Source organism: Clostridium sp. CF012, from assembly GCF_018861755.1.
Taxonomy (GTDB): domain Bacteria; phylum Bacillota; class Clostridia; order Clostridiales; family Clostridiaceae; genus Clostridium_AD.
The window spans coordinates 57,672-115,342 of sequence record NZ_JAHLEF010000010.1 but is presented as its reverse complement, the minus strand read 5'-3'; the positions used below and the strand labels follow the sequence as shown (position 1 = coordinate 115,342).

53 protein-coding genes and 1 riboswitch (1 of these 54 only partly in view) are annotated in these 57,671 nt (G+C 31.1%); of the genes, 12 read left to right on the top strand and 41 right to left on the bottom strand.

Going from position 1 to position 57,671, the window contains the following annotated elements:
- The first annotated feature begins 525 nt into the window (after positions 1-525).
- The 3 genes from KPL50_RS11785 to KPL50_RS11775 all read left to right on the top strand — a co-directional run bounded on the left by KPL50_RS11785 (position 526) and on the right by KPL50_RS11775 (position 3,078).
- A complete protein-coding gene (locus tag KPL50_RS11785) occupies positions 526-1,110 on the top strand; it encodes a 5-formyltetrahydrofolate cyclo-ligase (protein ID WP_216298663.1) in 585 nt (194 codons plus the stop codon).
- A gap of 17 nt (positions 1,111-1,127) precedes the next feature.
- On the top strand, positions 1,128-1,856 hold the full coding sequence (locus tag KPL50_RS11780) for an HAD-IB family hydrolase (RefSeq protein ID WP_216298662.1): 729 nt from the start codon (positions 1,128-1,130) through the stop codon (positions 1,854-1,856).
- 130 nt (positions 1,857-1,986) lie between these two features.
- Positions 1,987-3,078: a diguanylate cyclase gene (locus KPL50_RS11775; RefSeq protein WP_216298661.1), complete on the top strand. Its 1,092-nt coding sequence runs from the start codon at positions 1,987-1,989 to the stop codon at positions 3,076-3,078.
- A gap of 43 nt (positions 3,079-3,121) precedes the next feature.
- Here KPL50_RS11775 and KPL50_RS11770 read toward each other — a convergent pair whose 3' ends face one another.
- The 6 genes from KPL50_RS11770 to KPL50_RS27490 form a co-directional block, all read right to left on the bottom strand.
- The gene (locus KPL50_RS11770; protein WP_216298660.1) at positions 3,122-3,427 is read right to left on the bottom strand and encodes a hypothetical protein; all 306 of its coding nucleotides are present in this window, start codon (positions 3,425-3,427) and stop codon (positions 3,122-3,124) included.
- A gap of 476 nt (positions 3,428-3,903) precedes the next feature.
- Positions 3,904-4,365, bottom strand: coding sequence for a 6,7-dimethyl-8-ribityllumazine synthase (gene ribE, locus KPL50_RS11765; RefSeq protein WP_216298659.1), 462 nt, complete (start codon positions 4,363-4,365; stop codon positions 3,904-3,906).
- 69 nt (positions 4,366-4,434) lie between these two features.
- Positions 4,435-5,637, bottom strand: a complete 1,203-nt coding sequence (locus KPL50_RS11760) for a bifunctional 3,4-dihydroxy-2-butanone-4-phosphate synthase/GTP cyclohydrolase II (protein WP_216298658.1) — start codon at positions 5,635-5,637, stop codon at positions 4,435-4,437.
- Positions 5,638-5,689: 52 nt separating this feature from the next.
- On the bottom strand, positions 5,690-6,337 hold the full coding sequence (locus KPL50_RS11755; protein WP_216298657.1) for a riboflavin synthase: 648 nt from the start codon (positions 6,335-6,337) through the stop codon (positions 5,690-5,692).
- Positions 6,338-6,370: 33 nt separating this feature from the next.
- Positions 6,371-7,468 (bottom strand): bifunctional diaminohydroxyphosphoribosylaminopyrimidine deaminase/5-amino-6-(5-phosphoribosylamino)uracil reductase RibD, encoded by a 1,098-nt coding sequence (gene ribD / locus KPL50_RS11750; protein WP_216298656.1) that lies wholly within the window; start codon positions 7,466-7,468, stop codon positions 6,371-6,373.
- Between the two features lie 220 nt (positions 7,469-7,688).
- Positions 7,689-7,801, bottom strand: a riboswitch (FMN riboswitch).
- 98 nt (positions 7,802-7,899) lie between these two features.
- Positions 7,900-8,034 (bottom strand): hypothetical protein, encoded by a 135-nt coding sequence (locus tag KPL50_RS27490; RefSeq protein ID WP_290443230.1) that lies wholly within the window; start codon positions 8,032-8,034, stop codon positions 7,900-7,902.
- 254 nt (positions 8,035-8,288) lie between these two features.
- On the opposite strand from KPL50_RS27490, the gene KPL50_RS11745 reads away from it, so the two are divergent.
- Both KPL50_RS11745 and KPL50_RS11740 read left to right on the top strand, forming a co-directional pair.
- Complete coding sequence (locus tag KPL50_RS11745) at positions 8,289-9,089, top strand: amino acid ABC transporter substrate-binding protein (RefSeq protein ID WP_216298655.1); 801 nt, start codon at positions 8,289-8,291, stop codon at positions 9,087-9,089.
- A 33-nt stretch (positions 9,090-9,122) separates the two neighbouring features.
- Positions 9,123-9,764, top strand: a complete 642-nt coding sequence (locus KPL50_RS11740; protein WP_216298654.1) for an amino acid ABC transporter permease — start codon at positions 9,123-9,125, stop codon at positions 9,762-9,764.
- A gap of 86 nt (positions 9,765-9,850) precedes the next feature.
- Here KPL50_RS11740 and megL read toward each other — a convergent pair whose 3' ends face one another.
- The 6 genes from megL to KPL50_RS11710 form a co-directional block, all read right to left on the bottom strand.
- The gene (megL, locus tag KPL50_RS11735; RefSeq protein WP_216298653.1) at positions 9,851-11,053 is read right to left on the bottom strand and encodes a methionine gamma-lyase; all 1,203 of its coding nucleotides are present in this window, start codon (positions 11,051-11,053) and stop codon (positions 9,851-9,853) included.
- A gap of 319 nt (positions 11,054-11,372) precedes the next feature.
- Positions 11,373-12,950: a sigma 54-interacting transcriptional regulator gene (locus KPL50_RS11730; RefSeq protein WP_216298652.1), complete on the bottom strand. Its 1,578-nt coding sequence runs from the start codon at positions 12,948-12,950 to the stop codon at positions 11,373-11,375.
- A 126-nt stretch (positions 12,951-13,076) separates the two neighbouring features.
- Complete coding sequence (locus KPL50_RS11725) at positions 13,077-13,478, bottom strand: DUF2809 domain-containing protein (protein WP_216298651.1); 402 nt, start codon at positions 13,476-13,478, stop codon at positions 13,077-13,079.
- Positions 13,479-13,523: 45 nt separating this feature from the next.
- Complete coding sequence (locus KPL50_RS11720) at positions 13,524-15,503, bottom strand: DUF4153 domain-containing protein (protein WP_216298650.1); 1,980 nt, start codon at positions 15,501-15,503, stop codon at positions 13,524-13,526.
- Between the two features lie 21 nt (positions 15,504-15,524).
- Positions 15,525-15,734 (bottom strand): helix-turn-helix transcriptional regulator, encoded by a 210-nt coding sequence (locus KPL50_RS11715; RefSeq protein ID WP_216298649.1) that lies wholly within the window; start codon positions 15,732-15,734, stop codon positions 15,525-15,527.
- A 23-nt stretch (positions 15,735-15,757) separates the two neighbouring features.
- Positions 15,758-16,252, bottom strand: coding sequence for a DUF2975 domain-containing protein (locus KPL50_RS11710; RefSeq protein WP_216298648.1), 495 nt, complete (start codon positions 16,250-16,252; stop codon positions 15,758-15,760).
- A 330-nt stretch (positions 16,253-16,582) separates the two neighbouring features.
- On the opposite strand from KPL50_RS11710, the gene KPL50_RS11705 reads away from it, so the two are divergent.
- The gene (locus KPL50_RS11705) at positions 16,583-17,167 is read left to right on the top strand and encodes a phosphatase PAP2 family protein (RefSeq protein ID WP_216298647.1); all 585 of its coding nucleotides are present in this window, start codon (positions 16,583-16,585) and stop codon (positions 17,165-17,167) included.
- Between the two features lie 114 nt (positions 17,168-17,281).
- Here the strand turns inward: KPL50_RS11705 and KPL50_RS11700 are convergent, their stop codons facing one another.
- From KPL50_RS11700 to KPL50_RS27485, 16 genes are all read right to left on the bottom strand, one after another.
- On the bottom strand, positions 17,282-18,178 hold the full coding sequence (locus KPL50_RS11700; protein WP_216298646.1) for an ABC transporter ATP-binding protein: 897 nt from the start codon (positions 18,176-18,178) through the stop codon (positions 17,282-17,284).
- A 1-nt stretch (position 18,179) separates the two neighbouring features.
- Positions 18,180-19,196, bottom strand: coding sequence for an ABC transporter ATP-binding protein (locus KPL50_RS11695; RefSeq protein WP_216298645.1), 1,017 nt, complete (start codon positions 19,194-19,196; stop codon positions 18,180-18,182).
- Positions 19,197-19,270: 74 nt separating this feature from the next.
- Positions 19,271-20,827: an ABC transporter substrate-binding protein gene (locus tag KPL50_RS11690; RefSeq protein WP_216298644.1), complete on the bottom strand. Its 1,557-nt coding sequence runs from the start codon at positions 20,825-20,827 to the stop codon at positions 19,271-19,273.
- Positions 20,828-20,902: 75 nt separating this feature from the next.
- Positions 20,903-21,808, bottom strand: a complete 906-nt coding sequence (locus KPL50_RS11685; protein WP_216298643.1) for an ABC transporter permease — start codon at positions 21,806-21,808, stop codon at positions 20,903-20,905.
- Positions 21,799-22,785: an ABC transporter permease gene (locus KPL50_RS11680; protein WP_309245172.1), complete on the bottom strand. Its 987-nt coding sequence runs from the start codon at positions 22,783-22,785 to the stop codon at positions 21,799-21,801. Before KPL50_RS11680 ends, KPL50_RS11685 begins: the two co-directional genes overlap by 10 nt.
- A 350-nt stretch (positions 22,786-23,135) precedes the next feature.
- Positions 23,136-24,131 (bottom strand): serine hydrolase, encoded by a 996-nt coding sequence (locus tag KPL50_RS11675; protein WP_216298684.1) that lies wholly within the window; start codon positions 24,129-24,131, stop codon positions 23,136-23,138.
- Between the two features lie 150 nt (positions 24,132-24,281).
- Positions 24,282-25,157, bottom strand: a complete 876-nt coding sequence (locus tag KPL50_RS11670) for a GNAT family N-acetyltransferase (RefSeq protein ID WP_216298642.1) — start codon at positions 25,155-25,157, stop codon at positions 24,282-24,284.
- A 169-nt stretch (positions 25,158-25,326) separates the two neighbouring features.
- Positions 25,327-26,235 carry a GNAT family N-acetyltransferase gene (locus KPL50_RS11665; protein WP_216298641.1) on the bottom strand — a complete coding sequence of 303 codons (909 nt, stop codon included), beginning with the start codon at positions 26,233-26,235 and terminating at the stop codon, positions 25,327-25,329.
- Positions 26,236-26,383: 148 nt separating this feature from the next.
- Entirely contained in the window at positions 26,384-26,557 is a 174-nt protein-coding gene (locus tag KPL50_RS27915) for a GNAT family N-acetyltransferase (RefSeq protein WP_375372920.1), read from the bottom strand.
- A gap of 121 nt (positions 26,558-26,678) precedes the next feature.
- A complete protein-coding gene (locus KPL50_RS11655; RefSeq protein ID WP_216298640.1) occupies positions 26,679-27,248 on the bottom strand; it encodes a GNAT family N-acetyltransferase in 570 nt (189 codons plus the stop codon).
- Positions 27,249-27,344: 96 nt separating this feature from the next.
- On the bottom strand, positions 27,345-28,094 hold the full coding sequence (locus KPL50_RS11650) for a GNAT family N-acetyltransferase (RefSeq protein WP_216298639.1): 750 nt from the start codon (positions 28,092-28,094) through the stop codon (positions 27,345-27,347).
- Between the two features lie 23 nt (positions 28,095-28,117).
- Positions 28,118-31,207 carry a GNAT family N-acetyltransferase gene (locus KPL50_RS11645; protein WP_216298638.1) on the bottom strand — a complete coding sequence of 1,030 codons (3,090 nt, stop codon included), beginning with the start codon at positions 31,205-31,207 and terminating at the stop codon, positions 28,118-28,120.
- A gap of 138 nt (positions 31,208-31,345) precedes the next feature.
- Positions 31,346-32,779: a serine hydrolase domain-containing protein gene (locus KPL50_RS11640; protein ID WP_216298637.1), complete on the bottom strand. Its 1,434-nt coding sequence runs from the start codon at positions 32,777-32,779 to the stop codon at positions 31,346-31,348.
- Positions 32,780-33,670: 891 nt separating this feature from the next.
- Complete coding sequence (locus KPL50_RS11635) at positions 33,671-34,717, bottom strand: FAD:protein FMN transferase (RefSeq protein ID WP_216298636.1); 1,047 nt, start codon at positions 34,715-34,717, stop codon at positions 33,671-33,673.
- 200 nt (positions 34,718-34,917) lie between these two features.
- Positions 34,918-35,217 (bottom strand): hypothetical protein, encoded by a 300-nt coding sequence (locus KPL50_RS11630; RefSeq protein ID WP_216298635.1) that lies wholly within the window; start codon positions 35,215-35,217, stop codon positions 34,918-34,920.
- 248 nt (positions 35,218-35,465) lie between these two features.
- A complete protein-coding gene (locus KPL50_RS27485) occupies positions 35,466-35,600 on the bottom strand; it encodes a hypothetical protein (RefSeq protein ID WP_290443229.1) in 135 nt (44 codons plus the stop codon).
- Positions 35,601-36,156: 556 nt separating this feature from the next.
- On the opposite strand from KPL50_RS27485, the gene KPL50_RS11625 reads away from it, so the two are divergent.
- The gene (locus tag KPL50_RS11625; protein WP_216298634.1) at positions 36,157-36,426 is read left to right on the top strand and encodes a CD3324 family protein; all 270 of its coding nucleotides are present in this window, start codon (positions 36,157-36,159) and stop codon (positions 36,424-36,426) included.
- Positions 36,427-36,730: 304 nt separating this feature from the next.
- Entirely contained in the window at positions 36,731-37,909 is a 1,179-nt protein-coding gene (locus KPL50_RS11620; RefSeq protein ID WP_216298633.1) for a hypothetical protein, read from the top strand.
- A 125-nt stretch (positions 37,910-38,034) separates the two neighbouring features.
- Here the strand turns inward: KPL50_RS11620 and ptsG are convergent, their stop codons facing one another.
- The 3 genes from ptsG to KPL50_RS11605 form a co-directional block, all read right to left on the bottom strand.
- Complete coding sequence (gene ptsG, locus KPL50_RS11615; protein WP_216298632.1) at positions 38,035-39,567, bottom strand: glucose-specific PTS transporter subunit IIBC; 1,533 nt, start codon at positions 39,565-39,567, stop codon at positions 38,035-38,037.
- Positions 39,568-40,142: 575 nt separating this feature from the next.
- Positions 40,143-41,285 (bottom strand): tRNA uracil 4-sulfurtransferase ThiI, encoded by a 1,143-nt coding sequence (gene thiI, locus KPL50_RS11610; RefSeq protein WP_216298631.1) that lies wholly within the window; start codon positions 41,283-41,285, stop codon positions 40,143-40,145.
- A 63-nt stretch (positions 41,286-41,348) separates the two neighbouring features.
- Positions 41,349-42,494, bottom strand: a complete 1,146-nt coding sequence (locus KPL50_RS11605; protein ID WP_216298630.1) for a cysteine desulfurase family protein — start codon at positions 42,492-42,494, stop codon at positions 41,349-41,351.
- Between the two features lie 285 nt (positions 42,495-42,779).
- On the opposite strand from KPL50_RS11605, the gene KPL50_RS11600 reads away from it, so the two are divergent.
- Entirely contained in the window at positions 42,780-43,832 is a 1,053-nt protein-coding gene (locus tag KPL50_RS11600; RefSeq protein ID WP_216298629.1) for an HD-GYP domain-containing protein, read from the top strand.
- A 61-nt stretch (positions 43,833-43,893) separates the two neighbouring features.
- On the top strand, positions 43,894-44,793 hold the full coding sequence (locus KPL50_RS11595; protein WP_216298628.1) for a DMT family transporter: 900 nt from the start codon (positions 43,894-43,896) through the stop codon (positions 44,791-44,793).
- A gap of 76 nt (positions 44,794-44,869) precedes the next feature.
- Here KPL50_RS11595 and KPL50_RS11590 read toward each other — a convergent pair whose 3' ends face one another.
- The 4 genes from KPL50_RS11590 to KPL50_RS11575 all read right to left on the bottom strand — a co-directional run bounded on the left by KPL50_RS11590 (position 44,870) and on the right by KPL50_RS11575 (position 48,872).
- The gene (locus KPL50_RS11590; RefSeq protein WP_309245171.1) at positions 44,870-45,466 is read right to left on the bottom strand and encodes a metallophosphoesterase; all 597 of its coding nucleotides are present in this window, start codon (positions 45,464-45,466) and stop codon (positions 44,870-44,872) included.
- 19 nt (positions 45,467-45,485) lie between these two features.
- Complete coding sequence (locus KPL50_RS11585; protein WP_216298627.1) at positions 45,486-47,399, bottom strand: BMP family ABC transporter substrate-binding protein; 1,914 nt, start codon at positions 47,397-47,399, stop codon at positions 45,486-45,488.
- Positions 47,400-47,496: 97 nt separating this feature from the next.
- Positions 47,497-48,417: a PH domain-containing protein gene (locus KPL50_RS11580; protein WP_216298626.1), complete on the bottom strand. Its 921-nt coding sequence runs from the start codon at positions 48,415-48,417 to the stop codon at positions 47,497-47,499.
- The gene (locus KPL50_RS11575) at positions 48,414-48,872 is read right to left on the bottom strand and encodes a PH domain-containing protein (protein ID WP_216298625.1); all 459 of its coding nucleotides are present in this window, start codon (positions 48,870-48,872) and stop codon (positions 48,414-48,416) included. The genes KPL50_RS11580 and KPL50_RS11575 overlap by 4 nt, the downstream gene beginning before the upstream one ends.
- Before the next feature lie 459 nt (positions 48,873-49,331).
- On the opposite strand from KPL50_RS11575, the gene KPL50_RS11570 reads away from it, so the two are divergent.
- Positions 49,332-49,772, top strand: a complete 441-nt coding sequence (locus KPL50_RS11570) for a CBS domain-containing protein (protein WP_216298624.1) — start codon at positions 49,332-49,334, stop codon at positions 49,770-49,772.
- Between the two features lie 92 nt (positions 49,773-49,864).
- Here KPL50_RS11570 and nagB read toward each other — a convergent pair whose 3' ends face one another.
- From nagB to KPL50_RS11550, 4 genes are all read right to left on the bottom strand, one after another.
- A complete protein-coding gene (nagB, locus tag KPL50_RS11565; protein WP_216298623.1) occupies positions 49,865-50,590 on the bottom strand; it encodes a glucosamine-6-phosphate deaminase in 726 nt (241 codons plus the stop codon).
- Between the two features lie 32 nt (positions 50,591-50,622).
- Positions 50,623-51,786 carry an N-acetylglucosamine-6-phosphate deacetylase gene (nagA, locus tag KPL50_RS11560; protein WP_216298622.1) on the bottom strand — a complete coding sequence of 388 codons (1,164 nt, stop codon included), beginning with the start codon at positions 51,784-51,786 and terminating at the stop codon, positions 50,623-50,625.
- Positions 51,787-51,858: 72 nt separating this feature from the next.
- On the bottom strand, positions 51,859-52,737 hold the full coding sequence (murQ, locus tag KPL50_RS11555) for an N-acetylmuramic acid 6-phosphate etherase (RefSeq protein ID WP_216298621.1): 879 nt from the start codon (positions 52,735-52,737) through the stop codon (positions 51,859-51,861).
- A 53-nt stretch (positions 52,738-52,790) separates the two neighbouring features.
- The gene (locus tag KPL50_RS11550) at positions 52,791-53,522 is read right to left on the bottom strand and encodes a GntR family transcriptional regulator (protein ID WP_216298620.1); all 732 of its coding nucleotides are present in this window, start codon (positions 53,520-53,522) and stop codon (positions 52,791-52,793) included.
- A 211-nt stretch (positions 53,523-53,733) separates the two neighbouring features.
- Here KPL50_RS11550 and glcT point away from each other — a divergent pair, with 211 nt between their 5' ends.
- Positions 53,734-54,582: a glucose PTS transporter transcription antiterminator GlcT gene (gene glcT / locus KPL50_RS11545; RefSeq protein ID WP_216298619.1), complete on the top strand. Its 849-nt coding sequence runs from the start codon at positions 53,734-53,736 to the stop codon at positions 54,580-54,582.
- 101 nt (positions 54,583-54,683) lie between these two features.
- Here the strand turns inward: glcT and nagE are convergent, their stop codons facing one another.
- Positions 54,684-56,123, bottom strand: coding sequence for an N-acetylglucosamine-specific PTS transporter subunit IIBC (gene nagE / locus KPL50_RS11540; RefSeq protein ID WP_216298618.1), 1,440 nt, complete (start codon positions 56,121-56,123; stop codon positions 54,684-54,686).
- Positions 56,124-56,492: 369 nt separating this feature from the next.
- Positions 56,493-57,671, bottom strand: the 3' portion of a protein-coding gene (locus KPL50_RS11535) for a heavy metal translocating P-type ATPase (protein ID WP_216298617.1). It continues 966 nt past the right edge of the window; only the last 1,179 of its 2,145 coding nucleotides appear in the window; the start codon falls outside the window, past its right edge; its stop codon occupies positions 56,493-56,495.

The following is a 57,671-nucleotide window of genomic DNA, read 5'->3' as shown; positions in this document are numbered from 1 at the left end:
GCTAAAAACCGCAAACTCGCTATCGCTCAAACATGCGATTTTCTTTACGCACCTGCAAATAAAATAAATTGTGAATTACTAAAGCTTGTTCGAATGCATTCTGCGCAACATATACTTTTTGTTAGCATAATCCAAGAAAAAATATTTAGTTCATAATAAGATCTCACCATAAAACTAAAATGTTTCAGACATAGAATTCTTCTACATTTATAATCATGAAGGTGAAAGCATGTAGAAGTGTGATAGATAGTATATAATGAGTTTTACAGACTCTTAGTTTATACCTTCATGTGATACATAAAATTTAGAATTAACTAGTCCACTTTGCCATTTTTTTCATATAATATTTTACCAAGCTTTAATGCTTTATGATTATCTTTCAAAGATAACACATAATAATACTAGCCTCTGCAAATTGCATATATAAAAAACATATGTTATAATTACATAAATTTTATTGAGTATAAAAATTTTATACCAAAATGAATTGCTATATTTATAATACTATAATTGTTGGAGGTATTTATGGAAAATAATCTTAAAAATGATTTAAGAAAAAATATGCTTATTCAAAGAAAAAGCATGAAGGTTGAAAATGTAAGTGCTTTTAGTAATAAAATTATTGGAACAATTATGGAATTACCGGAATTTATAAATTGCAAAAATATTATGTTATACTTAAGTTTCGGTAATGAAGTTAATACATATACCCTTGCTAAGTGGTGTTTAGATAATGGTAAGAAAGTAATTATACCCTATTGTATAAATGCGACGCGAGAAATAATACCTTTTGAAATAAATAATCTAACGAATGATCTTACTAAATCTACTTTTGGTATTATGGAGCCAAAACATGATTTATTAAAAAAAGTTTGTATGGAGGATATAGATTTAATCATAGTTCCTGGCGTAGTATTTGATGAGCATTGCAATAGGATAGGCTTTGGTGCAGGCTATTATGATAGGTTCTTACCTAAAAGAGTGGAAAACACCTCTACTATAGGTATAGCTTATGATTATCAAGTAATTAATGAAATCCCCACAGGTGTTTATGATGTGCCTTTAGATTTCATAATCACTGAAAAAAGAATAATAACTAAATTATACTAGTGTTGGAGGTGAACCCTTTGGAAAAAAGAATAGCTGCTTTCTTTGATATTGATGGTACTCTCTATAGGGAAGGTTTAATTACAGAGGTATTTAAAAAATTAATCAAAAGCGAACTTATAGAAAATGATAAATGGTACAAAGAAGTAAAACCCTTTTATGTTAAATGGGATAAGAGAATAGGAAATTATGATAATTACCTACTCAAAATGGCTGATATATATAGTGAAGCCATAATTGGTCTTCATAGCTGTCAAATTGAATTTATTGCTAGCCAAATAATAAAGCAAAAGGGAGATAGAGTTTACACCTACACCCGTGATAGAATTAAATGGCATAAGGATCAGGGTCATATAATTATTACCATATCAGGTAGCCCCATTGAACTTGTACGGGAAATGTCTATAAAATACGGTTTTGATGATTATATTGGAACAAAGTATGTATTGAATGAAAACAATATTTATACGGGTAAAATTATTCCTATGTGGGACAGCGTTAGTAAACAAACTGCCATAGAAAATTTCGTTTGTAAATATAATATTGATTTGCAGCAGAGTTATGCTTATGGAGATACTTCTGGGGATTACAATATGTTAAAGTTAATTAGCAATCCTACAGTAATTAACCCTACTAAAGAACTTTTACTAATGATTCTAGAGGATGATGGATTAAAAGAAAAAATTAATATAATACTTGAAAGAAAAGATGTGGTATATAATCTACGCCCAGAACACATTAAAATATAATATATCCATTTATTCTTGCTTTTTCTCCCAAATAACCTTTGATTTGCTAAAAAAACTACTATATAATATTATATAGTAGTTTTTTTAGTTGGAACTATTATGCATATTTTATTTTGAGAGGGGCTACATCATGTTAAAGGATTTATTTATTAACGGCACAATACTAATTTCTTTTATTTTTATAAGCAGTCAAGTATTTAAAAGAAATTTTCTAAACTTATCAAGGTCCTATAAAGATAAATTCTTATTTGGATTGACACAAGGAATACTAGGAATTATCTTGATGTTATTTACCGTAAATGTTACACCTACAGTAATTATGGATTTTCGTCATATCGCCATACTACTCGCCTCTCTTTATGCCGGTGGATTTGCAGCGATTATTACGGGGATAACCATCGCCATATTTAGGATGATCTACTTTGGTTTAAGTACCGCCGCTATAATAGCCTCTATTAACCTCTTAATTGTTGCCATTGCTTGTGCTTTGATATCAAAATTAAACATAACTAATTTTAATAAGTTTAACTATATGAACTTTATAGCCTCCACAATTATTACCAGTACATTTTTATTAACTATTAAAGATTCAACAGCACTTCGTCATACCCTTATTTATTTTTGGCTTAGCTCTTCTATTATTGGAATTCTAGCTTACTATATTTCTAATTACATGAATACTTCAATTAAGCTGCTTAATAGACTAGAACAAGAGTCAACTATAGATTTTCTTACTGGTTTAAATAACGTTAGACAATTCGATAATGCACTAAACCAGTGTTTTTTAAATGTTAATGATAAGAATGAACGTTTGTCTATCCTAATTATCGATATAGATTTTTTTAAAAAAGTAAATGACACTTATGGCCATTTAGCCGGCGATTCTGTATTACAGCAATTAGGCACCATATTATCTACCTTTTGTAGAAGTTTCGATATTGTATCTAGAATTGGAGGGGAAGAATTTTCTGTTATCTTGCCTGATTGTCCAAGCCTCCAGGCCATGGAAGTTGCAGAGCGCTTAAGGATAGCTGTAGAAACCCATGAATTTATTATATCTAATGAAATTAAAATTAATATTTCTATTTCTGTAGGTGCTGCTACTTATCCTGACAATGTATCCGATTTGGAAGTTCTTGTTAGAGAGGCCGATAATGCATTATATTCCGCTAAACATTCTGGGAGAAACAAAGTATGCCAGCCTACCATAGCGTTAAATTAAATAAACAGATTGGAAGTTTTAAACTTCCAATCTGTTTATTTAATTATCTCTTATTTGAAAATCTTTTTTTTGATATTACTGAATAAATAATCCATATGATAAATAAACTACCTATGGTTATATTTGATATAATATCTTTTAATAGAGGTATCCCCTGTCCGAGGAAAGTGCCAAATAAAATTATCCCACCTATTAAAATTAAAACAACTTTATTTAGTTTTATATATTCCCCTTTATTTGACCCCTTATACTTTTCACCATGCTTCTTTTCAAAATTTAAACCAGAAACAATAGTAGCGGCACCCATCATAACAAATATAATAGTAAAAACACTATCTCCCTGTCCCATTCCAAATCCCCCCCACACTATCTATCTTTTACTATATTAAAAATATTATATCATAAACGTTCGCAAAGACAAAAGCAACTTAGGGGCACATAACAATTAATAATTGCTATGTGCCCCTAAAAAACACCCAGAGAACTGAATAAAACACTAGTTAAATCAAAAGTTTAGATTTTTTTCTTAAGCATCCCAGGACTGGCCCTTAGAAATATAGTAAGAAATTAAGTTATGAAATTTCTCCGAAGTGACTTGCAATAAGAAGCGTAGAAACTATTGAAATTTGATTTATAAATTCTTCTTTTGCAAATATAAAATTATCGTAAGCCTGACAGGACGTCAGGCTAGCGAACCTGAGGCAGGACGCCGAATGTGAGCGTTAGATCATTTTATATTTGCAAAAGATTAGAATTTCTTAATCAAATTTCAAGTTTAAAGCTCTTTTGCAAGGCACGTAGGAGAAATTTCATACCTTTTTTAACCTATATTTCTTTTAATAAATTTGCCATTTCTATTGCAGTCACCGCAGCATCATAGCCTTTGTTACCAGATTTTGTACCTGCTCTTTCAATTGCTTGCTCAATACTCTCAGTAGTAAGCACTCCAAAAATAACTGGAACTCCTGTTTCTAACGATACAGAGGCAATTCCTTTAGTAACTTCACCTGATACATATTCAAAATGAGGTGTAGCACCTCTTATAACTGCTCCTAAACATATTACACCATCATACTTGCCAGACTTAGCCATCTTTTTTGCAATTAGAGGCATCTCAAATGCACCAGGCACCCATGCGATTTCAATATCTTCCTCTTCGACACCGTGACGTTTTAATCCATCTAGTGCTCCTGATAATAATTTACCACCTATAAACTCATTAAATCTCGCAACTATAATTCCAAATTTTAAACCCTCTGCTATTAGTTTACCTTCATATGTTTTCATGTCTATTCCTCCAATTAATTTATAATATTTTATATTTTTGTATATTCCCATAAAATAAATATCTTATATTTATTTTAATTTAAGTAAATGACCCATTTTTTTCTTTTTAGTTTCTAGATAAAATTTATTTCTTTCATTATGATTCATCTCTATAGCTACTCTTTCAACTATTTCAATTCCATAACCTGAAACACCTGTTATTTTTTTAGGATTGTTAGTCATCATTCTTATCTTTTTGGCTCCGAGCAGTTCCAATATCTGAGCTCCTATACCATAATCTCTCATATCTGCCGGAAACCCCAAAGCTATATTTGCTTCTACGGTGTCCATTCCTTTGTCTTGAAGCTCATAAGCCTTTAACTTATTGATTAATCCTATTCCGCGTCCTTCTTGCCTCATATAAACTAAAATTCCACACTCCTGCTTTGCTATTGCTTTCATAGCTGCATCGTATTGCTGCCCACAATCACATCTCATAGACCCTAGTGCATCCCCAGTAAGACACTCAGAGTGTACCCTGACAAGTACAGGTTTATTACTGTCTATTTCACCTTTAACTAACGCTACATGATGCTCTCCATTTATTTTATTGACAAAGCCATATATTTTAAATTCTCCAAATTTAGTTGGCATTTTAGCTTCTGTAACCATTTCTACAAGGCATTCAGTTTTTCTTCTATATGCAATTAAATCTACTATAGTAATTATTTTAAGTTCATGTTTTTTCACATATTCCATAAGCTCTGGAACCCTAGCCATTGATCCATCTTCATTCATAATTTCGCAAATTACCCCTGCAGGATATAATCCAGAAAGCCTTGCCATATCTACTGCTGCTTCAGTATGTCCAGCCCTTTTTAATACTCCGCCTTCTCTTGCTGCTAGAGGAAATACGTGACCCGGTCTATTAAAATCCTTTGAAGAAGCCTGAGGATCTATTACTTTTAATATAGTGGTTGCTCTTTCTGCTGCGGATATTCCTGTAGTAGTATCGATGGCATCAATAGAAACTGTAAATGCTGTTCCATGAACATCAGTATTGTTTGTAACCATTTGTTTTATATTTAATTTATCTAATCTTTCTTTAGTTGTAGGCATGCATATAAGTCCACGAGCATAGGTAGCCATAAAATTTATATTTTCCTTAGTAGCTTTTTCCGCAGCTATTATTATATCTCCTTCATTTTCCCTATCCTCGTCATCTACCACCACAATCATTTTCCCATTTTTAACATCTTCTAGTGCTTCTTCAATAGTGTTAAATTTAAACATCCTTACACCCCTTAATTTTTTTTAGTTAATGATCCACCTTGTAAGTAATTTATTAAAATCCATGCTCTAGAAGAAAATCCCTACTAATAGGTTTTTTTTCTTTTGGGACTTCTCCATATTTCAATAATTTTTCAACATATTTTGCCAACATATCACTTTCGAGATTTACCTCATCACCTATATTCTTATTTAATAGTGTTGTTTCACCCTTTGTATGAGGTATAATTGATACTTTAAATTTTTGGGCGTCCACATACGCTACAGTTAAACTAATGCCATCAATGGTTATTGAACCTTTATGTACAATATATTTTAATATATCCTCTGTAGTTTCTACGGACACCCAAGTGGCATTGTCTTCCTTATAAAAATCTACAATGGTTCCTATTCCATCAATGTGTCCACTTACTATATGGCCCCCTAATCTGTCACTAGCCATAAGTGCCCTTTCTAAATTAACGGTGAAACCAGGTTTCAATTTTCCTAAATTACTGCTTCTTATAGTCTCCGCCATTACATCTACACTAAAACTATTTTTATTGAATTCTGTTACAGTAAGACACACTCCATTGGTATTAATGCTATCACCGATCTTTGTGCCGTAAAGAATCTTTGTGGCTTTTATTGTAATTCTCGCAGACTTTGCGCCTTTTTCAATTGTCTTTATCTCCCCAATTTCCTCAATTAAACCTGTAAACATCTATTCACCTCCTTATAATAGCTTAATCAACCTTTAAACTTTCTTAACATAACCCTCAATCATAATGTCTTCATCAAATCTAGTTATTTCAATATCCCGAAGCGCAATAGAATCTTTCACATGTTCTATTCCCTTGCCTCCTACAGTTGTTTTACTAGAAGTTCCCCCAAATATTTTTGGAGAAATAAATGTAATTATTTTATCAACTATACCTGCCTCTATTGCCGAATAATTTATAGTGCTTCCGCCCTCGAGTAGAATACTATCTATTCCCATTTCACCTAGCACAGTCATTAAATGTTTCAAATCCACCCAATTATTTTTACTATGAGTTACAATAACCTCTGCACCCTTTTGTTTTATAGCTTCGATTTTACTCTTATCTGCAAATTCTGTTGTAACGATAATAGTTTTTGTTTTTTCATCGCATTTTAATACCTTTGCCTCTAAGGGTATTCTTGCCCTACTATCTATAATTATTCTAGTGGGGTTTAAGCTAATCAAACCCTCTCTTCTTGTTGTAAGCTCCGGGTCATCCGTAAGTATTGTTCCAATCCCCACCATAATTCCAGTTACCCTTTGTCTTAATTCATGCACATATGCTCTAGATTTTTCATTACTTATCCACTTTGAATCACCAGTAGCGGTTGCTATTTTTCCGTCTAGAGTCATAGCAGTTTTCATTATACAAAATGGTTGTTTCGAACTTATGTACTTTATAAAAATTTCATTTGTTTTCATTATTTCTTTTTCCATTATGCCTGTAGTCACTTCTATACCGCTTTTTCTAAGGATTTCTATGCCTCTACCTGCAACCAATGGGTTAGGGTCTATCATTCCAATTACAACTTTAGATATTTTATTCTTCACTATAGCATCAGCACAGGGCGGGGTTTTACCATAGTGAGAGCAAGGCTCCAAAGTTACGTACATGGTTGCACCCTCTACATCTTCGTTGGCATTTTTAAAAGCATTTACTTCCGCATGTGGTCCACCAAAATATTCATGATATCCTTCACCGATTATTCTATTGTCTTTTACAATAACAGCACCCACTAGTGGGTTGGGATTTACGAATCCTACTGCTTTTTTAGATAATTCAAGTGCTCTTTTCATATAATAATTGTCCAAATTACCACCCCTAATTCTATAATTGTAATGTAAGTCTTAATTTGTATTTCTTTTCTTAGTATGCATATCTTTAATTAAATAAAATCATATAAATTAATAAAAGCCCTGAAAACAATGTTTTCAGGGCTTAATAAGCTTAATATATTTAATATCAAAATACAAAAGCATATTCACAACTATCTTCATAGTTAATAAATAAAAACCTCTCATATCTATCATTACGCTCCTTCTCTCATCCAGACTTTACTGTCGGCTCTGGAATCCAACCAGATCTACCTTTCGGCTCGCGGGCTATACCGCCGGTTAGGAATCTCACCTACCCTGAAGGATCTATTTAATTTTCAACTTAAGAATAGCACTTTGTTATTTTCGTGTCAAGTGCCTATATAAAAATTTACTCATATTACTATAGGATAAAAATGAAGATGGTTTTATTTGTTTTTCTTGTTTCTTGTTTCACTGTTTTTTATATTTACATCATTGGCACGCATATCTTTGTCATTATCTGTTCTTTTAATTCCTACTGAAGATAATTGCTCATTTGTAAGCTTCTGCTTTACAGTCATTTAAAACACTCCCCTTTCTTAATTTATATTTTCCACCGAAAGAGAGATTTATACTACTATTATTTTTCTAACCACTAAAAAAATTTATAAGCATCTTCCTCTCTTAAAAATATAAATTAATTGTTGAAAAAACAATTTTATTGTCATATTAAGATTTATTTCTGTTTTTTACTTTACAAGGTTAACGTGTTAAAGTAAAATGATATTTATAGGAATTATAGCTTATACATAAGATAAATAAAGGAGTGTTAAAAATGAAAAATAAATTTAAATTACTAATGGTGGCAATGCTTTCCACTACTATTTTAACTGCCTGCGGAGGTACAACATCCGCAGATACTTCATTAAAAGATATTAAGGACAAGAAAGAATTAATAATTGGTCTTGATGATAATTTCCCACCAATGGGCTTTAGAGATAAGAGTGGTGAAATTGTAGGCTTTGACATTGATATGGCAAAAGAAGTAGGCAAGCGCATGGGGGTAGCCGTAACCTTTAAACCTGTAGAATGGGATGGCATTATATTAAGTCTAAATAATAAAGATATCGATGCTATATGGAATGGATTAACAATAACAAACAAGCGAAAAGAACAAATTGCTTTTTCTAAAGTATACCTTCAAAATAAGCAAATAATTATCGTGAAAAATAAATCAATTATTTCCAGTAAAATTGATTTAAAGGATAAAGTTGTAGGCCTGCAAATGGGTAGTAGCAGTGAAACTGCTCTTACTCGCGATGCACTGCTGATATCTTCACTAAAAGAGGTTAAGAAGTACTCAAATAATACAGAGGCACTACTGGATTTAAACGCTGGGCGTATTGATGCTATTGTAGTAGATGAAGTAGTTGGGAGATACTATTCTAGTAAAAAAGCTGGTGAATATAAAGTACTTAATGAAAACCTCGGAGTAGAAGATTATGGCGTAGGTATAAGAAAAACTGATACAAGCCTTACTGCAGAAATAGACAAACTTTTAGGAGAAATCAAAAGCGATGGAACTGCAAATACAATATCCCAAAAATGGTTTGGCAAGGATATAATCAACAAATAATAATTATTAATTTTTCGGAAGTGGGTGTTATTTTTGGCTAATTTTATAGATATTACAGCTTATATTTTAAAAGGGAGCATCTTTACAATTGAGTTGTACTTTGCAACGATAATCTTTTGTTTGCCTCTTGGAGTAATAGGTGCACTAATTAAAGTCTCAAACTTAAAAATACTTAGTAAAATTGTAGACCTCTATACTTGGTTTTTTAGAGGAACACCACTACTTCTTCAACTTTTTTTCACATATTTCGGATTACCTATTATCGGTATTAAATTTTCTCCTTTCACTGCAGCAACCCTTACCTTTTCTTTGAATTACGGAGCTTATTTTACTGAAATATTCAGATCAGGTATTCAATCCATAGATAGAGGACAATATGAGGCTGCCAAAGCGTTAGGCATGAATTATAGACAAACTATGTCAAAAATTATTCTACCCCAAGCCTTTAAACGGATAATTCCTCCTACTTGTAATGAGGGAATTACTCTGATAAAAGACACCGCTCTAGTAGCTGCTATTGGATTACAGGATTTATTAAGAGCTGCTAGAGAAATTGTGACTAGAGATTTTACAATCGCTCCTTTCTTTATTGCGGCAATAATATATTTAATATTTACTTCACTTGTTGTAATGGCTTTTAAAAAGTTAGAAAAAAAATATTCAGTTTACGAATAAGAAAAACCCGGTAAATGAAAAAGATTAACTTATATGCTAACATATAAGTTAATCTTTTTCGTATTAAATATTTATTAAAACACTTACTATTTAAGAATTAAATTTAGAGCTTGATCCAAATCAGCAATAATATCTTCAACATTTTCAAGACCTACTGCTAGTCTTACTAAACCATCAGTTATACCAGCCTCTAATCTTTCCTCTTGTGAATATGGTGAGTGAGTCATTGAAGCTGGATGCTCAATTAGTGTTTCAGCATCACCTAAACTAACAGCTATACTGCAAAGCTGCGTAGAATTTAATACTTTTTTACCTTCTTCAATTCCACCCTTTATTTCAAAAGCAATAATAGCGCCTGGAAGATTCATTTGTTTTTTTGCCAGTGCATACTGCTCAAAACTTTTAAGTCCCGGGAAATATACTTTTTCTACTGCTGGATGAGCTTCTAAAAACTCAGCTACAGCCATTGCATTGCTGCAGTGTCTTTCCATTCTTATTTCTAATGTTTTCATTCCTCTTATAATTAAAAATGCATCAAAAGGACTTAAACAAGATCCTGTCATATCCTTAACACCAAATAATCTAACCTGATCAATAAATGCTTTAGATCCAATAGCAAAACCAGAAATTACATCACCATGTCCATTTATAAATTTAGTTCCAGAGTGTATTACAACGTCTGCGCCTAGTTCTAATGGTCTTTGTATGTATGGAGTACTAAATGTGTTATCCACCATAACTATACAATTTTCCCTTTCGTGGGCAATCTTTGATATCGCCTCAATATCTGTTATAAGTAATGTTGGATTTGCAGGTGTTTCTAAGAAAATAACCCTTGTATTTTCTTTCATAGCATTTTTAACCTCTTCTAAATTAGAAGCATCCACAAAAGTAACTTCAACACCATATCTAGAAATACCATGAGCCAAAAACGCATGAGTACAACCATATATAGTTTGTGCTGCAACTACATGGTCTCCAGCCTTTAATGCTGTCCACATAGCTGAAGATATAGCTCCTATGCCTGATGCCATAGACATACATGCTTCTCCACCTTCAAGCATTGCCAATTTTTCCTCGAGTACTGTATTAGTAGGATTCCCAAGTCTTGTATATATATATCCTTCTTCCTCTCCTGCAAATCTTCTTCCACCTTGCTCAGCTGAGTCAAAAACAAAGGTAGCTGTTTGATGTATTGGAGTAGCAAGTGATCCGTATTGATCCTTCTTATTTCCACCATGTATTGCTTTAGTTGCGAATCCACTCTTACGTAAATGTTCTGTATTCATTATAATTCCCCCTAAAGTGATTATTTCTTCATATAAATATATATACGCAATAATGCTGCCACTTTATTGTAAAGGTTTTCTTATTTCATATAAAAGGGTTCTTTAATCATATTAAAACAAATAACTTTCCATTTGTTTTATGTGCCAATGGTGTTTAACTACAGTTTTATATAAATAAAATTTGGAAAATTGAGTTTAAACTATTACTATAAAAAACGTTGCTTGTCTTTTATTTAATAAGTGGAATTTTTTATAACCACTAGGGTCGTAAAACTGTAAAATTTTCTTTCCAAGCGGAAAGAAAATTTTACAGTTTTAACTAAACCTCGCCTTCATATATTTTATATTTTTTAATTTTATTTATAATAGTAGTGTGTGAAACTCCTAATTCTTTTGCTGTCTTTCTCAAGCTTTTATTTCTCCCAAGCGCAGTTACTATAGCCTGTTTTTCACAAATCTCCACTACTTCTTTAAGCTTCAAATCACTATGCACATCCAAAGCAATTTTATTTTCTTCCAGACGTGCTACTCCGATATCCATAATAAGATTCTGTGAAGATATATATTGTCCATCACACAAATTCATAGCCCTCTCAATTACATTTTGTAGTTCACGTATGTTACCTGGCCAATTATATGCCTGTAATTTATTTATAAAAGAAAGTTCTGCACCCTTTATTTCTTTATTTAACCTTTTATTAAATTTAGAAATAAACAGTGTAACTAAGGATGAAATATCCTCTATTCTATCCCTAAGGGGTGGGATGACTATTGGAATAACATTTAATCTATAATATAAATCTTCTCTGAATTTCCCATGCAAAAGCATCTCTTCCAAGTTTCTATTAGTAGCCGCAATAATTCTTACATTTACATTCTCTTCTTTTGTACTACCAATCTTTCTAATAACGCCTTCTTGAAGTACCCTTAAAAGCTTTGCCTGCAGCACTATAGATAGTTCTCCTATTTCATCTAAAAACAAGGTTCCACCATCTGCCTCTTTAAAGAGACCTTCTTTTCCGCTATTCATAGCCCCTGTAAAGCTGCCTTTTTCATAACCAAATAGTTCGCTTTCTATTAAACTATCTGGTAGAGCTGCACAATTTATAGTTACAAAAGGTCTATTTTTCCTGCTACTTAAACTCTGAATTGCCTTTGCAAATAGCTCTTTTCCGGTACCACTCTCGCCTCTAAAGAGTATAGTAGAATCACTTTTAGCTACAGTTTCAACTATTTTTTTTACAAACTCAATTTTATTACTATTTCCTACAATTTCCTTAAATGCCCCTTGAGTAGTTCCAGCGATAACATTTGCAATCTCTATAGCTTTATGAATATCCTTAATAGATGCAACCGCACCTACAGTAATATTATTATCATCTACAATTGGTCTCCCTGTAGTTAGGTAATGTACCTCTCCTCTTTCTGTTTTAACATTCACTTCCACATTATCATACTTTAACCCAGTATTTATAAGTTCTACAGCTGGAGCATCTCGGCCTATTAATTTTCTAATATCCGTTCCTATTGCCTCTTCTTTTTTACAATGAAATACTTTTTCACAATAATTATTAAAAATATCTATTTGAAATTTTTTATTTATAACCATTATGCCTTCATCTACTGAATCTAAAATTGCTAAAAGCTTTCTTTCATTTTCTTCATAGTTAAGTAAATCCATTTCATTGATCATAACAACGTCTTCAATTGCAATGAGTTGTTTTTTTAATGCTTCCTTCTCCTGTTCATCCATATTCTGCATCTTAACACAAATCTTTTTAGGAAACACTTCCACAGAAAGGAGGTTTATTGCAGCTTTATAAATTTTCTCTAATATCATTACAGTTATTCCCAATCTATCTTTAGTTATTATTTCAAATCTAGTGTTTTTCTCCATTTTCTCTCCTCTTGACTTCCTCATTTACATAAAATTATAGCATACAAATAGATATACTTGTATGCTAGGATTTCTTTATTCACAGTATATAGCTAATAAAAACTGCGCTTATAATATAATTTAAATTTAGTCCTTAGGTCTTTGAATTACTCCCCATAAAATTTCAATAATTACCCCTACTAAAGTTCCAATAGCATACCCTAATAAGTCACTCCATGAAAATACATATCCTAATACCAATCCACCTAAAGTTGTTCTTCTGATATTATCTATCCAGTTAGAATGATATAATTGGCTAAGTTCAATAAGATAGCAAAAGGATATTCCAATTAATGAAATTATTTTAGTTTCCATCTCTCTAAAAATAAAACTAACCCCAATAAAAATCATTAACGCCCACAGAGCATCCCCTAAATATATATTCAAAAAAGCTGGTAGTACATCTGTTAACTTTCTTGACCCTAATCCTAAAATAATTACAATTATTATCATTACTGCATACAGTAACCTATTTCGTTTGTAGGTCATACCTAATCCTCACCTCAAATCACTCACTCTAAACTTAAACTTTAGCTAATTTAAATCTATGAGTTTTCTAGCTCTATATTTAGAATAATTAAATTCATACCAAGAATGCCCTTCTGATAACTCTTTCTTTACATCCTCTAAATACTTATTAACCTCTCTAGCAACCCCAAGGTTAGAATCCTCTTTTAATTTTAAAATCTCTGGTATAGCATCATAGGATAAGGACCTTAAATATTGCACATCAATTTTCTGGGTTTTATAATATATGTCTATGTTCTTACTCGCAATTATTTTATCTACATTAATGTAGTTTACTAAAATAAACATACTCAAGCCAATTAGGATAATTGCCTTATTAAGTGGCATGTTCCTTTTCCAAATCCCTATTAAAACCACTATAAATAACATAAATAGCATTAGCATAAATATATGAACGAAAATTCTTAAATAAGTAAATCCATAAGTTTGTTCATATAATGACATCTTATAGTGAGCTGAAAACAACATGTTAAAAGTAAAGGCTACTAGTATTGTTAAAAACACATTAGATATATTATTTATTGTCTTATTATCCTTTTTAATAAATTTCATACTGCTGAGCAATATAGTAAAATTAATTATTGTAACAGCCACAAGCTCAAAAAAACCTTTTCTTGCATATTCTGAGTAAGTGAATTCTTGTGGAATAAAATTATTCCCGCCACCATAAAGATAGGAAAACTGTACAATTGAAAACAAAAGATATACCACATTTATCATAAAAATAATTGTTAAAATAGTAACGGGCTCCCATTGCATATCCTTCCTAGTATTTTCACCTTGATCGCAGGTATACTTAAAACTCCATATATATGAAAAAATAATAATGAACGCTATTATAATAACTATTAAATGATTTATAATTTTCCCTAAGCTTATATTCTCAAATCGAATTGAAAAATTATTTACATAGCTTTTGAATACCATATCTGCTGATGTTAATAAAACTAAAATTACAACTAATAATGGTATAGAAATAATTACTCCCCTTAAAATATTTTTCTTTGTAGAGCTTAGTTCTTTTTTATTTTTTCTAGTGATATTACCTTTTATAAATATGAAAGGCTTATAAGCATTTTCTGCAATAGATTTAAAAGTTCTGCTAAACACTATTTTGATTATATCTATATTATCCCATTTTATATTCTCATACCTAATTAATACTGTACATGCAGCAGTAAGAACCAATATCATAATCCCATTAAAAAAGTTCAAAATACCATTTGAATGAATAGAGAAATTTAGTGCAATTAGCAAAGTGGGAATAATCAATACAAACCCAATACTTTTTTTAAACCAAACCTTTCCGCGAACACTCCATAAGAAAAACCCCATGAACATAACATAAAAAATAAGAATAGAAATACCAGCCTGTTTGCCAGTAAAAAAATTTTCATATATTATAGATAAAATAAGAGCAACGCCTATAGTAACCATTTTTTCCTTCATGCTAATTTGAGAATCTGTGTGTTTTATTTCTTTCTTCCGTTTTTTATTTAATAGTTGCATATTGTCATACTTATAATTGGGAAATGAAAACACTAGCTTTTCAACTGCTTTTAGCCAATCTCCACTGTAATCTTGCTCTATGCACTCTTCTAATAAAAGTCTTAAATAGCTTATGTCAGTTCTATTAAATTTTTCTTTTTCAGATAAATGAATCCATTGAAGACCTTCCATTTTTAAATTACCTAAAGATTTTTTAATTTCTTTAGTTGCAATATCAAACTTATCATTAGGATTTTCTATGCTAATTAAGAAAGTTTCTGTGTCTGAACATAGCTCTTTATTAAATTTAAGAATAACTTTAAAAGGCACATTTATTTGCTCTGTAATCGCACGAGTCATTGCACCACTCGCGGTTTCCCCTTCATTAATTTCTCCCCTAACAAAAAAATTAATTGGTTGTTTATTCTCTTTATAACCATATGCCATAAGCAGCATATTGTCCTTTATAATAATAGCTTGCACATACTCCTTCTCCATTATAATTACCCCTCCATTATTTTAATCTTCTTCCCTATATTCCAGTATATCTCCAGGTTGGCAATCCAATTCCCTACAAATAGCTTCTAATGTACTAAATCTAATGGCCTTTGCTTTAGAAGTCTTTAGTATAGATAGATTTGCATTTGTGATTCCAACTCTGATTGATAACTCTTGCAGTGATGTCTTCCTTTTTGCCATCATTACATCTAAATTTACGACAATTGCCATATTCATCCTCCTAGTAGTTCCCTTTATATTGTAAATTCATTTTCTTCTTTCGCTTCAACAGCTTGCTTAAATACCTGAGATAAAATTAAAATAAAACACCCAGCAAAAAAGAATATTAAAAATTCAATATCAGTATGTATTCCACTATTGTCAACATAGGCAATATTAAAGTTTTTATATTGACCATTTATAATAAAATTTATAGCATAACAAATTGAAATTACAAAACTTAACAAAGATATCCTTTTCAAACAGTGAACATTATCTTTAATAAAAGGTGTTATATTTATTAAAGAGTTAACTATTTTTCTAAGGTTAAATAAGATTAGTATAACTGCAATTCCTCCTAGGCTAAATAAAATGTATGTGGTAATAAATCTACCCCAGGACATATCTACTACCTTTTCCATTAATATTCCTTTTGACAACATAAAATAAATAACAATTCCAGTAATAATCATAATATCTAATGATATTTTTAATAATGAAGCTAACGACATTTTGCCATAATATTTCATTTGATGTTCCTCCCGCTGTAATATTTCCTACAATTTCAATATTACTACAACACAAGTCATTTATCAATATATTTTTATTGTTTTTCAATAAAAATGTATTAAAAAACAATTTCAAACTGAAATTACTGAAATTTCAATTGTAAAATATAGTCTATATTTCAAACTTATGTTAACAACTATTATAATTGTATCTTTTAATTGTAGCTTTTGATATAATATTGATTGATGCTTTTGACTTAATTAGCATTTTGTATATTTTGTATTGAAGGGATTTTTGTACTTATATTCTTATCAATATTTTATTTAATATGGGAGGTTGATTAAATTAACATGTTTTATTATTTAATAAATTCTATGCATTGGTCCTGGGTTCAGTTTTTTATTATTATTTCGAACTCTTCAGACCCCGCTCCTCAGCTTATACTAACCTTTGTGGTTTTTATTATATTATATCTCTTGAATAACAAATTAGAAGCTATATGTTGTGTATTTAGTATTGGCATCACTGGTTTTACCAACTTAATACTTAAGAACACGATAAAAAGATATAGACCCTTGGAAATACGATTAATTGAGGCTGAAGGCTACAGTTTTCCTAGCGGTCATTCTTCTATTTCTACAGCTATTGGTCTTGTTCTTATTTATTTTATACTTAAACGAATGAAGAATAAAAAAATCGCCTATATACTCAGCGGTTTAATATTTACATATTTAATTCTTGTGGGGATTAGTAGGGTTTATCTAGGTGTTCACTATCCAACAGATGTTCTTGGTGGATGGGCTCTCGCTGCAATATGGTCATATGTTACTATTTGTGCTTATAAGTTTTGTATGAACAAAGGCGTAAATAAATTCCTGGATAAATATTTTACTGTAAAACTTAATCTTTTTAAACGTAAGGCAAAATCTATTTAGTTTTTCTATGCCAATAAAGCCCTAATTATTCATTATTGAATAATTAGGGCTTTATTGGCATAGAATTTTTCACTTCTGGTGTTTCTAATTCATAATCAATCATCAGGAATTCCATCATATTAACACAAAATGCCCTTCTGATACTTCTACCAATTGACTTGTTTCTTGCAAAAGCCCCTCTTTAATGGGATTATACTTGATACGAGTTCTCTTTTGCGCACACTCTGGATCTGGAACAAGGATTGATGAAAACAAGGCTTTGGTATAAGGATGGATGGGATTTCGATATAATTCCTTGGTTTCAGCCAGCTCAACAATTTTCCCATGGTACATAACGCCTACTCGGTTGCATACATATCTTACCATTTCTAAATCATGTGAAATGAACAAACAGGTCAGACCATTCTCTCTCTGAAGTTTTTTGAATAAATTTACAATCTGAGCTTGAATTGAAACATCTAAAGATGCAATAGGCTCATCCGCAATTATGAATTCGGGATCAAGGCTAAGTGCCCTTGCAACTCCTACACGTTGCCTCTGTCCACCTGAACATTCAAAGGGATAATAGTCTTCATAAATCCTATCTAGTCCCACTAAATTCATAAGCTTATAAACCTTCTCCATGCGCTCTTCTTTCTTCTTATACAATTTTTGAATTATAAGAGGCTCCTCAATAATTTCTTTTATTGTCATTCGTGAATTTAGAGATGAGGTTGAATCTTGAAATATAATTTGCATATTTCTATTTATAGATTTTTTTTCTGCCCTATAAATTTTACGATCTGATATAAGCTTTCCTCTATAATAGATTTCTCCCCCTGTTGGCTTATAAATATTAATAATGCTTCTACCCGTCGTTGATTTTCCTGAACCAGATTCACCCACTAGGCCCAATATTTCTCCTTTGTAAATATCGAAAGATATATCATCAACGGCTTTAATTAAAGTGTTTCTATCTAATTTGAAGTATTGTTTTAATTTTTTCACTTCCAATATTTTTTCAGTCTTCATTCTACATCCCTCTAAATTCTTTAAATCTAATGGTTGGCTTTATTTTCGGAGCATCTTTGTGCAAAAGCCAAGTTGCAGCACTATGAGTATCGCTAATTTTAAACATAGGTGGCTGAGTCAGATAATCTATCTTCAATGCATATTTGTTTCTCTGTGCAAAAGCATCGCCTTTTGGCGGATTCAATAAACTCGGGGGCATTCCTGGTATACAATTCAAATTTCCCTCCTCTAAATCCATATTAGGTAAAGAAGACATTAATCCTAAGGTATAAGGATGTCGTGGATCATAAAAAATATCTTTACTAGTACCTATTTCAACAATCTTTCCAGCATACATAACTGCAACCCTTTGGGCTAACTTGGCAACAACACCTAAATCATGCGTAATAAATATGATTGATATCCCAGTTTTTATTTGTAATTCTTGAATAAGCTCTATTATTTGAGCTTGGGTAGTTACGTCTATAGCAGTAGTTGGTTCGTCAGCAATTAATACTTTCGGCTTGCAGGCCAGTGCAATTGCAATGACACTTCTCTGTATCATACCTCCAGAGAGCTGATAGGGATACTGATTAAATCTTTTTTCTGCATGATCAATCCCCACAAGCTCCATAAGTTCTATGCTTTTCACTTTTGCTTCACTTTTGCTAATCTTCTCATGGATCAATACCGCTTCCATGATCTGTTTGCCAATAGACATAGTAGGATTTAAAGAAGTCATGGGATCTTGAAGGATCATAGATATCTCCCTGCCTCTAACCTTATCCATAGATTTGCTTGATAAATTTGTTAAGTTCACTCCATTAAGAATAACTTCTCCACTTTTTATAAAGCCATTCTCTGGAAGTATGCGCAAAATACTTTTACATAATACGGATTTTCCGCAGCCTGATTCTCCAAGTATGGCTAAAACCTCTCCTTTTTTCAGAGAAAAAGAAACATCTCTAACCGCTTGCACTTCACCTGCCTTAGTTAAAAAGCTTACAACTAAATTATTTACTTCTAACAAATCCTTCATAAACTCTCCTATTCTTTAGAAACCACAAAGGAGCCATATGCACCATTGTGGTTTCACTTCGTTTTCTAAATTTTCTACTCAATTGTCCAATCTGAAATATTCCAGAATATGCCTACACCGTGATGTCCCAAAACTGTTTCTGGGGTGATTCCTTTTATATTAGGCTTTGCACCATATAATGCATCGATGTATGCTATAAATGTATATGGCATATCCTTGGTTAATTCAATTTGGAATTCCTTATAATATTTTAATCTGTCAGCATTCACATCAGTTTCTCTTGCTTTGCGTAATAACTCATCAACTTTAGTATTTGAATAGCTACTGTAGTTATTACCTTTACCCGTTACAAACACTTTATAAGTGTGGTCGTCCGGGTCAAAGGGACTTCCCCAGCCAATCAGGTATGCATCTTGATTTTCCCAATCAATTTTTGGCAATACTGCCACCTTCATATTTACGCCAATTGCCTTAAGCTGTTGAGCACAGATATTCGCCATATCCACTCTGACCTGGTCTCCTTCTTGGCAGTTAATAGTAAATGATAATTTCTTAGCATTCTTTACATATATGCCGTCCAGGCCAAGCTTCCAACCCGATTTTTCCAACTCTTTTTTTGCTTTTTCTGGGTTATAGTCAAATTTTCCCATGTTAGGATTATTATATTCTCCAACCTGAATTGGTGAATAGGCTACTTTTCCGCGACCTAATAAAACGCTGTCTAAAATAGCTTTTCGATCAATAGCATAACTTAAGGCATTTGGTAATTCTCGATTTTCTTTAAATATAGGACTATTAAAATTATACATAATACCTCTGTAGTCTGATGTTTTCATATCATAGACAGTAATATCCTTATTATTTTCAAATTGTTTTGCATCCTGGGGTATAATCTGTGCTAAATCCAATTCTCCGGATTTTAATTGCAGGGCTCTCGCTTTGGTGTCCTGCACAATTTTAAAGATTACTTTGTCAATTTGCGGTTCTTTTTCGTAGAAATCTTTATTTTTTACAAGGGTAATGCTTTGTCCTTTGTCCCATTTCTCCATTTTAAATGGACCCGTCCCCGTTGGAGATTGATTGAATTTATCTGTTGCAATATCTTTTCCCTCTAATAAGTGCTTAGGTAAGATACCTATTGTCAAATAATCCAGCATGGCTATATTTGGTGCTTTTAAAGTTATTTTTAAGGTAGTCTTGTCCGCCACTTCAATCTTTGTGATATCTTCATAGTTTGATGCTATTTCCGAAGAATTCTTAGGATTCATAATGGTTTCCAGCGTAAACTTCACATCTTCCGCCGTAAAAATTTTACCATCATGCCATTTAACATCATTTCTTAACATAAAAGTATATGTATTTGTAGCTTTATCACTGGTCCAGCTTTTTGCAAGTCCGGGAATAATCTTATTGTTTTTGTCATGGGCAGTAAGTCCACTGAAAATCAGGGAATTAATTTCTCCATGTTCATATAATGCTGGATTAATACCTGAATAATCCCCACTTCCATAAACTAAAACCTTTTCATTGGATGTAGTTTTCTTATCACTATCACCACCACTACAGCCAATCAATAAAACCATACTCATTACCAGTGTAAATCCCCAAATAATCGATTTTTTAAATTTCATCATTGTCCCCCTAATATTTATTATTTATATTAAATTTCAATAGTTATATTGAATATTGCAAGTAATATTGACACTTTATAAGTTGCTAAATTCTCTATTGTTTTTCTTCCTTACATAATCCCCTATATTTGTGATGCAAACCAATGTAACCACTAAAAACACACCTGGAATCAATATAATCCACCAATAATTTGATAATAATGCTTTTTCCGAAAGTGAGAGCATACTACCCCAGGAGATAATTTCAAGAGGAAGGCCTATTCCTAAAAAGCTCAAAGTTGATTCTATTGCAATGGCACTTCCAACATTCGTTACCACCATAAACATTATTGCTGAAATGAAATTTGGCAGCAGATGTCGTTTTAAAATATAAAAAAATTTACCCCCTGCACATTTTGCTGCTAAAATATATCCACTATTTCTAGTTTTCCTTACCTCACTTCGTACAATCTTAGAAATATTCATCCAACTAGTAATCCCAATTACAATGGCGATGGACACTGGATTCGCCTTACCTATCATTGCCTGAATGAAAATCACGATTAAGATGGAGGGTATACTAAGTATGATTTCAGTAAATCGCATCATCATATCATCTATCAATTCGGAGGCAACACCACTGATGCTTCCATACACAACTGCTATTATAGTTGATATAATTGTAGCAAATACCCCTATAAATAAAGAGATTTTACCACCATACCAAATCATAGAAAAAATGTCTCTGCCCAAGGAATCCGTACCGAAATAAAAGGTGCTGCTGGGAGCCACATTAATATTACTTAAGTCCATATAACCCGGATTTAATTTCATTATTTCCCCGAAAAAGGCACATCCAAGGATTATTATCAGCAACACTCCTATTGAGATATAAGGTTTTTCTTTCAAAGTTTTTTTAAAGCTTTTTCTTTTAGCTATTTTTATCTCCTCTGAAAGATAATTTTCTCCAACTATTTCAAAGTTGCTACCTTCTATTCCCAATCTAGCTCCCCCCGATCATGTTGCATTCTAGGATCTATTTTATCGTTAATTACTTGTGATAGCATATTTACAAAAACCACCAATATCCCCGTTATAATACAAAGCAACATCAACATATTATAGTCGTGATATTTAGCACTCTCAAAAGATAGGGAGCCAAGTCCCGGGTAAGAAAAAACTTTTTCTATCACATAAGTTTCTCCTAAAATATGAGGAACGGATATTGCCATAAGACTAATAACTGATGGCATAATATTTTTTAAACAATGTTTATATACAATTTTCTTTTTACTTAAACCCTTAATTTTGCACAACAAGACGTAATCTTGTCTGATTTCTTCTACTAATTTATTTCGAATCATGTAGGTATAATACCATAGGTGGCTAAGTATCAGCACAGTTAATGGCAAGACAAGGTGTACTATTCTACTTACAAGGCTACCTGACTGCCCCATGGCATAGGCACCACTTGAAGGTAATATCCTTAAATTAATACTAAAAATCAATATCAGTATGAGGGATAGCCAAAATGATGGAATACACGTGGCTATAACCCCTACTTTACAGATAATTTTATCAATGAGTTTCTCTTCATGTAATGTGCAAAAAACCCCTAAAAGCAGAGCAAATAAAAATGTGAATATATAACCAAGTCCACCCAGTATAATTGTATTTTTATAAACATCTCCAATTACTGTTGTAACGTCCTGTTTATATTTATAAGATATACCGTATTCTCCATGAGCCGCATTTGATAACCAGCTAATATATTGTTTATATATAGGGTCATTTAGTCCCAGCTTTTCCATTGCTTCCAATTTTTCTGTAGTATTCATCCTTTCAGCACCTTCCCCATAATAGGACATTAGAGGATCACCGGGTGACAATCTTGCCATATAAAAGACAATGATAGACAACAGAAATATAACAAAAATAAACTGCATTACTTTTTTACTAATGTAAATTACGTCATTCACAACATCCTATCCTTTCCTTAAGGGACATAAAAAATATAAAAACCACGAAAATCGGGTGCTTTTTCAAAAGATAAAAAAAGCAGAACCTTCGTGGTTTAACTTAAATAGTTATTAAATTATTTTCAAAGAAAAATTAGTCTTATTCCTAAATTTTTACACAATATTCGTATTGCTCTTACATATGCATTTTAAACTATATTTCTATTTTTGTCAAACCCAGGGTAATTGTGTAATGACTTTATAAAGAACTTTATACCAACTATTCTAATATAAGGATTTGCAACAACCAATATATTGCTCTTTTTAAGGTTGGCTTATGTTCCTTTATTGGATCTAATGCTACAACTTCCCTAACTTATCTTACCTATTAATATCTCTTCAACCTCCCCAGCTAAAGCCCAAACATTACAATCTTGATTTGCAAGAACTACAAGTGTTGTATCTATGGAAGGATAATAATTAAATTTACATGCCACGCCAGGGTTACAACCATCTTTAGTTATATATCTCACTTCATTATTATCATTGCTAACAATGAATTCATAACCATATCCCATCATATGTGTGATTTTTTCATACTTTGTGTGCACTACTTTTGGTGTAAATAAATCCGCTGTCATTGCTTTAGACAATGCCCTCCCATTGTAAATCTGGCGCACAAACAAATCTAAATCTGCAACCGTTGTATATGCTCCAGAATCTGGTGATCCTATTGGTGGATATGAATATATGTTTTTTCTCCATCCAATAACTTCATCTTTTTCATTGCATATTTTTGCATATCCTTCTGCAATATTTTCATCTACCCAATCCATACTATGGAAGCAAGTATCGTTCATGCCTATTTTTTCAAAAACATTTTCTTTTATATATTCACGATATTTCCGTCCTGTAATTTTTTCAATAACAAGTCCTAACAAAACAAAGGCAACATTATTGTACCTACAACCATTTCCTGGCTCAAAATTAGGTTCTTTATGAATAAATTGTGGTAGAAAATCAACTGTTTCTCTTACAGAATAGTTCGGCTTTTCCTTCCAAATATCTTCATACTCTTCACCTGCTTCTTCATCTGCATCATCGCCAATTCCCGAGGTATGCGTTAGAAGTTGATAAATATTAACTTCCTTTGATATAGTAGTATCTTTTATTTCTAAAATTTCTAAAACTTTATCTTCAAAGCATATTAAGCTTTTATCAATTAACTGAAGTATTCCAAGCACAGTAAATAATTTTGTAATAGATGCTGTATCAAATTTTGTTGTGATTGTATTCTTAATTTCAAATCCCTTATGCGCCTCTCCATATGCCCCATGAAATAGAGTTAAATCCCCTTTTTTAACCAGTGCTGCCCCTGAAAAATTATTGTCCTAGCATATTTATTAAAAATTTCTCTTATTTGTTCTTGTATCTTCATAATACATATCCCCCATTCTAAAATTATCTTTAACTACAATTTCACACTTTAACCCAACCTCACACCTTCCTTTATAAATTCAGTACTTATAAAATATCATCTTACTCTCTTCTTCAAACCCTACCTTTCTATATAGCTTAATCGCCTGTAAATTTTCGAAGCCAACACATAACTTAATATTATTTATCTCTTCAAAAGAAAAAATCCAATTGATTGCCATTCTAATTAATTTACTCCCTAGTCCTTTACCCCTCATATCTTCTCTAACTCCGAAAAATTCAATAGAGCTTTCACCAAACTCTGGTTCAACCTCTACATAAATATATCCTGTAAATTCTTCATTATCTTTTATAAAAAACACCTTTTTATATTCATTAATATGACTTAGAATATCACTCCCTGAATAATAAGTATTAGGAAAATTTTTATCATGAAGTAACTTGAATTGATTATTGTATTCTAATGTAAGTTCAAAATCTTTCACTTGAAAACTTTCTTTAAAATCATCTTTACCCAGGCTCATAATAAAGTATTCACCATTGCTTTCAAATCCACATTCCTTCGCAAATTCTATACATTGGATGTTTTTACTATCACAAAATACCCCAAAACTACCACAGCAATTTAATATATTTTTTCTTAAAAGTAACAATAGTTTACCCGAAACATTTTCTTCACTATATAATTCATCTACAAAAGGTCCCCATAATTCTCCATAGCTTTTTTTCTCATCTACATCTACCCCGAGTGTCCCTATAAGCTTTTGACCTTCATATGCACCAACAAAATATTTTTCAATGTTCCCATCCTCAAAGTCTTGATATAAAGTATTAAGTACTTTTTCTTTCGTTTTTTCACAGTATCCTATATTATGATTTTCTTTAGAATTCATAAATGCGATAAACTCTGCTAGTTTATCTATTTCACTGTTTTTTATTGTACTTATTTTAACCATACAAACCCCTCCCACTACCTCTCATAAACACTAATCACTTATTAAGTGTAATCCATTATGAATATTTCTTTAATATGTCCATCTGAATAATCTAATATATCCACTTCTTCTCATCTCCTAACTTAGGTTTCGTTAAGATATTACTTTACTTAAATACCTTAAATCAAAGCTATACAGATTTTTCCCATATATTGTCCTTATATTCTGCTTTAAAACCAATTGCTAAATAAAATTTCTGATCAGAGCCAACATATACTGTTTCAGCGCCCTCTTTAGCAATCCTATTTGTTGCTTCTCTAATAACAGCACGCCCAAGTCCTATTTTTCTAAACTCTGGAATAGTTCCAACTGGCTCAAGTATACCTATTTTGTTTATATTGTCGTACCACATTGTACAGAAGGCAGCTATTTCATTAGTTTCAGATACAACATATAAATCTAAATCTACTCTATAGTTAGGCGTTTGTCTTAATGCTTCATAGCCAAGAGGTGATATATTCTCATAATTAGTATTTACATAACCAAAAGCCATTGCATGAGCTTTTCCCTTTTCCACATCACTTACTTCCTGTCCATTTTTTATTGAAAACCCATTTGGTAAATTTATATCTATAGAGCCATCAATATGAAATGCTAAAGTAGTTTCATAATTATTTGTTTTTATATAACCTCTATTTAACGCCATATTTTCACCTTGCTTATACTCATTTGATATTCGTAACTGCACAACACTTTTTTCATCTTTCTCAAGAGCAAGATTTTTTTCAGTAAACTCAAACATTTCTTCTAAACTCTCCTGTGGAAGCTCGTTCATACCAATATGAAAGAAAGCCTCTCCACTTTTTTCGCCTTCAGCACTTACAACCGATATTATCTTTCCATTTTGCTCCCAAATACCAATTGTATTTTCCCATTCTTCAATAGATACTTCATTCATTATTCTAGCCATAGTCTTTGAAAAGTTCCAACGCTCAATTGTCCAATTGCGACCTTTTCCAATAGTTTTAAATGTATCCACTAAAAAATCTCTTACTCTTAGAAAATCATTTGTTTCATATTTTTTAAAATTTATATTCATAAACTTGCCTCCAATTATATTTTTTAGTTGCCCATTATTTCTACATAGTTTTTCCTCCTATGTGAATAATGGGGGCAGTTAAGAACTTTTTCTATTATTTTTGAAATCATTTTAATTTTATTAACCGTCCCCCACTTTCTAACACTTTTTAATACTTCTTAAATTGAAATCCCAATACATCAACAAACATTGTTATTACCGCTTTTTCTCTCATAAGTTCATCTAATTTCTCCATAGCTTCCTTGCCTACACCTAGCCCTCTAAATTCTTCCGGAATATAAAAATCCTCTAACCATGCAACATTTTTGCTGTGTCCATAAATAAGTCTTGTTGCAATTTTTTTATGCTTATATTCATTAATTTTCCCTCTATTTCATGCCTCATTCCAATCAATGAAATTAACCCCATAGCTAGAATCCTAATACCATTGGACCCCCACCATGCTATCTTAAAAAATATACATCAGTAATTGATTTCCCTTTATAATCTTCAGGTAAAATATCCATATACACTTCATCATAAACCTTTCCACCTATAAAATGAGATTCACGTCTTCTTCCGAATTCCTTGAATCCAACTTTGTTATACATTTGTATTGCTTTATCATTATGAGAATAAACAACCACCATCACATTATGGAGGTTTAATATATTAAAACAATAATCTACAATAAGCTGCATTGTTTCAACCCCGTAACCTTTACATCTGAAGTTCTCATTACCTATTAAAATAGCTAATTCCGTTGATCTATCTATAGCGCATACTTCTTTAAGCCAGCAAAACCCAATTAGCTTATCTTCTTTTAAATCAACTATTGAAAAATGATTAGCTTGGCTACTATAATGTTTTCCGAAAAATTCTTTAGTACTTTCAATAGAATAGTTGCCTGCTGCATCTCCAAGCCCAATAGCTGTATTCATGTCTGTAAACCATTCTGCAAATTTTTCATGGTCATCATAAACCATTTGTGCCAGATAACATTTTTCACCGATTAATTTTTTTAAATATTTCATTATTATCCTCTTTTCTAATAAGTCACTAAATTACCAGTGCGACTTATTATTTATATTTAAATTAGGAAAAGTTTTTTTACACTCTCTTTAATGTTCTTACTCTTCTTTACTTTCCGAATAAAGTTCTGCCCATGCTGGGAAAAACCCAGCATTTATAGCAATATTCTGTGATTGAAAATGGGATTGCACGGTGCCGTAAAAGGGTACTTTACCCCTCTTTAAAATTTCATTCTTTAAAAGTATAGTTAATTTTGTTCCTATACCACGGCCACGGTACTCAGGCAGCACATCAATACCAATTTGCCACATAGTTTTGCTATCCGCGCTAGCACCAGCCATACCCATTATGTTATCCCCGTCAAAGGCGGCAACTGCAAGCACATCTGGATGGTTTTCATCACAAGCAAACGCTTCTCCAAATCTATCATCATCCTCAAACTGCAAAATCTCTTCAGACTCATACCATTTTACATTGGTAATAGGTTCTACACTCGTCATATCAGGATTTGGCAGATAGTACTGGTGAATATCTGCTATTTCATGTCCAAATTCATTCAATTTTTTATCCATTGCTCGCAGTTTTGGATATTCAAAAATCCATACATCTCTATTTATCATTTTTTCTTCACACCAAGGCATCATCATAGGTGATGTACTGATAATTGCTTTGCCCCCAAAACAGAGTAGCTTTAAAAAGCATCCATCATGATCATAAATACGTCTGCCCTCAAGAAGCTTATTTTCAACTATCGTATTTTTTTCTTTTTGAAAATCAGATACTTGGCAATCATAGTCCAGCGCTAACTGTTCTTTCGCAATTTGTAGAATTTCCGTTTTTGTATACATAATATTACCCTCCCTTTATATCCCTAAAATTTAATATTCCTTAAATCCTTTAAAAGTTCATCTTCTATATACTCCTCAGTAAATATATAAAAATCTGGTGACGTAAACCTTACCGACCCATCCTCTAAAGTTATACGTCTTGAATTTAAAGCTGCAGTGTCATTTAAATTTACAAATCCATAGTTTCTTGATTCATCCTGGTTTGAATAAAGTTGTATCTTATCTTTTAGATTGTTAGTTCCATATAATAGTGAAGAAGTTGCTAAAATGTCCATACCTTCTCCACCTACTTTGTATTTGTCAAAGGTTCCTTTTAAATTCTTTAGTTTCACCCAATTATTCTTAGGGTTTTCATCAAAATTAAAGAATGATAAGCTTTCAAATGATTCATAATTTATAAGCTTGCCTGTATTTTGAACTATTTCTGCTGTATGGCATAATACCGGTACTCCAGGTAGCATTAAATAATATTGATTTACATCTAAGCCTTTATAGTACTCATTGTTTTTTACATGAAGTTTTACTTTAATACCTTGCCATTTATTTTTAAAATTATCTTCAATGCTTACAAAATCAGCTTGTATATTTTCTTCTAAAACTGATCTAAAGCTTAAATCTTCTGGAAGTGTACCTATTCCTCCAAACCATGGATTAAACCATGATTTTGGTCTTGGTGTTGGAAAAGAATTTTCAAGCCATTCATGATTATTGTATTTTAAAGAATATAGTACATGGCTAAAAGTATCGCATGCTTTAATTTCCATAACACCGTTGCTAACGGAATATACTCTATGGCCTTGCTCTTCAATTATTTTTGATTCACAAAAATTATTTTTAATATTAAATATCATTTTATTTTCTTCTGAATAAATATTATCAGTATCTATTTCTAAATTTAAAATATCCCTATCAGTAGCCTGGCTTAAAGAAGGTGTAAATTCTGTTACAAAAGTTTTATCTTCCTTACTTACGCTATTACTGATTTTCTCAAAGTTCTTATTTTTAGAGCTTATAGAATATTCACCATCTAAACAACAAGCTTCATACTGAGAAATTTTTACGGTGAAATTTTCTTTAACAAAAGGATTACCATCATTAACCATCATTCCAAGTGAATTGCTTAGGACTAAATTATTTGTATCACTTTTCTCTAAAGCAAAATCTCTAAAAGCTTTCCAATCTCTAAAAGTATCTAATGCCATAAATACAGGTTTTGTAACCCTTTTCTCTTTAGCTTTCATTTTCCCAAGTTCATGTTCAAATACTATCTCCCACCCGTTTGATTTAGCTTGCAGCTCACTATTCCAACATAATCCCAGGCTCTCTCCAGTATTTCTGGCATATATCCAGTTTTCCGTTAAATCATCTAAATTAAAATCTTCTATCCATTCAGAGCTAGAATCTGTACTTTCAATAAACTTACCTTTTAGTGGCAAAATAGCCTTAGTAAGTTTCATAAATAAATTCTGAGATAAACAAATTTCACTAATTGTTTCATCCATTCCATCATTACAAACTTCATAATGATGCTCTGCTATTCCATTTTGAGAAAGTTTTAATATAGACTCTATCCTTATATTTTTATAAGTTTCAGATACAAAGGTTGTTTTTAATACTATTTTTTCATTTTCCTCATAATGTTCTATCTTCTTGGGACTTGCATTTGAAAATTCTTCTGAAAAAGGTCTTCCTAGGATTGGATAACATATATTACTACCTCTCTCATGTATTCCAAATGCTTGTATTGATATTTTATTTTCTTCATTTAGCTTTGCTGAATACACTCCATTGATAGCTATATAGAATTCCTCCGTTTTTCCACCAAATCTTCCCTCTTTACCTTTTAATGCTGATGTTATTTCTTTTTTAAATACTACTTCACTTCCATTTTCAAGCTTTGCTTTTACCTGAACTACTTCATTATAGAAATTAAATTTATTTAAAATATACTGGAGCTTTACAGATTTTCTTTCACTGTCCACCATAGGGATACTTAAACTTTTATTTATAAATTTAATATCCTTATTTTCCACAAGCTCTAATTCAAATGTAACAGCTTGTTTATAATTATTTTTTATATCTAAATACATAACTGAATTTAGATTTTTATAACATTCTTTTCTTGGAACCTTTAGTGATAAACTCCCTGGATACTGAGCATCTACACCTATTTTAAATTCTACTTTCATATCATTTATTAAGATCTCCGATACTACTGATGGATAAGTGCTAAATTGACCAACCTTTTTTTCAGGTTCATTAACTAAAAATTCACCTTCAATAATTTCTTTATCTATTACTTCAACTTCTGCACTAAATGAATATTTTATATTTTTATCATCTCTGCCCTTTACTTTAATGTTCAAAGGCTTTTTAGATTTATTAATAACTTCATATTTAATCTTATACTTCCCACCTAATATAAGCTTTTGATCATCCATATTAGCCTTTATTAGATAATCCGAGCATTCAATTAATGTAATACCACGACTTTTATTTTCAAACTGTACTCTTAAGATTTTTCCTTCTTTTTCCCAGAGGTATTCATAATAAATAAGCCCATTTTCCTCTATGCCATCTGGCTCCATATTTATAGTTCTTTTTAAGTCCTTGTACCAATCAGCATTTTCAAAATACTCTTTAAATGCTAACCCATTTACTACTCCCGGTATAAAATTCATTAAATGTGTTGAATCATCTCTTTTTTCTAAAAAGAACCCACATCTTTTATAAAGTGGAAGTGATTTTGTATTACCCGGCCATGTATAAAGGTCAATTCTTGGCCATGCAAGTTCAGTAGTTCTTTCTATAGATTTACATACTAAGGTTCTTCCAATTCCCGTACCGTGAAGGTCGTATCTTACATTTAATAGTCTTACATAAAGTGTGTTATCATCATACTCATATTTAGATAGTCCACAATATCCTACTATTTCCTCCCCCTTAACTGCTAAATAAGTGTTTAAATCTGTACTACTTTCATGTGATTTCAAAACACTTTCCTCTGTTTCCGTAGCCCAATTTCCATTCCACCCTTCCGAACTTTTTCTCCACATATCTGCAATAGCTTTTGCATAAGAATTGTTGTATTCTACTAATTTTAAATCTTGCATTTATATCCCCCCATTTTCTTTCCTATTTTCCTGTTTTCAGTGGGGACGGTTAACAACTTATTATATTTATTTACAAAGTTTATAACTTTCAGAACCGTCCCTTAACTAAAACATAATAAAGTTGTTAACCGTCCCCAGTTATTTACTCTCACTGATTAATTTTTCTAATATTTTCTTCCCCCTTATATTCTTAGGATTTAACTCCACTGATTTCTTATAACTTTCTAAAGCTAAATCCTTATCACCATTAATTAAATATATTTCTCCCAAACTATCATAAAGGTTAGATGATTCTGGGAATACTATAGTTGAGATTTTCAGTAATTCAATAGCTTTAATATTGTTATATTCTAATAATGCATAAGCAAGTATATTTAACTCACCCTCATTAACAAAATACTTTTCAATAGAATTTTCTTTTATTTTTTTATATTCTTTTACTGCCATTTCATAACCATCGTTAACCATTGTTTTTGCCATATGATGCGCAAAGGATTCCTTTATACTGTCAATTTTATCTCCTAAGACTATATCCAAAATATTTGTGCATAGATTATTTAAAGACGTATAATCTGAATTAGTCATAATAGCAATTGATATTCCTCTCTCTGGTAAAGTGATTAAATTACTTCTAAACCCTGTATCTATTCCACTATGAGACTTAATCTTAACCCCTTTATATTCTCCTAAGAACCATGCCAATCCAACTTTTGAAGTGTATCCATCCCACCCTGTAACTGCCTGATGTTTCCAAAGTTCTTCATAGCTATTAGCTTCTAATATCTTAGCTTTTTCAAATCTTCCTTCATTCATATTAGCAATTGCATAATTACACAGTTCCACTACATTAGAGCATAGGGTAGAGCTTGGTCCATGTGCACGATTATAAGGAAAAATCTCACTTACCTTTGCTCCATAGGGATTTTCAGTGCCTAGAATATGAGGTGTTGTAAGTAGTTCTTTTGAAACTAATGGCTTTAAAAAGTTACTTTCTTTCATTTTAAGTACATCTAGAATATTTTCTTTCATATAATCTTCAAAAGATACTCCAGAAACCTTTTCAATAACATCTCCTAATATTTCAAAAGCAATGTTGCTGTAAGCAAATTTTTCTCCTGGTTCCCACATTAATTCTTTATCTTTTAAGCTTCTAACATATCTTTCTAATGCCCCTTCATCATACTGAGGCTTATCCCACTCATAGTCCTCTTCATCTGGCATACCTGAAATATGGCTTAACATCTGCCGAATAGTAATTTTCTTGTATCTATCATCTTTAAGCTCAAAATAAGGTAAATATTCTATCAAGTGTGAGTCTAACTTAATTTTACCTTGCTCCACTAACTGCATTATTCCTGTAGCTACGAAAGTCTTTGATACTGATGCCATGTGAAATAGTGAGTACTCATTTATTGGTTCTTTAGTCTCAATATTTTTCACACCAAAGCCTTTTGTATAAATAACTTCATTATCATAAACTACACCTACTGCCAGGCCTGGAATATAGTTTTTTACCGCATATTCATTGAGTACCTTATCTAGGTTTTTTACTATTTGATTTTTCATTTCCATTATATTTCCCCTTTTCATAATTGAATTTAAAATTAACTGATAAGTCTTAATTTGTAAACTTCATAAATTTATTAACCGTCCCTTCCTATTTTTCATAGAAACTTCATTTAATTGTTAACCGTCCCCAATATTTTTCACCTTGTTTATTGATAAAAAAATTAGGGACATAGATGAACATTCATTCATCTACATCCCTAAGAATTCATAGTACCTATGTTAAATATGCCTATTAAGCATCTCTGCCTATTGGCTTAACATAAACACTAAAAATAAAAAGCTGTGTTATCAAAGACAACGCAGCCTAAACTTCAAATTATTATAAAGTGTGTTTGACTAATTTTGTACTTGTCTTCATAAAAGCATATAAAAGCCCCTATCAACAACTCTACAATAATTATATAGCCATATGTGTTTATTTAACTAAAACATAGTCTATAAAACACTCACTTAATATTAATGAAAATTAAAGGTTTGTAATTGATGTTGTTCCTTATCTATATAATTAAAATCTAAAAAATCTAAATCATATAACCCTAAATATATTTAAATTTTAGTATGCAATTAAATATTTTATTGCACCACAAATATACTTAATATAACGGTGGTTATAAGTACTGCGCTAAGATTTTTTATTATTAGATTTTAAACTTATTAGACTAGACTCAACATAATCATTACATATCCCCCTCATGTTTCTCATTATTTACATTATATTATATATTTTTCCATTTGTCAAGGATTTATCGATCTATTCTCAATATTTTTAATATTGAATTTATTTTGTATAACAAATTATAATCATGAAGGTGAAAATATGCAGAACTAAGGAAATAAACAGAGAACTAACAAATCATATCAATAGCCTAACTATAGAAATAGCGGCTCTAAGAGTTAATTTGCCATTTTAAAATCAGAATCTAAATTTTCCAATTGAGTCTTCCACTTTGATGATTTATAAACTTTATTGTCTGTAGTTACCACCAGGCACGAGACACCGGGAATACTATCAATAATTTTCAATCCTTTATCTACCCCAGATACAAAAGTAACTTTAGTAAGAATGTCTGCAAGCATATTACAATCAGGATTACTACTGTCTATAATTATGGTATCGCTCATAACTCCAGCATCTGCTGGGTACCCAGTATATGGATTCAATATATGATGATAGCGCTTTCCATCTTTTATAAAAAATCTTTCATAATCCCCAGATGTAGAAAGTGCATTTTGAGACATCTTAATTATACCAGTATATGCAACATTCCTTTCTTTTCTTGGATGTTGAACTCCAATGGACCATAATGTCTTATCAGGCTTTTCACCCAATGTATATATAGAACTTCCACCAAGATTTATAATGGCGCTCTTAATTTTATATTTTTTAAAAACTTTTACAACCTCATCTGCAGTGAATCCCTTAGCAACGCCTCCAAGATCTATAGACATACCTGGTTTCATTAGCTTAACACTGCTATTTGACTCATTTATGCTGATGTCCTTATAATTTACAACTGCTAGTTTTTCTTTGATTTCAGAAGCAGTTGGAACCCTCTCATCCTTTGTACCAATTCCCCAAAGCTTTATAAGTGGACTTACTGTTATATCGAAGTATCCATCTGTAATTTTAGAGTATTCTAGTGAGGTTTTTATAATCTTAATAATCTCAGGATGTACCTTTACATAGTCTTTTCCTGCAGCATTATTGATTTTATTAACATCACTGGTACTAATTGAGGAACTTGCCATCTGTTCAATTTCATCTACTCTAGTATAAGCCGCCTCTATTGCTTTTTCAGCCTTAGAACCGTAAGCTATTAAATGCATAACTGTATCCATTTTAATAGCTTTTTTGTCAATCTTCTGATCTTGTTTTGTGCATGCAACCATTGGTATGATTAAGATCATACACAGTCCCAGAGCTAATATTTTTTTTATCATCTGTTGTCCCCCTAAATGAATTATTTGTAAAATATCTAACGATATTTTACCATACTTCTTATTTAAATAAAATAAGAACAAGTACTATTTTATTTAATCAAACCCACCACGTGATTAAAATTATTAGCTCATACTAGGCGCACAAAAAAAACAGCGAAATAAAAAAAGACACCTACATAAGTGTCTTCATATTTCATTTACTATTTTGCATATTTTAGATATGCAATATCTGTTATATTCTTTCCTGTAGCAAGTTCTACAAAACTTAAGTCCTTAGCAATTGTATCTATTTTTAAATTAGTTTCTTTTATTTCAGCCTTAAGTTCACCAGACATATTTACAACTTCATGCGTTAAATTATCTATATCCGCTTTGTGAAATTCTGACGCGACTTTTAGTGAATTAAGCATTTCACCATGTTCTTTAAGCTGGATTTTGACTAATTGCATATCACCTTGAATCTGTCCTAATATCTTTAATATTTTATCTTCATTATTCATTATATCAACTCCTTCTCACTTACTCCGTTTGGTCTTATTATAGAAAATTTAATTACTTACACTATATTTATAGTATTTCAAATTATTTTTAAAAGTAAAAACCATTATACTATTATAAATACTATCCAATTTAAATCACTAGATTACTTATAAATTAATTTCAATATATACTATCATTCTAACAGAAATAAATTGTAAGGTAAAGCGGTAGATTAATACATTTTTTCATATAACTTATTCAGCTAAATTCATGCCACTTCTTTTAATATTGGTTTAATAACGGCTACGAGTGGTATAGCTATTGCTATTCCTAATCCCGTTGTTATTAAAGATGATACCAGCAGTTTCCATTTTTCTATGTGATAATTACCTGGCTTACCCACATGATTGTAACTTATTATATAACATTATATATTCTCATAAATAAAAACCTTGAATTTAGTATTACCTCTGGCTCTAGTGCATGGATTTCATATGTAGTTTTACATTCAAGCTTTCTTGGTGAATGTTTACTTTATAATAAAACTATATTTGCCATTAATTTGAGCGTAATGATACTAGCTTTAATCTTAATAAGTTCTCTATTAATAAACACTAAGAAAGTATGCAATTCGTAATAATCAAAATCATATTTTCATGAAGTTGCAAATATTGCACCACATCAAGTGATGATTTAACCACATTTCTTGTGATAGTAAAATATTGAAAATAAGCACAAAAAATGCTATCATATAAACTAAGGTGGGGGTGAATAATATGTTATGTGATTTATCTAAAGATTATATAAATAATAAAAAACTCTGTGCAAAGACTGTATATATATATATGGATTTGGTGATATTTTGCACAGAGACAGGGTTTTAATCGCCATTAATATTTACATATAATACAGGCTTTGCCTTCTTAAATTTAAAATATATATTTAAGGAGCTGGGCTTTATGAACTATGTAAAAGCTGAAACAATTTTACCAGATAATTTAGTTAAAGAAATTCAAAAATATATTCAAGGTCAATATGTATATATTCCGTCAGAACCACAAAAGAAAAAAAAGTGGGGAGAGAATTCAGGTCATAGGGCATATATACAAAATAGAAATGAAGATATACGCAGTAAATATGAAAAAGGCTATACTATTGATGCTTTAGCTGAAGATTTTTTTCTATCAATATATAGTATTAGAAAGATTATCTATGCAAAAATCGCATAGATTTAAAACTACCACTCTTAATTATGAGTGGTAGTTTTTTATGTTACAATCCACGTACTTAGAATTTAGCATTATATATTTTGTAATAAAAGGGAAAGTATATTTCTATATTATTCTTTACACAAATCCTATTAGGGGCATGAAAATAAATAACAAGTCAATTTTAATTTGTAAAGAACTCTATAGAAATATAGTCGGTATATAATTAAGTCACAGTAAGTATTAAAATGATACGGTAAGGATAAGGCTATGAAAAGCCCTATTCAATTTGTAATATATAAAATAAACAAGGGGGCTAAATCATATGAGAAAAGACGAAAAAACAATTCAAGATATAAAATCAGTTTTAAGTAATTTTCAGCAGAACTATAATGAAAAAGATTTTGATAACATAGAAAGCGTTATTAACGAATTTTTCATAAACGAGAAAGATACAAGTTTTGTAGGTGCTGGACTAAACAGTTGGTGTTTTGGACTAGGAGAAATAACAACTAATATTAAGTCCTATTGGGAAGATGAAAATAAGTATCTAGAAAATATAGAACTAGATATAGATAAATCTGTAATTAATATAGAGAATTCAGTGGCTGTAATAGCCCTTCATGGTAAAAGTATCAGAAATATTAAGCAAGAGAAAACATGTGAGGCTATGGTAGATCAATTATCTAGAGAATTAAATAATAAAGAGGTATCAAAATCAACTCTAATTAAACTTTCAAACAAACTTGTAACAACTTTAAATGATATAAAAAGAGGAGAAGAGTATATATGGCCTTTTAGAGTTACTATAGTCATGATTAATGATGGATTAAAATGGATGATAAAGCATATGACTCTTTCCTTCTCTTCAGATGGTAACGAACTTATGTTAACTAATGAAAACATTGATGATAAGTTTAAAGTTATTCCCATCGATAAAAAAGATAGTGTAGAAATAGCAGAGGTCCAAGAAATTCTAAAAACCCTGCAAGAAGCCTATGATAAACGTGATACCAATTTAGTTGATAATTACGGAGAAGAATTACTCGATAATAGTGAACTCATATCTATAATTGGAACAGATCAAGGGGAAGTTTTCCATGGATTTAATGAAGCAAAAGAACTATTGAAATCAGATTGGAAATATTGGGGAGATTTCAATTTGAATAGAGAAAATGCTTATATTTCTGTTTTAGATAATATAGCGGTGGTTTACTCAAAGGCACTAATAAAATTTACTTGGAAAGAACAAAATGTTTGCTCTTGGCCAAAACAAAATTTTGAGTGGTATTTAAAACTGAAAAAAACAAATACAGAATTAATAAATCTAATGTTATTATCAATAAATAATTCATTAGATATACTTGAAACTTCTGATAAAAAAACAACTGTTTCCATGAAATTTGTTGGAATATTAGTAAAGAGAGATGGCAGGTGGAAATTTAACCATATGCATTTTTCAGATTCCATTGATGGTACGCCAGCTAGAATTGAGGTATTATAGATTATTAAAAAGCTACTCTTTATTATGAGTGATACCTTTTAAACAACAAAAAAACATTAGATAAGTAACATACTTATCTAATGTTTTTTCATGTTAAAATTTATTTTTAATTACAACTACAAGTATTATTTATCTAAACCCTTAGCTATAACTTCTTTAATTTCTGTTTTTATATGCTCTGCTCTTGTTCCAAATATCGCTTGAACACTGTCACCAACTTCAAGCACACCAGCAGCTCCTAATTTCTTAAGCTCTGCTTTATCAACTGTTTTTACATCCACGACACTTACACGTAAACGAGTAATGCAAGCATCTAAATTTGTTATATTTTCTTTTCCACCTAATGCTTTTAATACTGCTATTGCATGTTCTTGACCTTTAAGATTAGTTTTTACAGTACTTGGGTCTTCTTCCACATCGGTTTCACGACCTGGAGTTTTAAGATTCCATTTTCTTATAGCAAAACGGAAGCCGAAGTAATAAAGCGCTGCAAATGCTAAACCTATAGGGATTACGAGCCACCAAGCTGTTCTATTTGGAATTACACCAAACAGTAAGTAATCTATAAGTCCACCTGAGAAGGTCATTCCTATCTTAACATTTAAAAGTTGCATTGTCATAAAGGATAATCCTGCAAATATACAGTGAATTCCGAACAATACTGGTGCTACGAATAAGAATGAAAATTCAATTGGTTCTGTAATACCTGTTAAGAAAGAAGTTAATGCAGCAGATATCATAATACCAGCTACAATTTTTTTCTTTTCAGGTTTTGCTTCATGAATCATTGCAAGTGCTGCTGCTGGAAGTCCAAACATCATAAATGGGAATTTACCAGCCATAAATGTACCTGCTGTAAATTGTACACCATCTTTTAACTGAGCCATAAATATAGCTTGATCCCCATTAACTACTTGACCAGCTTTGTTTATATACTCACCAAATTGATACCAGAATGGGTTGTAAAAAATATGATGTAATCCAAAAGGAATTAATGATCTTTCTATTACTCCAAATACAAAAGCTGATACTGTTGGATTAGCCTCAATCATACTTTTTGAAAATATATTTAAGCCCTGTTGGATTGGAGGCCAAACAAAACTCATTGCAATACCTATTCCAATAGCAGCTACTGCTGTAACGATAGGTACAAATCTCTTACCCGAAAAGAACCCGAGGTAAGAAGGTAATTCAATGTTGTAATATCTTTTATATAACTGCGCCGCTACAATACCTATTATAATACCACCAAATACTCCTGTTTGAAGTGTTGGGATACCTAATACGCTTGCAAACTGTGGATGTGTTCTATTAATTAATTCTGGAGTAACTCCAGCAACAATACCTAGTGTTTTATTCATTATTAAGAAACCAACTATTGCCGCAAGTCCTGCAACTCCTTCACCCTCAGCTAGGCCTACCGCAACTCCTACTGCAAACAATAATGCAAGGTTACCAAAAATAACATCCCCAGATTGTTCCATGATTTTAGCTACCATTTGGAACCAACCAGCATTAAATATTGGAGCATTCATTAAAAATTGATCGCTTTGGAACATGTTACCAAATCCAAGCAATAACCCTGCCGCTGGTAAAAGTGCTACCGGTAGCATTAATGCTTTTCCTACCTTTTGTAAGACACCAAAAGCTTTTTTCATTTATATTCCCCTCTCTTTTGTGGCATGTTAGCAAAAATAAAAGGCATGAGCAAAGTCATATTAATAGCTATAATTAAATATAGCTATATATTATAATGACTTATGCTCATGCCTGATTATATCAGTAACACGCAAATTTATTTATTAAATTGATTTTCTACTGTAAACTTTTACATATAAGTTTACACTTACAACAAAATCCTACATACTAATTACGTAATACAGACATAATATCACATATTAATGTTTTTTTCAACATTTTTTTATTTCTATGGTAAATCTATCTTTCTTTATAGCAGTCTTTTGCCCTATATAAGATAAAAATAAGCTAACAAAAATGGTTTATTACTTTTGTTAGCTTATATTTTAAATAACTGTTTATTAACCTACTGTATTGCCCTTTTGATTCTTTTTCTGCGTTTTATCTTTTGTATCCTTAGAACCTGATTTTTTTTCTCCACCTTTTTTAGCCATGTTAATCACCTCTTTAATATATTTTAAATCAATATTTCTTCTAATATTATTTACACTTTATCTGATTTAATACATATGGTTACCTATTAACATGAATATATTTATTTATAAATTTCCATTTCACAAATAGCCTTTTCAACTAGTCTATCAATATCTAAAACTGATTCAGACTTAATTATCTCAATTAACCTTGGCTTCGTTTTTGGATGTTTAGGCACAAAAATTGTACAACAATCTTCATAAGGTAAAATGGAGGTTTCATAAGTTGCGATTTGTCTTGATACATCCATAATATCTACTTTATCCATAGCCACCAGTGGTCTGAAAACTGGTCTATCAGAAACATCATCACTTACTACAAGGCCTTCCATGGTTTGACTAGCTACTTGTCCTATACTTTCTCCAGTAGTCACTGAATTTATGTTATATTTTTCTGCAAGAACACAGGCAAGTCTCATCATAAATCTTCTCATAATTATTGTTAATTCATCTTCTCTGCACTTTTCTATAATTTGCATCTGAATTTCAGTAAAAGGTACTACATACAAGGTTAATTTTCCAGTGTATCCTTTTAAAATATTAGTTAATTGCTTTACCTTATCCTTAGCTCTTTCACTAGTGTATGGATGGCTATGATAATAAACTGCATGCAGTTCTACACCTCTTCTTGCCATCATATACCCTGCAACAGGGGAGTCTATACCTCCAGATAGCATAAGCATAGTGCTACCATTCATTCCATAAGGTAACCCGCCCACTGCCTTTATTCTTTTAGCATATATGTATGCACTATTTCTTATTTCTACATTAATAGTACAATTAGGATTATGAACGTCTACACTTACTTCTTCATTATTTTGTAATATGTAAGCTCCTACTTTTCTACTTACTTCCAATGAATTTGGGTTAAAATTTTTGTTTGCTCTGTTAGTTTCTACTTTAAAAGTTTTAGCTGAAGTTTCTGACAGCTCTAAGAGCGCTTGTTTTTGGATATCTTCAAGAGTTGCTTCAACTTCTGTAACGATGCAAACCTCCATTATTCCAAAAACATTTTTAACCTTTTCTATGATTTTATCCATTTGCTGCGAGCATATAAACCATCTTCCTGAGTCCTCAACAAATTCGTAATCTAAGCCTGTTAGTACATTTTTTATATTGTCTTTAAGTTTTTTTTCAAATTTACCTCTGTTTAGTCCCTTTAAAAAGATTTCCGGGGCATATTTTACTAAAATCAATTTTCTCATCTATTCGCACTCCTCTTTTTCTTATGTGAAATATCGTTAAATCATCACCTGGGTTGATACCAATTATCTTTTGTTTAGTTTTCTTAAAAATTCTAGTGATTTTTCTAATTCAATTACCACATAGTCTATTTCTTCTTTTTTATTATATTCAGAAAAACTAAACCGTATAGTTCCCTTTTGCTCCTCTAAATTTCTTCCAAGAGCCTTTAATATTTCACTATTTTTATTAGGGCTTTTAGCTGAACATGCAGAACCCGTAGACACATATATACCTTTTTCTTCTAAGCAGTGAAGCAGTACCTCTCCTTTTACACCCTTGAATGAAGCACTTAGTATATAAGGTGTAAAACTATCTTCTAACTTACTATTAATTATTACATCCTCTAGGCGGGAGAGTTTATCTATAAAATATTTCTTTATCTCTAAAACATTGTTGAAATTCTCATTCTGATTTTTGCACATAATTTGTGCTGCAGTTGCAAATCCAGCAATTCCAGCAAGATTTTCTGTACCTGACCTTAAATTCCTTTCTTGCCCTCCGCCGTTTATCAAGCTAAGAGGTATAAGCCCTTTTCGTACATATGCAAATCCAATTCCTCGAGGACCATGGATTTTATGTGCACTAGTAGATAACAAATCAATTTTATACTTTTCTACATCAATAGTAAGTTTTCCATAACTTTGCACTGCATCTACATGAAACTTAGCCCTATTACTTTTCTCCTTAATTAATTTACCTATAAGTTCAATGTCCTGTATAACCCCTACTTCGTTATTAACATGCATTATACTTACAATTTGAGTATCCTTATTTATGCTATCTATAAGCTGCTTCACATTGATTCTACCATTTTCATCTACATCAATATATGTAACTTTTGTTCCTAAATCTTCTAATACCTTAAATGTGTTTGTTACACTTGGATGTTCAATTTTAGTAGTTATTATATGAGACGTGGACTTAGCAAACCCCTTTATAAGAAAATTATTACTTTCGCTTCCTCCTGATGTAAATATTATTTCCTCGCTTGTAGCATTTATACTACTCGCAATATCTACTCTTATCTCCCTAAGTTTTTGCTCTGCCTTAAACCCTAAACTATGAGCTGATGATGGATTTCCATAGTAATTCCTCATAGCACTACATACCTCCTCAATAACCTCTTCATAAGGCAGGGTAGTTGCACTATTATCTAAATATACTTCCATATTTCTATCTCTCTCCTCTATATTACTCTTAAAAATCAACTAAGGTATCTTGCGAATTCTTAGTAATTCGCTCTGATATAGTTAATTATAAATATGTTAATTATAAATGTCAATTAATTAAATAAATTGGTCACAAAACACAATATAACATATGTTAATAACTTTAATTTTATAGGATAATATTAGTTTTTATGGTAAAATAAAATTATTGGAATTTATAATTTATCTACAGCTAATTAAATAATTCAACAAAATTTGCGAGTTGATTTTGAGGGAGATGTATCTATGAAACCAAATGTTAAAAGTATAAGCATTTACGAATTAAAACCACGTATGATTTTATCGGAAAATTTAATTTTAAACGGATTAACTCTAGTTGCAAAGGAAGTTGTTTTAAACAGCACAACGATTAAGAAAATACTAGAACTCTACCCATTAAATACTATATCCATTTATAATGATGATGAAGAAACGGTAGTTTCTAGTTCACAAACTTTAATTCAAACTGAAAATGTTTTAAATAATTTTTCAAATAGCGTAGATAAATTTCTAAATAACGCAGAAACAAATTCTCAACCAGATTTATCAGACATAAGAAGTATGTCTAAAGAAATCTTAGATAACCTTAACGATTATGGATCTATTTTAAAAAGCATTTCGAGTTCTAGAGATGTAGACGAGTATCTTATAAGACATTGTGTAAACGTTGCATTTTTAAGTTCTATGCTAGGTAAATGGTTGAAGTTATCTAAGAGAGATTTAACACTTTTGACCTATACAGCTTTTCTTCATGATATCGGTAAAACAAAAGTTAACTCAGATATATTGAATAAATCTTCACAACTTACAAAATCAGAATTTGAACAAGTTAAAAAACATTCAGTTTATTCTTATGAGTTTGTAAAAAACATTCCTAACTTAGATACTTCTGTAAGTTTAGGTGTGCTTATGCATCATGAGCGTATAGATGGTTCAGGGTATCCTCTTGGTTTAAAAGAATCTAAAATTAATACTTTTGCAAAAATAATAGGAATTACAGATATGTTTGATGCTATGACCTCTGACAAAGTATATTGCAAAAGACAAAATCCCTTTAAAGTTTTAGAAATTATGCAACATGATTGCATGGGTTTGTTTGATTATAATTATCTAACTACCTTCATAAGGCAAATGTCAAATTACTATACTGGCGAAATGGTAAAGCTTAATGATGGTTCTGTCGGAAAGATAATTAAAATAGATATAAATAATATTTCTAAGCCTCTTATCTCTGTTGATTCATCCTTTATCGATTTAAGTAAAGAAAAAAATATATTTATTACAGAATTCCTACCCTAATCTCTATCATTTTTAAAAATAACAAGGCAAAGATGCCTCATATGTTAAAGGAGTGCTAATCATGAAAAATACAGACAAAAAAAAGAGTATTCTCGCTGATATGTCTTTGCTGCTAGTGGCAATTGTTTGGGGTGGTGGATTTATAGCTGTAAAAGGTGCTTTAGATAGTGTTACACCTTTTTATATTATGACAATGCGTTTTGGTATTTCTACGATAATTATGCTCTTATTTTTCAGAAAGAAAATTAAACACATTACTAAAAATCAGCTAGCGGTTGGAACTTTGGTTGGACTTCTCTTATTCTTAGGCTTTGCTGCTCAAACCATTGGTATGAAATATACTACTGCTGGCAAAAACGCTTTTTTAACCGGAACTAATGTAGTTATTGTGCCCTTTCTTTATTGGGCAATTAGCAAAAGAAAACCAGATACCTATTCATTAGTATCTGCTTTTCTATGTTTTATAGGAATAGGTATGTTAACTCTAGATGGAGGTATATATATCGGCCTTGGTGATGCTTTGACCTTAATATGCGCAGTATTTTTCGCAGCGCATATAGTTTCTGTTGGTTTTTTCACTGAAAAAGTCGGTGCTATAACCCTTGTAATAATACAGCTGGGATCTGCTGCAGTATTCTCTCTTATAGCTGCTTTAATTTATGAACCAATGCCAACGAATTTGAATTCAGATGCAATATTTGCAATTGGTTATTTAGCGATTTTTAGTACAATGTTTGCATTTATTATACAAAATGTAGCACAGAAATATACCACCTCTACTCATGCGGCTATTATTTTATGTTTAGAGTCAGTTTTTGGTTCTATTTTATCTGTTTTAATGCTTAATGAAATATTTACATCAAAAATGGTTATAGGCTGCATAACCATATTTTTAGCGATTATAACAACAGAAACCAAATGGGATTTCTTGAAAAAAAAGAAAATATCTGCTTCTACTTAAACTTAGGTAGTAGGATATAATTAACTTATGTACATGAAAATATTGAGAAGCCCATGGGTAATTACCCATGGGCTTCTTATATCTCAATAATATAATATCTAAATGCATTTATAAGCGTTGTGGTGTTATAAATCATTCTTCTTTCACCTTTTCCATACTCCAAATGCTGGTGACCATAAAAAAAATATTTCGGAGAATATTTATTTAAAACATCTATAAATACTTCAAAGCCTTGATGGCAAGGATCTTTTGCATCCCCCATACCTTTTGCTGGTGAATGGGTTACTAATATATCAAATCCTTTGTTCTTCCATAAACTCAACTTTAGTTTTGCAACTCTTTTTTGCATTTCCTTTTGTGAATATTGAAAAGGACCTTTATTATAGTCAATAGATCCTCCAAGGCCTAGTATTCTAAGATTTTTATACACAAAAATTTTATCATCAATAGGGATACATCCAGCTGGTGGATTGTTTAAGTACCTTGTATCATGATTACCGTTAACATAAATTACTGGTGCTTTAATCATATCAGCTATATATTCTAGATATTCTGCTTTTAAATCTCCACAGGATATTACCAGCTCAATTTCACTAAATCTTTCATAATCAAAGTGATCCCAAATATAGCTATCTTCAATATCTGAAACTAATAATACTTTAACTTTAATCACCTACTTATCTTTTGAGATTCTATTCTTCTTCCCTTGGAAGTTCTCCCACCACATTATCTACAAACCAGTCCATATAAAGCATATCCTCATAGTTTCCTATGTCGCCATCCTTTATTCTGATTTCACCAAAGCTATCCTGCACCGGCCCAGCAAAAGTGTGAAATCTATTTTCAATAATTAATTCTCTCATAATATCTACTAGCTTTTGAGTTTGGATTGGCACATTATGTTTTGAATAAATAATATCCACAAGGCCTGAGTCCATTCCCCACCAAAAGCTTACACGTTTGGATTCAGTGCTAAATATGCCTTTAAAACTACCATTTACGATATTTCTAAGTATTTTTTCGTAAAATTCTCCCCAGTCCCATGTAATTAAACCATAATTTACTTCGGGTATCCATCTTTCCTCTTTTTCACTATATTTTAAAGAATATAAACCAAAGTCTCTTGAACCCTTACCTAAAGCTATTAGGTCATTTTGCATTATAAGATCTGCACCACAGCTCTTAAGGTTTTGAATTAATTCTTTAGAATGATTTACATCCCCTGTTTCATTAAGCCATGAAATCATAACTTTAGCATTAGGATTTACTGTTTTAACACCTAGTGCAAAAGCATTAATTCCTGTTACAATCTCTGTTTCATTATAAATATCTATATATCCTATAACGTTTGATTTTGTAATTGTACCTGCAATAAGGCCCATTAAAAACCTTGGTTCATGAGAGCGTCCGAAATAGGTACTTACATTTCTATAGGCCTTTACTGGTGAACAGTTAAAAAACTTAATATTGTCATATTTTAAAGCTGCTCTCAAAGTTATATTAAGGTAATATGAACATGTAGTAAAAATAATATCATAATCCTCTTCACATAACTCACTTAATCTTTCATAGCTATCACCATCATTTTGAAAATTTTCTATAACAAAAGTTTCAATTTCACTGCCTAATTGTTTCTGAGCGTACATTCTTCCTAAGTTATGAACATAACTCCAACCTGAGGTATCAATTGTTTTTTCAAAAACGAAAGCCACTCTTAACTTTTTATGTGTGGTTACTAAATTTGTAATTGATGTGATAACATTTTTCTTATGCACATCAAAAGGCTGCGTTTGAATATCTACTGCATTATTTTTAGATAGTATCACAAGTTCAGTTAAGAATTTTCCAACTCTTAATTTTCTCTTTCTTTCTATAAATTCTTCTGAAATACCATATATTTTTATATACTCTAGTAATGCATCCCCTGTGGTGATATTTAACTTATCTCCACCTAATTCATAAAAGATATTTCTAAAGGGTGAATAAACATTTTTTAAAAAATGCTCGTATTTATTTGAAAACAAGGTAAGCTTTGGATTATATTCATCCAGATATTTGAAAAGGAGTGGAAAGCTGCCCTCACTTGTAAACCAAATAGCATTTATCCCTGTGCTATTGTTAAAATCTAAAAACTCATAATATATTGTGTTTTTTAAATCCATCTCATCTCTTTTAGGAACTAATCTAGTAATTTCTCCTTCTATTGCATAAGCATCTACATATTTTAATACGCTTACCCTCTTATTTCCTTCCATAACATAGAATTCATTCATGTACTCATAAATTTTAATGGGATCAGTTATTCCATCATTAATATGATGAGTATAGACCGCTTTCCATTTTGTGGAAAACTCACTATCTTCATTAGCTAGTGGAAGAAAATTCATTGCGAAATCCCTACTCCTTGTATAAAAATAAGTTCCTATTATCTTTTTTAATGGAATGCTTTTTATTCCTAAGGGGATCTCTGCTACTATGTCTAGTTTTTTTAAAATACTATCTAAAGATGATATGTGCCCTGAATTTCCTTTTGATATGTCCATGTAATATCTAAGTTTAGCTGATTTACTAGCCTTTTTATATTCATCAACAGCTGAAAAATTCATCCTGCTCACTCCTTAGTGTTTTTATAAATAAGTCTTCAAAAAAATAATCGTCAGTAGGCCAGTCTATTTTTATACCAACATTTGAATAAACACATAATTATAAATTAACTACCACCTTAGAGGCATATGACTTGTGATTATTTTCACTTATATATCCAACCTTGTATGATTTACCTAAACCAGCTGTAGCTATATATACTTTATATTTAGCAATAGCTCTTCTCTTTTGAAAAATGTTTTGTTCTTTTTCAAAAGACTGAATACAATCCTTTTTGATTATAACTGTTTCCCTATGTAATTTTCTAAACCGCATAACAATAAAATCACTACCATAGTACAAACCATTATCCTTAAATCTTATACTGTGGCAAAATAATAAAATCGGAATTAGTAAAAATGCATAGTATCCATAAGGAAGAAATATAGCTATTAGACCTATTATCAAAACCGCCTCTAATAATTTAAATAATAGAAATCCATTTAAAGCTTTTTGGGGTGGAATTCTTAAATCGTAAGTAATATTCATTTCTGGTAAAATATCTTCACAAAACTTATTAAGTACTTTACTTTTAGCAATAGGGCAAATCATTATGCTTTCGCCTTTATCTTTTCCACAACCTATAGTTTCCACCTTTAATGAAAAATAACCTAGTGGTTTTTGAATAATCCCCTCTACTATCGTTAAAGTTTGAATTCCCTTTACCTGAATAGATACTTCCTTTTTATGGAACAACCCATAGGATAGTTTAATAGTGTTGACCTCTCTTATAACTGTATATTTATAATATTTTATTAAAGTTACAATAGTACATACTATCCATGAAATAAATAACATACTAAAAATTATTATATCTCCCACCTTAAAGTAAAAAGCTATTATTATAGATAATCCCACTAGAATAATACTAGCAATTGTTGCCATCATAAATAAATCTTTTAAAGGTGGAGTAAATTCTTTTATGCTCTCTTCAAATTCATTTTCATCTTCGTTTTCGTCATTATTTTTTAATTCTCTCATATACTTCTCTCCTGAATAAATTTTGCAATACTGATCTGAGTTTTCTTTCCTACTTCAATGTCCAAACAAGGAATTACATAAAAACCCCCAGCAGTATGCACATTTAGGTCTATAAGTTTATATTTTTTTAAAATTATTCCTTGCTTTATATCTACGTACTTAACTTTTTTCATAGGAATAACTATATTTTTTTCATTGAATACTCCATATCTTAAAATAATTTTTTGGGCGTCTATTTCATATCTATATTTTTCATATCTATATTTTGACATAAATAAAGAGTTTATTAATATTATTAATGCTAATCCATATATACTAAAAATTATTACATATTTCCATAGATCATTGAACTCTAAAGATATATTTAATGCTACAGCAATTGCTAAAAATATGCCTGTTGCGATTAATCCTTTTATTGTCCATATTTTTCGTGAATATGCTGAAATTTTTTTCATACTAACCTCCGTAAAATTAAATTATATATAATTGCTGTACTTAATATTCTAAAGGTTGCTCTTCTTACAATTTCCTTATTGGGACACTTTGACGGTAATTTACTAATATTTTTTCATCTTAAAAAAACAATTCCCCCCCCCTCGCTCTTCATTTTTTTACATTTGTCTATATGTTATATTAAAATAACATTCCTCTAGTTCCTTATTACCATTATACCTTATTATTATGACATAATTACTATTTAACCTGTTATTTTAGTATTTTAGACTAAAATTCATGTAAAGTCCATTATTAAATTCATTAATAATTAGTGGTTGCAAATCTTTTTTAACCATTTTACAAATCATTTATAAAATAGCTTCAATTTTAATAGATTATACATCAATAAACAAAAGAAACATGGTATAATAAGGTTGTAAGATAACTGGTAAAATAAAATTTTTAAAGGATGGGTAAATATGAACATAGCTTTTTTTCTTACGCCTAAAAATGAAGTTGTTTATGAAAAGCCAAGCTCTACTATGAGGCAAGCATTAGAACGAATGGAGTACCATAGGTATGCTGCTGTGCCCTTAGTAAATGAAAAAGGCCATTATGTAGGTACTTTAACAGAAGGTGATTTATTATGGAAACTAAAGAATACTCCAAATTTAAGTTTTAATGATACAAGTAAAATTTTAATTAGTGATATTCCTATGCACATCTGTAACACAGCAGTATTAATTAATTCAGATATAGAGTGTTTAATATCTCTAGCAAAGGATCAAAACTTTATTCCTGTTGTAGATGATAATAATATTTTTATAGGAATAATTAAAAGAAGTGATATAATAACTTATTGTTTTAATTTATTATACGATAATAACGAAATTAGAGGATTTAAATTAATAGCAACATAACTCACGAGAAATAAACAAAACACCTACACTAGTTTAATAATGAACTGTCTACTTACAGGAGACAGTTCATTATCTAGTATAGGTGTTTTGTTTTATAAAAGGCTGGCAGCTTCCTTATCTAAAATTAGTGTTACATCATTATGTAGCTGCAAGATAGATGCAGGTACTTTAGGACTTATTTTGCCTTTAACTGCTCTTTCTATTGCTTCCGCCTTGCCTATTCCATTGGCAAGTAGAATGATCTTCTTGGAGTTCATTATTGTCTTTATTCCCATACTTATAGCTTTTACTGGCACATCCTCTATGGAGTCAAAAAATCTAGAATTAGCTTCTATAGTTTCTTCATCAAGATTTACTAAATGGGTTTGTGCCTCAAAATTCACATTTGGTTCATTGAATCCAATGTGCCCATTTCCACCTATACCTAGCACTTGCATATCAATGCCGTGAGCTTCTTTTATTTTATCCTCATAGTCTAAGCATACAGCATCAACATTCTCTGCCATACCATTGGGCACATTAATATTTTCCATGTTTATATCTACATGCTTAAATAAATTAACAATCATATAATTATAATAACTTTCATGATTTTCTCTATTAAGTCCATAATATTCGTCCAAGTTAAAGGTTGTAACCTCTTTAAAATCCACTTCATTTTTGCTATATAATGAAATTAATTCCTTATACATTCCAAGTGGAGTATCTCCAGTAGCCAGTCCTAACACACTATTTGGCTTTAGCATTATTTGACTTGCTATCATCATTGCAGCTTTTTTACTCATTTCTTCATAATTATCTACTACTATTATTCTCATATTTGCACCACCTCATAATAATACCCAAAATTTTACTTTTGGGTTTGAAACACTATTTTTCCTTCAACTATTGTTAAACACACATCTATGTTTTCATCAAAAATTACTATATCTGCGTCTAGCCCCACCTCTAAACTTCCCTTTTTATTATCCATATGAATAACCTTTGCTGGAACATTGGATGCCATGGCTACTGCCTCATAGATTTCTAAATCACTTTGGATTATCATATTTTTAACACCCTTATTTAAGGTTAAAACACTTCCTGCCAAAGTACCATCTTGAAGTTTTGCAGCTCCATTTTCAACTATTACCTTCTGTCCACCAAGATCATATATACCACATTTCATGCAGCCAGCCCTCATAGAATCTGTTATAAGTACAATTTTATCCTTTTGCTTTGCATTTATAAGTATATTAAAAATTGCTGGATGAGTATGTATCATATCCGCTATTAACTCACAGGTTATATCACTTGTAAAAATTGCACCTACAATGCCTGGTTTTCTATGATTCAAGGGAGTCATAGCATTGAATGTATGAGTTGCATGGGTTATTCCGTGCTCAATAGCCACAATTGTCTCTTCATAGCTTGCATCTGAATGACCTATTGACAAGGTAATTTCAGAATTTTCTTTTACTTTTTTTATAAAATTATGGTTTTCATCTTTTTCAGGTGCCAAAGTTATAATTTTAATAATATCTAAATAATCAGCTATAACATCATAATTTGGTTCTATAATATTATCTGCCTTCTGAGCTCCTTTGTACTTTTCATTTATGAAAGGTCCCTCCATATGTGCTCCTAAAATCTTTGCCCCCTCATTTTCTGTTGACATTGCTTCTCTTATAGCATCTAGAGCATTATATATACTATCACTATCCATAGTCATTGTAGTAGGTAGATATGCTGTTACCCCATTTGCAGCTATTGTAGTACTTATAACTCTTAAGGCTTCCGAGGTGGCATCCATGGTGTCATAGCCTCCTGAGCCATGAATATGAATATCAATAAATCCAGGTGAAACATATTTACCCTCAGCATCAATTACTTGTAACTCTTCTTTATATTCTTTTTTATACAGAAGGAAACTATCCTCAGTTATAATGTTTGTAATTTGTTTATCAAAAATTATTACACTATCATGCATTATTCTATCTTTCATTATAAGTTTTCCATTAACTATAGCTTTCATTTCCATCACCTCATCATATATTTTAATTTTAAGTCAGTATGCTAGTTATGTTATTTATTTTCATGTATCTAATTATAACAATATTGCCAGTGCCTTAGCTACATTTCCCTTGCTCCTATCTAAGGCTTCTTTTGCTTTTTCAACGGTCACATCGCCTTTAATTTTAACAATGCAAACTTTAGGATCATATTCACAAATTTCTAAAATTTCATCTACGGTGGTATCATCCACACCTGTGGCAAGCTTCACTATTTCCCGTACCCGTTCTTGTAGCTTTTTATTAATAGGTCGTACATTAACCATTAAATTCGAATAAGTTTTGCCCAGTTTAATCATTGCTACTGTGCTTAACATATTTAAAACCATTTTTTGCGCAGTTCCTGCCTTCATTCTAGTAGACCCTAGTATTACTTCTGGTCCAACCTCTATAGCTATAGTAACTTCACAAATATCTTTAATTTTCCCCTTTGAGTTACACATAAGCGCAATGGTTTTACACCCCCTTCCTTTAGCATATTCCATGGCGCGTACAACATAAGGAGTATTTCCACTAGCCGTTATACCTACTAAAACATCTTTTTTATTTATATTTACCACTTTTAAATCATTAATAGCAAGGTCTGGGTCATCCTCTGTATGCTCAAGCCATCCACTTAAGGCTTCCACTCCACCTGAAATAATTCCTTGAACCATAGTATCAGAAACTCCAAAGGTAGGAGGACATTCTGATGCATCCATTACTCCTAATTTCCCACTTGTACCACTGCCAATATAAAAGAGTCTCCCACCTTCTTCAAAGCTTTCAAGGATCAATTCTACTGCTTTTTCTATATTAATAAGCTCTTTGTCAATAGCTATTGCTACCTTTTTATCCTCATCATTTACATTTTTAAGAATTTCATAGGTACTCATTTTGTCTAAATTTAATTCACCCTCACTATTTTTTTTCATAAAACCCTCCCTGCGTACTTTTTAGTATAATAACAACCCTAATTATTTTTCTCTCATTTTAAGTTTATTTGATATTTATACTTATCACTTCTATATATAGCCTTGGTATACTCAATAGGCATTTGATTTTCTAAATAGGTGGTTCGTCTAAATATTAAAGCCAAAGCCGAGTTTTCTTGATTTAGAAGTTTACTTTCATATTCATTTAGCATTGTTGGTTCAATGGTTTGTTTTGCATTATCAGGGTGATATCCATACTTTTCACGAAAGATCTCGTATAATGATTTATTTTCAATAATGTCTTTAGTCATTCCATTAAACAAATAATATGGAAGCCAAGCTGTTTCAATGGCAACTGGTTGTTCATCACTAAATCTCAGTCTTTTAATTTCAATTATTTTATTTTCATCTTCAGGCATTTTCAATTCAAGTCTATATTTTTTTGTTGCTTCTATAATCTTAAATGATAATATTTTAGTTTTTGATACTACGCCATTTTCTTGCATTTGCTCAGTAAAACCTTTAAGATCTGATATTTCACGATTAGCCTTTGCAGTAGACACAAAAGTTCCTTTTCCCTGTTCTCTATAAACTAATCCCTCATTTACTAAGGACATAATAGCCTTATTTACAGTCATTCTGCTAACCCCTTGGATTTCGCAAAGCTCTCTTTCTGTTGGAATTAATTGTCCCGGCTTTAACTCTTCATTTTCTATCATTTCTTGTAGTATTTCTTTTATCTGATAATGAAGCGGTATAGGGTTATCTTTTGAAACTTTTTTCAAGCTTTCCCCTCCTCAATTAACAATAAGTTTTTGTATACATAAGCATAGTTCATATGTTACTATATTGTTATGTTGTCTATACCAATTATATTTCATATCTATATTTTTTACAACCTATTTAAGTTAATAAATAAAAATCTATTATTTCTTTCAATTTGACTATATCAATAAGGAAAATTATCTATTTTAGTAAAAAACAGGAGGTATATTTATGAGTTCCCTTTTTAAAGTTGACTATACAATACAAAAGGTATTTAATAACAATGTTCTACTAGTAACACAAAATAATAAAGAAAAAATACTATTTGGAAAAGGCTTGGGTTTTGGGAAGCATTTAGATGATATACTTTCTTCTGATACAAAAGTAGATAAGATTTTTTCTTTAGACAATAAGACTAATTATCATAATTTTAAAGAACTTGTAACTAATGTTGATGATGAATTAATTGGCCTTTGTGAAGAGATAATATTTATGATATCAAAAGAGCTTAACGAAGATCTAGATGAAAAAATACATATTTCACTTATAGACCATATTTCTTTTACCTTAAAGAGGCTTAAACAAAATGATGAAATTGAAAATCCGTTTTTGGTGGAAACTGAAACACTATATAAAAGAGAATTCGAAATAGCTAAAAAAGCCGTTTCCATGCTTGAAAAGAAAATGAATATAATAATTCCAGATGGTGAAATAGGCTTTATTACACTACACATTCACTCAGCAAGAAATAATGGCAAGCTATCAAATACTATAAAGTATACATTCTTAGCTAATTCTATTATAGAATTAATAGAAGATAGTTTAGATATACAAATTGACAAACGATCAATTGACTATGCCAGATTTATAACTCATCTTCGCTTTGCTATTCAAAGGCTAATTAATAATAACTCTATTAAGAATGAATTATTTGATATAATTAAAGCACAATATAGCGACTCTTATTCCTTAGCTGAAAAAGTTTGTAAGCTTATAGAAGATCAATTGAATTTAACTGTGGTGGAGGATGAAGTTGCATACATTGCTGTGCATATAGAAAAATTAAAAAAGCCGTCTTAGATCTATAAAAATAACCTCCATAAGTATTTTTAGTTTTTAACTACTATTACTTATGGAGGTTATTTAAATTTTTTTAATATTATGGGATTAGTTTATCATTTTTACTTACATAATTTTTTAAATTCATCTGCTACAAATTGTACTTGCACTCCAACAATAACTTGTAAACTTGTTTTACCAGGTCTAATTATACCTGCTACACCTGCAGATTTAATAATTTTTTCATTTACCTTTGTCTGATCTTTTATTTCTAAACGTAATCTAGTTACACAATTATCAATAGATACTACGTTTTCTTTTCCACCAACACCTTTTAAGATAATAGATGCTATTTGTGTAAAATCATTGTTTGCAAGTTTTACATTCATTTCTGCATCGTTGTCATCCTCTTCTCTACCAGGTGTTTTCAAATTAAATTTTACTATTACAAAACGGAATATTACATAATAAATAACAGCGAATGCTAAACCAATTGGAATCAATAAGATTGGATTTTCAGCCATAGGAGCCTTAAAGCTTAAGAACCAATCTACGAAACCTGCACTGAAGTTAAATCCAGCTCTAACTGGTAACAATGCACATACGAAAACAGAAATTCCTGTCAAACCAGCATGAACTACATATAGTCCTGGAGCTAAGAACATGAATGCAAATTCTAATGGTTCTGTAACACCAGTGAAGAAAGAAGATACTGATGCTGCTAATAATAAACCATATACCACTTTCTTTTTCTTGTTTTTAGCTGTATGGTACATAGCTAGCGCTCCTGCTGGTAAACCAAACATCATTACAGGGAAGAATCCAGTCATATACATACCAGTTACTCCTAGTGTTCCTTTACCTTTCCAGAAGTTACCGAGATCATTAATTCCAGCTACATCAAACCAGAATACAGAGTTAAGTGCATGATGAAGACCAGTTGGTATTAACAGTCTATTAAAGAATCCATAAATACCTGCCCCTATAGCACCTGTAGATATAATTGACTTACCAAATGATACCAATCCTCCATAAACTAGAGGCCATATAAAGAATAAAATAAGAGCTGCAAAAATTGATATTCCTGCTGTTACTATAGAGACACTTCTTTTTCCACTAAAAAAACCTAAAGCATCTGGTAATTTAGTACTTTTAAATCTATTGTAACAACTAGCACCAATTAAACCTGATAAAATACCAATAAATTGTGTTTCAATATGGCTAAATGCTGCTGGTACTGCTGCAACTTCAATCCCTTTAAACATTGCTACAGCTCCTGGGGCTAGTAAAGTTGTAATCATAAGCCATGAAACAAGACCTGCAAGTCCTGCTGTACCGTCATTGTCATCTGACATTCCAACAGCTACACCAATTGCAAATAAAATCCCCATGTGATCAATTAGTGAACCGCCGGCTTTAATTAAGAAAGCTGCCGCTACGTTGTTTACTCCCCATCCTGTAGGATCCATCCAATAACCAATACCCATCAAAATACTAGCAACAGGTAGACAAGCTACTGGAAGCATTAATGATTTTCCTAATCTTTGTAAATACTTCATCATAATAAAATTCCTCCCCCTATTTTTAAAAATTTATTTTAAGGATTTTTGACGTCCTTAAATTCAAAATAATTTCATAGTGCCACTCACGTGGCAAGTGGCAAAAGTGACAAGCTTTAGCGTATAGATATTATCCACAGCCACTTGCGCAAGCTGTCTCCTATATAATAAAAAAAAGCCGAAAAGGATAATTAATATTATCCATTTCAGCTTTTGCCCGAATTTAATCGGTTACACGCTTGAAAAACTTCTATTGAATACATAATACTATATATTTTTTATATAATCAATACTTTTTTTTAAATATTTATCTTTATTATTTAATTAGTAACAAGAACTACCAAATCATAATTTAAAAGGGTCATCAGGTTATTAGTTTTCAACTTTCATAGCTCTCATAGAATTTAACACTGCAATTAGAGCAACTCCAACATCACCAAAAACAGCTTCCCACATAGTTGAGATTCCAAAAACGGCTAATACTAAAATAGCTATTTTTACACTTAGTGCAAATATAATATTTTGCATAACAATCCTCTTTGTTTTTTTAGCAATGACAATAGCTTTAGCGATTTTCGATGGTTCATCTGTCATTATCACTATATCTGCAGCTTCTATCGCAGCATCCGACCCTACTCCACCCATGGCTATCCCCACATCTGCTCTTGCAAGCACTGGAGCATCATTAATGCCATCACCTACAAATACTATCTTTCCTTTAGTTGATTTTTCCTTTTGTAGCATTTCTAGCTTCTCGACCTTCTCATGGGGAAGGAGTTCTGAGTAAACTTCATCTACACCTAGAATTCTTCCTATATTTATTGCTATATCTTTATTGTCACCAGTAAGCATTACTATTTTCTTAACGCCCATAGACTTTAAACTAGCTATAGCACGTATAGAATCCTCTTTTATCTCATCAGAAATTATAATACTACCTGCATATTTATTGTCTATAGCTACATATATTACTGTCCCTACATTTTCAGCTTTATTATAGGCAATTTTCTCACTATCCATTAGTTTTGAATTACCAGCTAGCACAAATTTTCCTTTTACTTTAGCTCTAATACCTTTTCCAGCTACTTCTTCCACACCTCTAATGTCATCTTTATTTATATCTTTACCATAAGCTTTCAATATAGATGTTGCAATAGGGTGATTTGAATAGCTTTCTACATAAGCTGTATACTCCAATAATTCTTCTTTGCTTATTTCATTTTCCTCATTAATTTCTGTAACCTCGAATACTCCCTTTGTCAGTGTTCCTGTCTTATCAAAAACCACCACTTCAACACTATTTAATGCCTCCAAGTAGTTTCCACCCTTAACCAAAATCCCGTTCTTGGATGCCCCACCTATTCCTCCAAAAAATCCAAGTGGAATAGATATCACTAAAGCGCAAGGACAAGATACTACTAAAAATACTAATGCTCTATATATCCACTCAGAAAAAGTTGCACCAGGGATTAATAGAGGTGGAATTATTGCAAGTGCTGTTGCACTTATAACTACAATGGGTGTGTAATATCTTGCAAATTTTGTTACAAA

Excerpts from the sequence above, each read along its gene's own strand:
- KPL50_RS11785 (WP_216298663.1), top strand. The coding sequence starts at position 526 with ATGGAAAATAATCTTAAAAATGATTTAAGAAAAAATATGCTTATTCAA.
- KPL50_RS11690 (WP_216298644.1), bottom strand. The coding sequence starts at position 20,827 with ATGAAATTTAAAAAATCGATTATTTGGGGATTTACACTGGTAATGAGT.
- nagA (WP_216298622.1), bottom strand. The coding sequence starts at position 51,786 with ATGAAAGCTATAGTTAATGGAAAACTTATAATGAAAGATAGAATAATG.
- KPL50_RS11625 (WP_216298634.1), top strand. The coding sequence starts at position 36,157 with ATGAACTATGTAAAAGCTGAAACAATTTTACCAGATAATTTAGTTAAA.
- KPL50_RS11715 (WP_216298649.1), bottom strand. The coding sequence starts at position 15,734 with ATGGCAATTGTCGTAAATTTAGATGTAATGATGGCAAAAAGGAAGACA.
- KPL50_RS11585 (WP_216298627.1), bottom strand. The coding sequence starts at position 47,399 with ATGAATTTTTCAGCTGTTGATGAATATAAAAAGGCTAGTAAATCAGCT.
- KPL50_RS11640 (WP_216298637.1), bottom strand. The coding sequence starts at position 32,779 with ATGGAAATGAAAAATCAAATAGTAAAAAACCTAGATAAGGTACTCAAT.
- murQ (WP_216298621.1), bottom strand. The coding sequence starts at position 52,737 with ATGAAAAAAAATAGTGAGGGTGAATTAAATTTAGACAAAATGAGTACC.
- KPL50_RS11600 (WP_216298629.1), top strand. The coding sequence starts at position 42,780 with ATGAAACCAAATGTTAAAAGTATAAGCATTTACGAATTAAAACCACGT.
- KPL50_RS11720 (WP_216298650.1), bottom strand. The coding sequence starts at position 15,503 with ATGGAGAAGGAGTATGTGCAAGCTATTATTATAAAGGACAATATGCTG.
- ptsG (WP_216298632.1), bottom strand. The coding sequence starts at position 39,567 with ATGAAAAAAGCTTTTGGTGTCTTACAAAAGGTAGGAAAAGCATTAATG.
- KPL50_RS11705 (WP_216298647.1), top strand. The coding sequence starts at position 16,583 with ATGTTTTATTATTTAATAAATTCTATGCATTGGTCCTGGGTTCAGTTT.
- KPL50_RS11710 (WP_216298648.1), bottom strand. The coding sequence starts at position 16,252 with ATGAAATATTATGGCAAAATGTCGTTAGCTTCATTATTAAAAATATCA.
- KPL50_RS11725 (WP_216298651.1), bottom strand. The coding sequence starts at position 13,478 with ATGACCTACAAACGAAATAGGTTACTGTATGCAGTAATGATAATAATT.
- KPL50_RS11730 (WP_216298652.1), bottom strand. The coding sequence starts at position 12,950 with ATGGAGAAAAACACTAGATTTGAAATAATAACTAAAGATAGATTGGGA.
- KPL50_RS11670 (WP_216298642.1), bottom strand. The coding sequence starts at position 25,157 with ATGGTTAAAATAAGTACAATAAAAAACAGTGAAATAGATAAACTAGCA.
- KPL50_RS11635 (WP_216298636.1), bottom strand. The coding sequence starts at position 34,717 with ATGATAAAAAAAATATTAGCTCTGGGACTGTGTATGATCTTAATCATA.
- KPL50_RS11645 (WP_216298638.1), bottom strand. The coding sequence starts at position 31,207 with ATGCAAGATTTAAAATTAGTAGAATACAACAATTCTTATGCAAAAGCT.
- KPL50_RS11570 (WP_216298624.1), top strand. The coding sequence starts at position 49,332 with ATGAACATAGCTTTTTTTCTTACGCCTAAAAATGAAGTTGTTTATGAA.
- KPL50_RS11595 (WP_216298628.1), top strand. The coding sequence starts at position 43,894 with ATGAAAAATACAGACAAAAAAAAGAGTATTCTCGCTGATATGTCTTTG.
- KPL50_RS11580 (WP_216298626.1), bottom strand. The coding sequence starts at position 48,417 with ATGAGAGAATTAAAAAATAATGACGAAAACGAAGATGAAAATGAATTT.
- KPL50_RS11775 (WP_216298661.1), top strand. The coding sequence starts at position 1,987 with ATGTTAAAGGATTTATTTATTAACGGCACAATACTAATTTCTTTTATT.
- KPL50_RS27490 (WP_290443230.1), bottom strand. The coding sequence starts at position 8,034 with ATGACTGTAAAGCAGAAGCTTACAAATGAGCAATTATCTTCAGTAGGA.
- megL (WP_216298653.1), bottom strand. The coding sequence starts at position 11,053 with ATGAATACAGAACATTTACGTAAGAGTGGATTCGCAACTAAAGCAATA.
- KPL50_RS11695 (WP_216298645.1), bottom strand. The coding sequence starts at position 19,196 with ATGAAGGATTTGTTAGAAGTAAATAATTTAGTTGTAAGCTTTTTAACT.
- KPL50_RS11755 (WP_216298657.1), bottom strand. The coding sequence starts at position 6,337 with ATGTTTACAGGTTTAATTGAGGAAATTGGGGAGATAAAGACAATTGAA.
- nagB (WP_216298623.1), bottom strand. The coding sequence starts at position 50,590 with ATGAGAATAATAGTAGTAGATAATTATGAAGAAATGAGTAAAAAAGCT.
- nagE (WP_216298618.1), bottom strand. The coding sequence starts at position 56,123 with ATGATGAAGTATTTACAAAGATTAGGAAAATCATTAATGCTTCCAGTA.
- KPL50_RS11605 (WP_216298630.1), bottom strand. The coding sequence starts at position 42,494 with ATGGAAGTATATTTAGATAATAGTGCAACTACCCTGCCTTATGAAGAG.
- KPL50_RS11650 (WP_216298639.1), bottom strand. The coding sequence starts at position 28,094 with ATGTATACAAAAACGGAAATTCTACAAATTGCGAAAGAACAGTTAGCG.
- KPL50_RS11700 (WP_216298646.1), bottom strand. The coding sequence starts at position 18,178 with ATGAAGACTGAAAAAATATTGGAAGTGAAAAAATTAAAACAATACTTC.
- ribE (WP_216298659.1), bottom strand. The coding sequence starts at position 4,365 with ATGAAAACATATGAAGGTAAACTAATAGCAGAGGGTTTAAAATTTGGA.
- KPL50_RS11575 (WP_216298625.1), bottom strand. The coding sequence starts at position 48,872 with ATGAAAAAAATTTCAGCATATTCACGAAAAATATGGACAATAAAAGGA.
- KPL50_RS11620 (WP_216298633.1), top strand. The coding sequence starts at position 36,731 with ATGAGAAAAGACGAAAAAACAATTCAAGATATAAAATCAGTTTTAAGT.
- thiI (WP_216298631.1), bottom strand. The coding sequence starts at position 41,285 with ATGAGAAAATTGATTTTAGTAAAATATGCCCCGGAAATCTTTTTAAAG.
- KPL50_RS11770 (WP_216298660.1), bottom strand. The coding sequence starts at position 3,427 with ATGGGACAGGGAGATAGTGTTTTTACTATTATATTTGTTATGATGGGT.
- glcT (WP_216298619.1), top strand. The coding sequence starts at position 53,734 with ATGAGTTCCCTTTTTAAAGTTGACTATACAATACAAAAGGTATTTAAT.
- KPL50_RS11745 (WP_216298655.1), top strand. The coding sequence starts at position 8,289 with ATGAAAAATAAATTTAAATTACTAATGGTGGCAATGCTTTCCACTACT.
- KPL50_RS11630 (WP_216298635.1), bottom strand. The coding sequence starts at position 35,217 with ATGAATAATGAAGATAAAATATTAAAGATATTAGGACAGATTCAAGGT.
- KPL50_RS11665 (WP_216298641.1), bottom strand. The coding sequence starts at position 26,235 with ATGAATATAAATTTTAAAAAATATGAAACAAATGATTTTCTAAGAGTA.
- KPL50_RS11760 (WP_216298658.1), bottom strand. The coding sequence starts at position 5,637 with ATGTTTAAATTTAACACTATTGAAGAAGCACTAGAAGATGTTAAAAAT.
- KPL50_RS11655 (WP_216298640.1), bottom strand. The coding sequence starts at position 27,248 with ATGAAATATTTAAAAAAATTAATCGGTGAAAAATGTTATCTGGCACAA.